Source organism: Micromonospora lutea (assembly GCF_016863535.1).
GTDB classification, from domain to species: domain Bacteria; phylum Actinomycetota; class Actinomycetes; order Mycobacteriales; family Micromonosporaceae; genus Micromonospora; species Micromonospora lutea.
Genome location: NZ_BOPB01000004.1, coordinates 57,672 through 105,205, shown reverse-complemented (window position 1 = coordinate 105,205; position 47,534 = coordinate 57,672). Strand labels below are relative to the sequence as shown.

Genomic DNA, 47,534 nt, shown 5'->3' with positions numbered 1-47,534 from the left:
CGTCACCTACCGGTGACGCCCGCCGCACCGCGTAGCATCCGGCAGGATTGTGCTGACCGGAACCGACGCACCAGGAGAATCCAGATGAACCAGGCAGCGAGCAAGCCCGAGATCGGTCCGATCGAGGGTGCCCCGCCGGCCGACCTCGTGATCGAGGACATCACCGTGGGCGACGGCCCGGAAGCGCAGCCCGGGCAGGTGGCCCGCGTGCACTACGTCGGCGTGTCCCACTCCACCGGCGCCGAGTTCGACGCCTCCTGGAACCGGGGCGAGCCCTTCGACTTCCCGCTCGGCGGCGGACGGGTCATCGCCGGCTGGGACCAGGGCGTGGTGGGCATGCGGGTGGGCGGCCGGCGTCGGCTGACCATCCCGCCGCACCTCGGGTACGGCAGCCAGGGCGCGGGTGGGGTCATCAAACCCAACGAGACCCTGGTCTTCGTGGTCGACCTGCTCGGCGTCCGCTGAGATCGCGCGTCCGGCGCCGGCCCCCGTGCCCGGCGCCGGACGCGTCATCGGCACCCCGTGCCGATGACGCCGGCGGCGGTGCGTTTTCGACCGGTCACACCGCGGCGAGCAGCCGCTCCGGCGTGACGTCGACAACCGGGATGACCTGCCGCAGGCCGGTGGTGCGCAGCACTCGCTCCACCACCGGTGGCGGGTCGACCAGCACCAGGGCGCCGCCCTGCGACCGCACCCAGAGCCGGGCCGCGACCAGCGTGCGCACCCCGGCCGCGGAGAGCAGCCGGACCTCGGAGAGATCCACCCTCAGCTCACCGCGGGTGGGCGCCGCCCAGAGAGCGGCGCGGAACGCCGCAACCGTGGCGATGTCGATCACACCGGCCACGCGAACGCACACTGCCTCGTCGGACACGGTGGTCTCGACGTGGAACCGCTCCTCGTGCTGTCGCATAGGGCGAACCTATCCCCCGCCACCGACACTTCCACCCTGCTCGACGGTGGTTCCGGGTAAGCCCAGGGCATGACCCGCAGGGCGGTCGTGTCCACCCTAGGGACCATCCCGCACCTGGCGTGACGGCCGTCCGGGGACCGAGCCGGGCCGACCCACGTCGGGGTGGCCCGGCGCGTACGCTGGGTCAGCCCCCGCTCGCCGATGGCTGCGGTTCGGGCGACCCTCCGGCGACCGCTCCCGGGTCCGGCGCCTGGGTCGGGGTGGGCCGCAGATTGGCGGGCACCGGCAGCGCGCTGCCCTTGGCGAACTGCTCCCAGCTGACGTTCCACGCCGTCCAGCCGTTGCCCTCGTCCAGGGCGACCTCGGTGCCCTTGACGGTCACCAGGTCCCCGACCTGGGTGATACCCATCAGCCAGTCCGCGTTGGCCGCCGACAGGTTGGTGCATCCGTGCGACACGTTGGTGTATCCCTGATCCCCCTCCGACCAGGGTGCGCCGTGGATGAACTCACCGCCCCAGGTGAGTCGCTGCGCGTCCTCGACGTCGACCACGTACGGATCGGCTGAGCCCCGGGTGTCGAAGGTGGTGAAGTCGTGCTTTTCCATGATCACCATCTTGCCGCTGGACGTCGGCGTGCTCGGTTTGCCGAGACTGACCGGCAGCTTGCGCAACAGCTTGCCGTCCCGGATCACCGACATCTGCTTGCTGGCGTTGTCGATCTCCAACTGGATGTCTCGACCGATCTTCGAGGTGGCCCGCCGGTCGGCGTCACCGACGCTCTCCTTGCCGATCGGCAGGCCCTCCAACGCGGCGCGAACCTTGATCGTCGTACCTGGTCGCCAGAAGTCGGGTGCCCGGTAATAGACCTGACTGCCGTCGGACACCCAGGACCAGGTGCCCGGCTGCGGCGGATCCGTTTTCACGAACAAACGGCGCTGCACATCCGCCCGAGCCTCTTTGGGAATCGGCGGGTCGAAGGCGACGGTTACCGGCATCGCGGTGCCGTACGTCCGATCACCGGCGAAATACAAAGTGCTCGTGATAGCCGGTTTGGATGATTTCGGCTGGGTCGTGAAGGACGTCCTACGGGTTACCGTCTTTCCGGAGTCGCCGGTGGCGGTGACCTCCGCGGTGTACGTCCGCTTCGGCTCCAGAGTCTTGCTGGGCACCCAGCCGGAACCGTCCTCGCGCGGCTCCGCCGGGACGGTCGCGCCCTTGTCGTCGGTGATCCGGACGGCGGTGACCCGCCCGTGCGTGACCTGGGTGCCGATCTCCCCGGTGACCGGCACGTCGCGGGTGCCCTCGGCCGGCGTCACGGCCAGTTCCGGGTGGGCCTGCGCCTCGGCGGGCTGCCCGGGCCTGCGGTCGCCGGTGCACGCGCCCAGCGCCAGCGGTGCCGCTGCGACGCTCACCGCCAACAGCGTCAGTCGCCGCCTCAACATCATGATGCGTCTCCCCCGTTTATCGCCGCTTCCTCGCCACATTCTCCCTAGCTCGGCACCGACGTTTTCGCGGTTTCGGCCAAGAGCGGGGTCATGGCATGGAGAAACCTTTCCCGTAATCGCACCCGGGCGAACGGAAAATGTCAGCGATGACGTTTCGGGCGATCTCGGCCGGGGGTGGGGCTATGTCCGGCGTCGTACCACGGACCACCTTCGCGGCCCACGCGTCCGCACCCGGCCCCGCGCCGGTCGTGGCGTCGATCGGGGTGCGCCTCCACATCCCGGTGGAGGACGGGACGAACCCCCGATCGACGCCGCCGTCAGACCGTGGCGATCAGCAACGCGGGCTGCTCGACACAGTCCGCCACGTGCCGCAGGAACCCGCCGGCCACGCCGCCGTCACAGACCCGGTGGTCGAAGGTGAGGCTCAACTGCGTCACCTTCCGGACCGCCAGCTGACCGTCGACGACCCACGGCTTGTCCACGATGCGGCCGACACCGAGCAACGCGGCCTCCGGGTGATTGATGATCGGGGTCGAGCCGTCGACGCCGAACACCCCGTAGTTGTTCAGCGTGAAGGTTCCCCCGGTGAGCCGGGACGGCGGCAGTTCACCGGCCCGGGCCGCGGCGGTGGTGGTGGCGAGTTCGGTCGCGAGTTCGGTGGTGGTGAGCCGCTCGGCGTCCCGCAGCACCGGCACCACCAGGCCGCGGTCGGTCTGGGCGGCGATGCCCAGGTGCACCCCGGCGGACTGGATGATCCGCTGTCCCTCGGTGTCGACCCGCGCGTTGAGCTGTGGGTACCGGCGCAGCCCGGACAGACAGATCCGCGCGAGCAGGGCCAGAATGCTGACCGGGTGGTCCGGCCGGGCGGCGTTGATCGCGGCCCGGGTCTGGAGCAGGGCGGTGGCGTCGGCGTCGACCCAGATGGTCACCTCGGGGATCTCCCGGCGACTGCGGGAGAGCTTGTCCGCGATGGTCCGGCGGATACCGGTCAACGGGATGACGAGGTCCGACGCGGTCCCGAGCGGGTCGGTCACGGGCGGCTCGGGCAGCACCGTGAGCCGGGCCGCAGGGGTCGGGTCGGTGCTGAGGCCGGCGGCCACCTCCACGTCGGCTCGGCGGATCACGCCGCCCGGGCCGCTGCCGCGCACCGTGTGCAGATCCACCCCGTGCTCGCGGGCCAGCCGCCGCACGATCGGCGAGATGACCAGTGCCGGCACCGGTGCGGCAGGCCCGCCGGCCGGGACCGGCGCGGTGGCTGACGGGTGGGCGCCGGCGACCGGCGTCGACCTCGCGCCCGCCGGGATCGTCGCCGTGCCGTTGGCGGACGCGACGGCCGCGAGTCGGGAACGGCGCCGCCGCCGGGAGCCGCCGTGTCCGGTGCCGTACCCGATCAGGACGTTGCCGGAGCCGGCCCGCTCCTCCTCCCGGTAGACCGCGTGCCCGGCCGGCTCACCGCCGTCGGCCGGCCCGCGGACCGACTCGGCGACGGTGATCAGGGGCTGGCCCACCGGGCGTACCTCGCCCTCGACGCCGTGCAGCGCGACGACCCGACCGGCGTACGGGCAGGGCACGTCCACGACCGCCTTGGCCGTCTCGACCTCGACCACGGTCTGGTCCACGGTGACCGTGTCGCCGACCGCGACCCGCCACTGCACGATCTCCGCCTCGGCGAGACCCTCACCGAGATCCGGCAGGAGGAAAACCTTCTCGGTCATGCCGCACTGTCCTCGGTCAGCCAGCGTCGGTCGGGCTGGTCGTCCCACTGCAACCGGGCCACCGCGTCCAACACCCGGTCGACCGACGGCAGGTGGGTGTGCTCCAGCATCGGCGCCGGGTACGGGATGTCCAGCCCGGCCACCCGCAGCACCGGGGCGTGCAGCGCGTGGAAGCAGCGCTCCTGCACCCGGGCGGCGATCTCCGCGCCCACCCCGGCGAAGCCCTGTGCCTCCTGCACCACCACGCACCGCCCGGTACGCCGCACCGAGGCGGCGATCGTGGCGTCGTCGAAGGGCACGATGGTGCGTACGTCGACCACCTCCAGGTCCCACCCCTCCTCGCGGGCGGCCTCGGCGGCTTCCAACGCGACCGGGACGGCCGGACCGTACGCGATCAGGGTGGCGTCGCGCCCGGACCGGCGTACGACCGCCCGGCCGAACGGCTCGGTCCGGGCCGGCAGCGCGGTCTCGGCGGCGGCGAAGTAGAGCTTCTTCGGCTCCATGAACACCACCGGGTCGGGGTCGTCGATCGCCTCCCGCAGCAGCGAGTACGCGTCGTCGACGGTCGCCGGGGTGACCACCTTCAGGCCCGGGGTGTGCGCGTAGTACGCCTCCGAGGAGTCGCAGTGGTGCTCCACCCCGCCGATGCCGCCGGCATAGGGCACCCGGATCACCATCGGCACGCTCAGCGCGCCCCGGGTGCGGTTGCGCAGCTTCGCCACGTGGGAGGCGATCTGCTCGAACGCCGGGTACGCGAACGCGTCGAACTGCATCTCGACCACCGGCCGCAGCCCGGACATGGCCAGTCCGACGGCGAATCCGACGATCCCGGCCTCTGCCAGGGGTGTGTCGAAGCAGCGCTTGTCGCCGAAGCGGGCCTGCAGTCCGTCGGTGATCCGGAAGACCCCGCCGAGCTGGCCGACGTCCTCGCCGAAGACGAGCACCCGCTCGTCGTCGAGCATCGCGTCGGCGAGCGCGGCGTTGAGCGCCTTCGCCATGGTCATGGTGGCCATCAGGCGTCCCCCTCCGCTGCCGCGGCCAGTTCGGCGCGCACCTGTTCCCGCTGCTCCACCAACTGCGCGGTGGGTTCGGCGTAGACGTGGTCGAAGAGGCTGAGCGGGTCGACCGTGGGTTGGGTGTTCATCCTTTCCCGGAGCTGGGCGGCGTACGTCTCGGCCTGCTCGGCGATCTCGGCGACGGCCGCGTCGTCGAGCACGTCGCGGCCACGCAGGTAGGTTTCCAGCCGCACGAGCGGGTCGCGGTCGCGCCACGCCTCGACCTCCTCGGCGTCGCGGTAGCGGGTCTGGTCGTCGGCGTTGGTGTGCGGCTCCATCCGGTAGGTGTGCGCCTCGACCAGGAACGGTCCCTTTCCGGCACGGGCGTAGGCGACCGCGCGGTTGAGCACGGCGAGGACGGCCATCGGGTCGTTGCCGTCGACCTGCTCGCTGGGGACGCCGTAGCCGACGCCCTTGTGGGCGAGCGACGGCGCGGCGGTCTGCCGGGACAGCGGGACGCTGATGGCGTACCGGTTGTTCTGCACGAAGTAGACGACGGGCGCCTTGAAGACGGCGGCGAAGTTGACTCCCTCGTGGAAGTCGCCCTCGCTGGTGGCACCGTCGCCGATGTAGACCAGGGCCACGGTGTCGCGCCCCTGGTACGACTCCCCGTAGGCCAGGCCCGCGGCGTGCACGCACTGGGTGGCCAGCGGGGTGCACTGCGGCGCGGTGCGCCGCTGCGCCGGGTCGTAGCCACAGTGCCAGTCACCGCGCAGCAGCGTCAGCACCTCGACCGGGTCGATGCCACGGGCGGTCAACGCCATCGACTCGCGGTAGGTCGGGAAGACCCAGTCGTCGTCGCGCAGCGCCAGGACGCCGCCGACCTGACAGGCCTCCTGGCCCCGGGAGGACGGGTAGACGGCCAGCCGGCCCTGCTTGGTCAGCGCGGTCGCCTGCGCGTCGAAGCGCCGGCCGACGACCATCCGCCGGTACATCTCGCGCAGCGTCTCGACGGGCGGTTCGGGGTAGTCCGCGCGGGCCGGCAGCAGGGTGCCGTCCGGGTTGAGCAGCCGGACCGGATCGGTCTGGGGCAGCAGGCCGGCGGCGGGGTCGGGCGCGGCCGGGGTGGCCGGCCGCCGCGTACGCGGGGATGCCCTGCGGGCCGCCTGGGGGGTGGTGGTCACGGCGGAACCTCCTGGACGTGTGGTGGCCCTATGCTCCTGCTGTCGGATGATTGACTCAAGATGCCCGGTGAACGCGGGACAGATGGCACTCAGGGAGGCCGTGATGAGCCAGGAGGCTGCCGAGGAGGCGGACCGGCGGGGCGGAACGGGACGTTCGGCCGTCACCCTCGACGAGGTGGATCGGCGGATCCTCGACGAGCTGACCCGTGATGGTCGGCTCTCCATCCGGACCCTCGCCGAGCGGGTGCACGTCTCACGGACCAACGCCTACGCCCGGGTCGAGCGGCTGCTGCGCGACGGGGTGCTCACCGGTTTCGCCGCGCGGGTCGCCCCGGAGGCGGCCGGCCTGGGCACCTCGGCGTACATCGCGCTGACGATCAGGCAGAACACCTGGCGGGAGGTGTCCGCGGAGCTGGCCCGGGTGCGCTACGTCGAGCATGTGGCGCTGCTCAGCGGCGAGCACGACGTGCTCGCGCTGGTCCGGGCGCCGGACAACGCCACCCTGCGGGACGTGGTGCTGGACCGGGTGCAGCGCATCGCCGGCGTGCTCGCCACCCGCAGCTGGCTGGTCTTCGAGGAGTACGACGGGGTGCGCAGCCCGTGGGCGTGACCGCTCAGCGCTCGGGCGGCGGGTCCAGGCCCTCCCGGTCGGCCAGTTCCAACAGCGGAGCCAGGGAGAAGCGGTGCTCGTCCAGGCCGGCGTGCGGGTCGCCCCGCTCGGCGAACCGGCCCGGCATGGTGGTCACGTCGAAGTCCTCCGGCCGGACGTCGTCCAGCTCCGCCCAGTCCAACGGCGCGGAGACCAACGCGGCCGGCGTCGGCCGGATCGAGTACGCCGAGGTCATGGTGTGGTCCCGGGCCATCTGGTTGTAGTCGACGAAGACCGGCCGGTCCCGCTGTTCCCGCCACCAGGTGGTGGTGACCAGGTCCGGGCGGCGTCGCTGCATCTCCCGGCCGAGGGCCAGCACCGCCCGGCGGCAGTCACCGAAGCTCCACCGGGGCTCGATCGGCACGTAGACGTGCAGGCCCCGCCCGCCGGTGGTCTTCGGGTAACCGACCAGACCGAGTTCGTCGAGGAAGCCGCGGACCTGCTGCGCCACGGGCACCACCTGGTCGAACCCGACCCCCGGCTGCGGGTCCAGGTCGATTCGCAGCTGATCCGGCCGCTCCACGTCCGCTCTGGTCACCGGCCACGGATGGAAGCGCAGCGTGCCGAGGTTGACCGCCCAGATCACCACCGCCAACTCCCCCGGTGCGATCTCGTCGGCGCTGCGTCCGCTGGGGAAGGTGATGTGGGCGGTGCCCACCCAGTCGGGCGCGCCGGCCGGCACCCGCTTCTGGTAGAACGCGTCACCCCGGTTGTCCTGCCGGGTGGCGATGGTCGCGCCCTCGAACACGCCACGCGGCCACCGTTCCAGCATGGTCGGTCGGTCCCGCAGCGCGCGCAGGATGCCGTCGCCGACGGCGAGGAAGTAGCGCACCACGTCCAGCTTGGTCAGCCCCCGCTCGGGGAAGTACGGCTTGTCCAGGCTGGTGACGCGGACCGTCCGCCGCCCCACCTGGATCTCCTCCGCCGCCGTCGCCACATCTGCGAGGGTACGACGACAGGCATCGGCTTGCCGGCTCGATCACCAGGCCGTCGACGGTGTCCCCTCCGGTGCCGGCAGGATCTGCCGCAACCGACCCGGGGGTACCCGACGCGGCTGCCACTCCCTCGGGTAGCCCACCGACACCTCCTCGAACCGCACCCCGTCGTGCCAGCTGGTACGCGGAATGTGCAGGTGGCCGTAGACCACCGCGGCGGCGTCGAAGCGTACGTGCCAGTCAGCGGTGGCGTCGGTGCCGCACCACTGGGCGAAGATCGGATACCGCAGGACGCGTGTCACCTCCCGGACCAGCGGCCAGTGGTTCATCAACACGGTCGGCAGCGCCGGATCGCGCTCGGCGAGCCGGCGGGCGGTCTCGGCCACCCGGGCCGCGCACCACGCCGAACGGCTCTGGTACGGGTCGGGGTGCAGCAGGAACTCGTCGGTGCAGACGATGCCGGTGCGGTACGCCTCGGCCAGCGCCGCCTCGGGGGTGTCGAAACCGTCCGGCCGCCAACTGTGGTCGTAGAGCAGGAACAACGGCGCCACCGTCACCGGGCCGCCACGCCCCTGCCACACCGGGTACGGGTCCTCGGGGGTGACCACGCCGAGGTCACGGCAGAGCTCGACCAGGTGCGCGTAGCGCGCCGCGCCGCGCAACGTCACCGGATCGCCGGGCGGCGTCCACAGCTCGTGGTTGCCCGGCGACCAGACGACCCGGGCGAACCGGTCGGCCAGCAGCCGCAGCGCCCACTCCACCTCGGCGACCGTGTCCCCCACGTCACCGGCGACGAGCAGCCAGTCCTGCGGCGTTCTCGGACGTATCCCCTCGACGATGGTCCGGTTCTCCGGATGCCGCACGTGCAGGTCGCTGATGGCCAGGAGGCTGCCAGCACTGTCCGTTCCCGCCATGTGATCGATCGTAGTGATCGCCCGGACCGCGCCCGACCGGCACTGCGGCCGCCGGGACGGGGTACCCGGTAGGATCCCCTCGGGCCGTGACTGGCGCATTGGAGATGGAGAACCATCGGGGAGCGGTCCCGTCACGAGGACGCATGCCGAGCGCCTGGGCCTTCCGTACGTCACCTGGAGGTCGCATGCCGCGCAACGCCGAATCCACCGCCTTCCGCAGCGCTCTTGAGGTGATCCGTGGTGTCGAGCCACGGGTCGCCGACGCGATCGGGGCGGAGCTGGCCGACCAGCGTGAATCGCTCAAGCTGATCGCCAGCGAGAACTACGCCTCCCCGGCGACGTTGCTGGCCATGGGCAACTGGTTCAGTGACAAGTACGCCGAGGGCACCGTCGGACGGCGGTTCTACGCCGGCTGCCAGAACGTGGACACCGTCGAGGCGCTCGCCGCCGAGCACGCCCGGGAGCTGTTCGGCGCGACGCACGCGTACGTGCAGCCGCACTCGGGCATCGACGCCAACCTGGTGGCGTTCTGGGCGATCCTGGCCGACCGCGTCGAGGCACCGGCGCTGCGGCGAGCCGAGGCGCGCCACGTCAACGACCTGACCGAGGCGGACTGGTTCGCGCTGCGGCGCGAGCTGGGCGACCAGCGGATGCTCGGCATGTCGCTGGACGCCGGCGGGCACCTCACCCACGGTTTCCGGCCGAACATCTCCGGCAAGATGTTCGACCAGCGCAGCTACGGCACCGACCCGGCCACCGGCCTGGTCGACTACGACAGGGTCGCCGAGATCGCGCGTGAGTTCCGCCCGCTGGTGCTGGTCGCCGGCTACTCGGCGTACCCGCGCAAGGTCAATTTCCGGATCATGCGGGAGATCGCCGACTCGGTCGGCGCCACCTTCATGGTGGACATGGCCCACTTCGCGGGCCTGGTCGCCGGCAAGGTCTTCACCGGCGATTTCGACCCGGTGCCGCACGCGCACATCGTCACCACCACCACTCACAAGTCGCTGCGTGGCCCGCGCGGCGGCCTGGTGCTCTGCGGCCCGGAGCTGGCCGACCAGGTCGACCGGGGCTGCCCGATGGTGCTCGGCGGCCCGCTGCCGCACGTGATGGCCGCCAAGGCCGTGGCACTCGCCGAGGCCCGCCGGCCCGACTTCGCCGACTACGCCCGGCAGGTCGTCGACAACGCGCAGGCGCTCGCCGAGGGCCTGCTGCGCCGGGGCGCCAAGCTGGTCACCGGCGGCACCGACAACCACCTGGTGCTGATCGACGTGACCGGCTACGGGCTGACCGGTCGGCAGGCCGAGCAGGCGCTGCTGGACTCGGGCATCGTCACCAACCGCAACGCCGTGCCGCAGGACCCCAACGGCGCCTGGTACACCTCCGGCATCCGGGTGGGCACGCCGGCACTGACCACCCGTGGGCTCGGCACGGCCGAGATGGACACCACCGCCGAGCTGATCCACACCGTGCTCAGCCAGACCAGCGCCGGAGCGAACCCGGACGGCACCGCCTCCAAGGCCAAGTACGTCCTCGACCCGGCCCTCGCGGACAAGATCAGTCGCCAGGCCGGTGACCTGCTCGGCGGCTTCCCGCTCTACCCCGACGTCGAGCTGGGCTGACAACGGGCGCGCCGGGCCGGGATGCCCCGACCCGGCGCGCTCGGTGGTATCCGGCCCGGCTCAGGCGAGCGGGCGTTTGAGGTGGTAGCGGTGCACCTCGGTGCTGCCCTGCACGTTGTTCACGTCCTCGGCGGCGGAGACGAGTTCCCAACCGTCGCGCCCGGCGCGGTTGAGATGGGCGATGGCGGTGTCGCCGTACGCCGTGATGTCCTTGCGGGACCCGTCGGGGCCGTACCAGACGAACGAGACATGAAAATTGCGGCCCTGCCCCTGGTAGCGGCGGACCAACAGAGCGTATTCCCAGGCAACCATGTCGCCCATTATGACCGTCCATCCAGGACGACGGCAGGGCAGCGATCACCTGTTGCAAACGGATGAACGCGATGAGTCGCCATCCGGTGCCGGTCAGCCCACCGGCACCGTGCGCAGGGCGCGGGCCGCCGCCGGATCGGCGCAACCGGCCAGGGCCAACGCGTCCCGCAGTTCGTCGGCGAGCAGGGACAGCGCGGTGCTGGCCGCCGCTTGCCCACCGGCCGCCAGGGCCCAGAGCATCGGCCGACCGACCAGGACACCGTCGGCACCCAGCGCCAACGCGCGCAGCACGTCGACGCCGCTGCGGATCCCGCTGTCCAGCAGCACCTCGCACCGCTCACCGACGGCCGCCACCACCTCGGGCAGCATGGTGGCGCTGGCCGGGGCACCGTCGAGCTGCCGGCCGCCGTGGTTGGACACGACCACCGCCTGCGCACCCGCGTTGACGGCGCGTACGGCGTCGGCCGGGTCGAGGATGCCCTTGACGACCAGCGGCAGGTCACACCGCTCCCGTAGCCACCGCAGATCCGCCCAGCCCAGGGCCGGGGCGAAGGGCGCGTCGTGCGGCGCGGACAGCGGGGTGACGCCCGGCGTACCGCCGTGAGCCAGGTCGTCGCGACCGCCTGGCAGGTTCGGCGGGACCAGTTCCGGTGGCAGTCGGAAGGCGTTGCGCAGGTCCCGGAGCCGGCGACCGAGCACCGGCACGTCCACCGTGACCACCAGTGCCCGGCACCCGGCCGCCCGGACCCGCGTCAGCAGGTCGGCCACCAGCGAGCGGTGGCGCAGCCAGTACAGCTGGAACCAGACCTCGGCACCGGTGGCGGTGACCTGCTCGATCGGTGTGCTGCCGAGGATGCTGGCCAGGTACGGCACGTCGGCGGCGCGGGCCGCGGCGGCCAGCGCCGGCTCGCCGTCGGGATGCACCAGCCGTTGGTACGCCATCGGCGCCACCCCCACCGGCATCGCGTAGTCCCGGCCGAGCAACCGGGTCCGTAGCGTCGGAGTGGTCACTCCGGTCAGCACCCTCGGCAGCACGCCGACCCGGTCCAGGGCGCTGCGGTTCCCACCGAGGGTGACCTCGGCACCACTGCCACCGTCCACGTAGTCCCAGACGTGCGGCGGCAGCACCGTCCGGGCCAGGCCGGCGAAGTCGGCCAGACAGGCCGGGGGTGGACCGGACGTGATCTCCATGCGGTCCACCATCGTCGACCCGAGGCCGTCACGCCAGCGCGGGCGGTCACCGGGCGGCGAGGTCCGGACGGAAGGAGCCGGACCGGACGGGACCCCACCGCGCGCGTCACCTGGCGTACCGTCGGGAGATGGCGAGTTGGGACGACGTACGCCGAATCGCGCTGGGCCTGCCGGAGACCAGCGAGCGGCCCTCCTACAACGGGGTGTCCGCGTGGCGGGTGAAGGACAAGGCGTTCGTCTGGGAACGCCCGCTACGCGGCAACGAGCTCCACGACCTCGGATCGGCCGCACCGGACGGTCCGATCCTCGGGGTCCGGGTGGCCGACCTCGGCGTCAAGGAAGCGTTGCTCGCCGACGACCCGGGCCTCTTTTTCACCACGCCACACTTCGACGGTTACCCGTCGGTGCTGGTCCGGCTGGACCGGATCGATGTTGCCGAGCTGACCGAGCTGATCGTGGAGGCCTGGTACGCCCGCGCCCCGAAACGTCTCGCCGCGACGTACCGCGCCGAGGAGGCGCAACGGTAGCGGTCACCGGGTGCCGCCGAACGACACGGGGCGGGTCGGTTCGGGCGTTGCCTGCGGTGCCCGGGCGGTGGGCCGGATGAGTCGTTCGCCGAGCGCCAGCACCAGAGCCACGACGCTGAGCAGCACGCCGATCAGCACCGTGCTGTGCACGCCATGGCTGGGCAGGGTGATCCCACCGACGAAGGCACCACCGGTGATGCCCACGTTGACGGCGGCGGAGACCGTGGCGGCGGCGAGGTCCGAGCGCCCCGGCGCCACCTGTAGGACGAGGCCACCGAGGGTCGCGGTGAACGCGGCGAAAGCCAGGCCGGCCAGCGCGATCAGGCCGACGGCCGCGGCGGGTTGGTGGCCCAGCGTGTACAGCCCGAACAGGGCCAGCGACTGCAGCGCGACCGTCGTGACCAGGGCGAGCCAGGGGCTGCGATCCACCAGCATGCCGATGGCGAGGATGCCGAGCACGCTGGCGATGCCGCGGACCAGCAGGACGGCGCCGACCGAGGCGGCGGGCATCGCGCTGACCTCGGTCACGAAGAGGGCGATGTAGGTGTAGGCGGCGATCGCGCCGGCGGTCGCCGACACGGCCACGGTCACCAGCAGCCAGAAGCGGCGGGCGTCGGGAGCCGCGCCACGGGCGGCGTGTCCCTGCTCCGGCCGCGTCGCGGGCAGCAGTGCGGCGACCACGACGAACACGACCGCGCCGAGCCCGGCCACCGCCAGGAACGAGGCCCGCCAGCCGGCGCGTTCGCCGAGCCAGATGCCCGCGGGGACGCCGAGGGCCAGGGCGATGTTGCCGCCGGCGAACACGATCGCGACCACCCGCCCGCGTAGACCCGGTCGGAACAGCTCCGCGGCCGCCGGCACCACCACCGCCCAGAACAACGCGTGCGTCGCCGCGGTCACCATCCGGGTCGCCATCAGCAACGCGAAGGTGCTCGCGAACACCGCCATCACGTTGCTGACCACGAAGCCGGCCAGCAGCGCCGACAGCAGCCGTCGGCGAGGAACCCGGCGGACCAGGGCGGTCAACGGGACGGAGGCGACCATCACCACAGCGCCGTACGCGGTGACCAGCATGCCCACGTCCGCGGGTGAGACGACCAGGTCCGTGGCCATCGGCAGCAGCAGCCCGATGGGCAGCGCCTCGGCGGTGGTGTAGAGGAAGGTCCCGCCGGACAGACCGATCAACACCGCTGTCGCCCGTCCGCGTCCCATGCACTCTCCTCTGTTACCGCCTAAACGCATTACGACGGAAACACTAGAGAGCCGTGCATCATCGGTCAACTGGTAAAGTCGGTTTTGATGGAAACATTCGAGGGTGTCAGGAGGCTGCGCCTGGTGGGCGGCAACCTCGCGTTGGACTTCGTGAACACCCGCACCGGACCACCGGTCGGGTCACCCGACGGCGACGTGCTCACCGGCTACCCCGAGCTGGTCGCCTGGGCCGGATACGCGGGCACCCTCACCGAAGCCGAGGTGACCAGGTCGCTCCGCCTGAGCCACGACGACCCGGACGCCGCGCAGGCCGCCTTCGGACGAGCGCTGCGCACCCGCGACCGTCTCGACGAGGTGTTCCGGGCCCTGGCCACCGGCCGGAGCCCGAGTGGCGCGGATCTGGCCCACCTACGCGACGAGGAAGCGGACGCACTCGCCCACGCACTACTCGACCGGGCCGGCAGCTACGTCTGGACCTGGCGGGACGATCACACAGCGGCCCGGCCGCTACGGCCGGTGGTCCACGCGGCAGTCCAACTGCTCACCACCGGCGCGCTGGACCGGATCAAGGGATGCGGCGGCTGCCGCTTCCTGTTCCACGACGAGAGCAAGAACCGCAGCCGCCGCTGGTGCAGCATGGACGACTGCGGGACCGTCGAGAAGGCCCGGCGCTACGTCGCCACGCGACGCACCCGGGCGACCCGGTGAGCAGCGGTCCCGACCGAGGTCGACCTCGGGCCGCGCCGAGAGGCGCGCCCGCCGCGACCGCCCACCGGCCACGGCCAGGTCGGTCACCCGGGACGGCAGGTCGGCGGGAGACCGCCGGTCGGCCCCGCCCGGCGAGAACAGCGGTCCGGTCATGACACTCCCACCCTCCAGCACGGACGTCGCGGCGCTATGCACGAGCCCGCAGGTCGCCCTCCTCGGAGTCTTGCCGGGAACCCTACGGCAGGCCCGATGGACATTGCTTCATGCAAATGGATGCCCGACACGGGCGACTGGCCGGATTGTCGCCAGGCCGACCAGCGAGGATGATCGATTCCGTGTGTCGACCTACAGTGCAGGCGTCGGTACCGAACGTGCGGGTTCCCGGGCGGTGTTCAGGCCGGGACCGGGGTCTGCGCGTGGATGTGGAATCGCAGCGACCGTGCGTCGGTGAAACACTCCCGCATCGGCCGGACCAGCTCGCGGTGCTCCGGGCTGCGCTCCCACGCCTCGAAGTGAGCCAGGCTGGTCCACTCGCTGGTGATGAGCCACTGCTCCGGATCGGTCGACGAACGGCACACCTGGTCGACCAGGTGGCCCGGTACCCCGCCGGCGACCAGGTGTCGGACCGCCTCGTACGCCCGGAGAAAGTCGCCGGTGCGCTCGTCGGGCACCCGGACCAGGAAAACCACCCGTGCGCGGTGCTCGTCAGCTCGCTCCTCGCGCTCCCGTGCCTTCATCACGATTCCTCTCCGGCCGGCGGCGCACCGCGCAGCACCAGCGCACTGTTGAATCCGTCGAAGCCCCGGGCGCAGACCAGGGCGACCCGGGTACGCGGGCGACGCTCGGCCCGCAGGAAGTCCAGTTCACATCCCTCGGCCACCACGTCCGGACCGGCTGAGGCGGGCAGCGTGTCGTGTGCGAAGGCGAGCAGGGCGGTGGCCACATCCAGCGCCGACCCACCCTGATGCGCCCGCCCGGTCAACTCCTTGTGGGTACTGACCGGCGGTGTGCGGGCGGCGAAGACGGCCCGCAACGCGCTGGCCTCGGCCCGGTCGTAGCGGGGCACCCCGAGAGCGTCGGGGACCACCACGTCCACCTCGTCCGGTTCGACGCCGGCCCGACCCAGGGCCAGCCGCATCGCGCGGGCGTACTGGTGGGGGTCGCCCGCGCTGTCCGCAGTGGTGTGTGCCGCGTCGTGGGTCGCACCCCAGCCGGACACCTCGCCGTAGATGCGCGCGCCCCGGGCGACCGCGTGGCCCAGCTCCTCCACCACGAACACCGCGCCGCCCTCGGCGGGCAGGTAACCGCTGGCGGTGGCGTCGAACGGCCGGTAGGCCCGTTCCGGATCGGCCACCTCGCTGAGCAGGCCGGAACGCAGCTGACAGGCCAACGCGTAGGGACTCAGCGGGCACTCGGTCGCTCCGGCGAGCACCACCGGGACGCCTCGCCGCACGGTGCGCACCGCGTGCGCGAGGCTGTCCAGCCCACCGGCCGCCTCGCTCACCACCACCCCGCACGGGCCCTTGGCCTGGTGTCGGATGGAGAGCTGTCCGACGCTGGCCGCGTAGAACCAGGCGATCGACTGGTACGCGCCGACGGTACGCGTCGGTGACGACCAGAGGCGTTGCAGCTCCCGCTGGCCGAACAGGTTGCCGCCGGAGGCGCTGGCCAGTGTCACCGCCCAGGCGTACGGGTCGGTGGCCCGGTCCGGCAGGCCGGCGTCGTCCAGCGCCAGCGCGGTGGCGGCGAAACCGAGGTGCGTCCACCGGTCGGTCTGCACCAGGGCGCGGTTGTCGGCGTACCGGGCCGGGTCGAAGTCCGCCACCTCACCACCGAGCCGGGTCGGATAACCGGAGGCGTCGAAGAGGGTGATCGGCCCGGTACGGCGACGGCCGGCCAGGACCGAACGCCAGTGCTCGTCCGCGCCGACGCCGGTGGGCGCCACCACGCCGATGCCGGTGACCACGGCCCGCCCGCCCGTCATGTGGTCACCGCGCCGGCCGCCGGCACCCGGCGGATGCTCACCGTGTCACGTCCCGGGCCAACCGGCGGAACAGCATGGCCGACTGGAAGCCGCCGAATCCGCTGCCCACCGAGAGCGCCACGTCCACCGGAACCTCCCGGGCCTCGTTGGGCACGTAGTCCAGGTCGCACTCCGGATCCCGGGTGGTCCAGTTGGCGGTCGGCGGCACCACGCCGAACTCGATGGCCAGCGCACACGCGGCCATCTCGATGGCGCCGATGGCGCCGAGCGAGTGCCCGACCATCGACTTGATCGAGCTGATCGGCACCCGGTGGGCCGCCGACCCGAGCGACCGTTTGAAGGCGGCCGTCTCGTGCCGGTCGTTCTGCCGGGTGCCGGAGCCGTGGGCGCTGATGTAGGAGACGTCGTCGGGGGCCAACCGGGCCTGCCGCAACGCGTCGGTGATGGCCAGCCCCATCTCCAGGCCGTCCGGTCGCAGCCCGGTCATGTGGTAGCCGTTGCTGCGGCTGGCGTAACCGGCCACCTCGCAGTAGACGTGCGCCCCCCGCCGCGCGGCGTGTCCGGCCTCCTCCAGCACCAGCACCGCCGCCCCCTCGGCCAGGACGAAGCCGTGCCGGTCGGCGTCGAAGGGACGGGAGGCGTGCGCCGGGTCGTCATTGTCCGGGCTGGTGGCCTTGATGGCGTCGAAGGACGCCACGGTCACCGGGGAGATGGGTGAGTCGGCGGCCCCGGCGAGCACGATGTCCGCCTCACCGTCGACGACGAGTTGGTGGGCGTACCCGATGGCGTCGATGCCGGAGGTGCAGCCCGTGGAAATCACCTGGGCCGGGCCGTGCAGGCCGTGTCGGCAGGCCACGTCGGCGGCCAGGCTGCTGGGCATCAGCGCCGGATAGAGGTACGGGCCGCCGAGGGCCGCGTCGACCAACCAGTGCCGGCCGCTGTCGCTGACCGTCACGTACTCCTGCTCCAGCGCCATGGTGCCGCCGACGGCGGTGCCGAGGACGACACCCGTACGGTCACGTTCGGCGTCGGTGAGTTCCAGCCCGCTGTCGGCGACCGCCTCGGCGGCACAGGCCAGCGCGAACTGCACGTACCGGTCGGCGCGCTGCCGCTGGGCGGGGGTCAGCCCGGCGGCGTCCGGATCGAAGTCGCACTCGGCGGCGATCTGCGACCGGAACGGCGACGGGTCGAAGAAGCTGATCCTTCGCGTCGCCGTACGTCCCTCGGTGATGCTCTTCCAGAACCGGTCCCGGGTCACCCCGCCGGGGGCGACCACCCCGACGCCGGTGACCACGGTACGCCGGGTGGTCATGACCGGTCCCGCTGTTCGACCAGCTCGGTGTCGACGTGGCCGAGTTCCGGGCGCGGGGCCAACGGTCCGAGGTGGAAGACCACCTCGGCGGGGAGGTGGCCGGTGTTGCGCAGCCGGTGCCGGACGTTGCGGGCCACGAACAGCGCCTCACCGGCCGCCAGCGGCACCGGTTCGTCGTCCAGGTCGACGGTGATGGCGCCCCGGGCGACGTAGAGGAACTCCTCGCTGTACGGGTGGTAGTGCTCGGCGATCCGTTCGCCCGGCGCCATGGTGGCCACACCCATGAAACCCGAGGTGCTGCCGACGGTGCGCGGACCGAGCAGGACGCGCAGTTCGCCGCCACGGCGACGGTCGGCGGGCACGTCCCGGGCGGCCACCAGGGCGAGTTCACTCATCGTCTGCTCCTGTCCTGCTCGTACCGGTCGACGCCACGCTCGTCAGCGGCGTGCTCGCCGGGTACCCGGCGAGCCGTTCGACGCGTTCCTTGATCACGGCAAGCTGTACCGCGCTGTTGGTGTTGATCCGTTCGGTCATCCCGGCGTTGTCCACCGGTGCGGTCGGCTTCATGGCGAAGTCCTGCACCCAGGTCATCCGGACGCCGTCCGGTTCCTCGGTGTAGGTCCAACGGATCCGCATGTACTCGAACGGTCCGGTCTCCACCCGCCGGGCCCGCACCTGCCGGCTGGCCGGGTCGGCGGTGCGTTCGCTGACCCAGCTCCACGCGACGCCGTTCTCGTCGGGATGCATGGTGAGCCGGAACCGGATCGTGTCCCCGTCCCGGTCGAGGATCTCGGCCCGCGCGTACTCGGTGAACAGGTCCGGCCAGCCCGCCACGTCGTTCGTCACCGACCAGACCAGCTCCAGCGGCGCGGCGATGACGATGCTGTTCTCGGTGTGGCCGGGCGGATCGGCCCGCCGGGCGACCAGGTCGGCCACGGCGGGGATGCTCAACTGGGTGGCCTGCTCCGGGATGTTCACCTGCCACCGGTCGGCGACCACGGCCGAGAGTTCGAGCAGGGCGAGCGAGTCCATGCCCAGTTCCTCCAGGGAGGCGGCCGGCGCGCGGGCGGCGACGTCCGGGTCGAGCCCGCAGTTGGTGACCAGGATGTCGGTTATCTCCGCGGTCAGCGAAGGGCCGTCGGTGACGGTCATCGTTTCCTCCTCGGGTGTGCGGGTTTCGGTGCGGCGATCAGACGGTCCACCAGCCCGGTGGAGTGCCGCCCCTTGCGGAACTCGGCGTCGTCGAGCACCCGGCGGACGAACGGGATGGTGGTCCGCATCCCGGGCCCGGAGATGTCGAACTCACCGAGGGCGCGGTCCAGTCGGCTCACCGCCAGGTCGCGGTCCGGTGCCCAGACCGCGACCTTCGCCAGTAGCGAGTCGTAGTACGGCCCCACCAGGTAACCGGCGTGGCCGTGGGTGTCGACCCTGGTGAACGGGCCGCCAGGCGGCACGAACCGGTCCAGGCGGCCGGGGGTCGGCGTGAAGCCCCGATTCGGATCCTCCACGTTGACCCGGCACTCGATGGCCACCCCGGTGAACCGGACATCCTCCTGACGCCAGCGCAACGCGGTGCCGGCGGCGATGTGGAACTGCTCGTGCACCAGGTCGATACCGGTGATCATCTCGGTGACCGGGTGTTCCACCTGGATCCGACAGTTGATCTCCAAAAAGTGGAACCGCTCCTCGACGTCGACCAGGAACTCCACCGTCCCGGCACCGGTGAACCCGACGTCGAGTGCGCCGCGCAGGGCGGTGCTGGCGATGGCGTCCAGCGTCGCTGGGGACAACGCCGGCGCGGGCGCCTCCTCGACGAGCTTCTGATGCCGGCGCTGCACCGAGCAGTCCCGGGTGCCCAGGTGCACACCGTTGCCGTGCGCGTCGCAGAGCAGTTGGACCTCGACATGCCGGGAGTCGGTCAGGTAACGCTCGACGTACACCCGGTCGTCACCGAAAGCGGCCTGGGCGGCGGCCCGGGTGCGGGCGTACGCCCGGGGCAGGTCCGCCGGGGCGTGGACCACGGCCATCCCCCGGCCCCCTCCCCCGGCGGCGGCCTTGATGATGACCGGGTAGCCCACCTCGGCGGCGACGGCCGCGGCCTCGGCGGCGGTCGGCACCGGCTGCACGGCACCCGGTGCCAACGGCAGCCCGGCCCGGCTCATCAACGCACGGGCGGAGGACTTGTCGGCCAGCACGGACATCACGTGCGGCGGCGGGCCGACGAAGGTCAGTCCGTTGTCCGCGCAGATCTCCGCGAAATCGGCGTCCTCGGAGAGGAAGCCGTAACCCGGGTGCACCGCCTCGGCACCGACCTTGCGGGCGGCCTCCACCACCGCCGCGGCGTTGAGGTAGCTGCGCCGGCTGGCCGAGGGGCCGATCCGGACGGCCTCATCGGCCAACCGCACCGCAGCGGAGTCGGCGTCCGCGGTGGAGTAGACCACCGCGGTACGGATGCCCAGCTCCCGGCACGCGCGCAGGATGCGCAGCGCGATCTCGCCCCGGTTGGCGATCAGGACCTTGGAGAACATCGGCACCCCCGCCCTCAGACCGGATCCAGAGCGACAAGTGGTTGGTCGTACTCCACCGGTTGTCCGTCGGTCACCAGGACCTCGACGACCCGGCCGGGCCGGTCGGCGACGATCTCGTTCATCAGCTTCATCGCCTCGACGATGCCGATGACCTGCCCGGGGCGGACCAGGTCGCCGACGGCCACGAACGGCGCGGCGCCGGGCTGCGGCGACCGGTAGAAGGTGCCGACCATCGGCGAGCGGACGTTGGTGCGCGTCGCGGGAGCCGCCGCCGGCGGGGCGGACGGACCGGCTGGCGACCGCGGGACGGGGGCGGCGGAACTCGTGGGACCGGACGGTGCGCCCGGGTCCGGACCGACCGGTCGTTCCCACTCGACCTCCAGTTCGGCGTCACCGAGGCGCAGCCGCAGCCGGCGTACCGGGTGGGCAAGGTCGGCGACGAGCTCCCGGGCGTGTCGGCGCAGTTCGGTCAGGGCGACGTCGGCTCCGGTGTGCCGACCGGTCCCCGGACCGGCGAGGTGCCCGATCTGGTCACCGGCCGGGATGGCCGGTTCGGTGCGTGCGAGGTGCGCGTCGGCCCGTCCGGTCCGTGCCTCGTCCGCGTCGGCCAGCGGCGCGGCGGTCGGCAGGGAGACGTTCACCTCCGACGCCGGCTCACCGGCGACGGTGGGAGCGGCGCTCACCGGGCACCCGCCCGGGCACTGGAGCGGGCGGCGCCGAAGCGGCGGAAACGCCGTCGTCGTCGTTGGACGAGGGTCACCGCCGGCACGTCCAGCAGTGGCAGCAGGTTCGCCAGCAACGCCTGCCGGACGGCCCGCGCCGTCGCCTCGGGGTCGTCGGCGGCCGAGCCGTCCGGCTCGGGAACGACCTCGTCGACGACTCCGAGGCGGCACAGATCCGGCGCGGTCAACCGCAGGGCCCGGGCCGCCTGCGGGGCGGCGGTACGGCCGGGCCAGAGGATCGCGGCGCAGCCCTCCGGGCTGATCACCGAGTAGACCGCGTGCTGGAGCATCAAGACCCGGTCGGCCACGGCCAGGGCGAGCGCACCGCCGCTGCCGCCCTCCCCGGTCACCACGGTCACCACCGGCGTGGGCAGCACGCTCAGGGTCAGGATGTTCTCCGCGATGGCCGCCGCCTGACCGTGCTCCTCCGCGTCCACTCCCGGGTCGGCTCCCGGGGTGTCGACCAGGGTCACCACCGGCAGCCCGAGCCGGGCCGCCAGTCGCATCAGCCGCAACGCCTTGCGATGTCCCGCCGGGGTGGCCATGCCGAAGTTGCGGGCCGCAAGTTCGGCGGTGGTGTGTCCCTTCTGGTGGCCGATGACCATCAGGTGCCGGCCGTCGAGCCGCGCCAGCCCTCCGACCACCGCCGGACAATCGCCGCCGAGCCGATCGCCGTGCAGTTCCGTGAAGCCGTCGAAGCTGGTCTCCAGGTAGTCCAGCGTGGTGGGTCGACCGGGGTGCCGGGCCAGACGTACCGTCTCCCAGGCGTCGCGGACCGGTGCCCCGGACTCCTCGACCGGATGGGCCGCCTCGGGTGGTGGGGCGGGTGCGCCGGCCCGGTTCGCGGCCCGGCGGCCGGCGTCCGCCACGGCGAGCAGCGTCGCCAGCCGGGCGCGCAGCGCGTGCCGGGGCACCACCAGGTCGACCTGGCCGTGCCGCAGCAGGAACTCGGCGGTCTGGAAGCCCTCCGGCAGGCTCCGGCCGGTCACCTGGCGGATCACCCGGGGGCCGGCGAAACCCATCCGGGCGCCGCTCTCGGCAAGCACCAGATCGGCGCTGGTGGCGAAGGAGGCGGCCACCCCGCCATAGGTGGGATCGGTCAGCACGCTGACGGTGAGCAGCCCGACCTCGCGCAACGCGGCCATCGCCTGGCTGACGGTCGCCATCTGCATCAACGACAGGGCGCCCTCCTGCATCCGGGCCCCACCGGAGGCGGTGACCAGGACCAGCGGGAGGCGTGCCTCCAGCGCCTGCTCGGCGGTGCGGGTGATCAGCTCGCCGACGGCGCATCCGAGGCTGCCACCGAGGAACCGGAAGTCCATCACCGCGAGCGCACAGCGTGTCCCACCCACCGTGGCGGTGCCGCAGAGCACGGCCTCCGGCAGGCCGGTGTCGGAGCGGGCCGCGGTGAGCCGGTGCGGGTACGGCAGGACATCGACGAAACCGATCGGGTCCACCTCGACCGCGCGGTCCGGCAACGGCCGGAACGACCCGGGGTCGACCAGTTGCCGGACCCGCTCGGGCGCGGCGACTCGGGCGTGCCGGCCGCACTCCGGGCAGACGTCGAGGTTGCGGCGCAGCCGCTTGCGGTAGAGCAGCGCGGCACAACCGCCGCACCGGGACCACAGGGTCTCACCCGACGGCGCGGTGGCGGTCACGGCCGACGCCCGTCGAAGCGATAGAAGCAGCGCGCCATGGCGTCCCGGGGCGAGCGCCATTCCGGCAGGTACGGCGAGATGTGCTGGCTCAGTCGGCTGCTGACCCGGACGAACTCGGGGTGCTCCCGAACGGCCTCCACGGCACCGTCACCGGCCGACTCGGTCTCGATGAGGTGCACGTACAGGTCGTGCAGGCGGTACAGCGAGCGATGCCGCACCCCCACCAGGCGGGGTAGTTCCGTCGTGTCGGACTCGGCGAAGATCTCGGCGACCGCCGACTCGGCGGACGGGACCACCTTCGCGACGATCAGCGTTCGGTCCATGCTGGTCCTCCCCCCCCATTGGGTCGGTGGCGAGGCCACCGGATGTGCCCGGACGGCTGCCGCCACGATGCGGAGCACCGCGTCACCCGGGCGTCACGGACACCCCGGGAAAGAACCCACACTGGTGACGCTGAGTTGACGCAATCTGTGATTTAGCTGAGCGGCACCGGCCACCATGATCAGCGAGATTGGCCAGTTCAGAGGTGGTCTCACAAGAGCCAGCCGGGTTACTTTGCCGACAACATCGTTGACTCAGAGTAACTGCTATTGATAATCTTCACGGCGGTCAGACCCGGCACCGCACCCCGCGTGCGGCGGCCCAGCGAGTCGACAGTGGCGTCACGGCGGCCACACCGGGACCCGGCCAAGACACGCAACCGACGCGTTTCGCAGGGGGTGCCGCCGTGGCCGCTGTTCCGCCCACCCCGACCACGGGCCAGCACCACGACAGCAACATCCGGCTGCATCTGCTCGGTGGGTTCCGCCTGACGCACGGCGACACTCCGGTGGTGGTGCCCCGCGGCCTGCAGCGGATCATCGCGCTGATCGGGCTCCGTCCGGGTGCGACCCGTACCCACCTCGCCGGCCTGCTCTGGCCGGAAGCCACCGAGGAACGGGCGCTGTCCTCACTGCGGACCGCACTGTGGCGGCTACGGCAGGATCCCTACTGCCCGCTGGCCACCGCCGCCGACACCGTCCGCCTCGACCCGCTGGTCCGGGTTGATGTCGATCTGCTCGTCGACACGGCCAGCCGGGTACGGGACGGCCACTCCCCCGGTGACGCCGCGGAGGCGCTCGCCGCCGGTCGACACGACCTGCTGCCCGGCTGGTACGACGACTGGGTGCTGGCCGACCGGGAGCGGCTGCGCCAACTCCGACTGCACATGTTGGAGCAGGTCGCCGGGCAGCACCTGGCCGCCGGGCGGCACGGCGAGGCACTGGAGGCGGCGCTGGAGGCGATGGCCGCAGAGCCGCTGCGCGAGACACCGCACCGGCTGGTCGTACGCATCCACCTCGCCGAAGGCAACGCCTTCGAGGCGGTGCACGCCTTCTACGTCTACCGGGACCTGCTGCTGCGGGAACTACGGCTGGAGCCGTCGCCGGCGATGAGCGCGCTGCTCGCGGAGACCCTCGACCCGATCCGTCGCGCCAGCCGCCCGAGCAGCGGACCCCGTCGGCACCTCGTCACGCGGGCCACCTCTCCAGGCCCGATGACGGTACGTCACCGCACCGATCCCGGACGTTGACGGACAGGTGACTGCGCGGGCGACAGGGTGGGGGCACAGCGGCCCGCGACCCGGTGTCCGTCCGGGCCGAACCCACCGGTGAGAGGGGTCCGATGAGCCGTCTAGTGATCGTCAGCAGAATCATCCCGGGCGCGGAGGGTCGCGTGGCGCAGATCTTCGCCGAGTCCGACGAGACCGAGTTGCCCAGCCTGACCGGGATTCGCCACCGGTCCCTGTACTGCCTGCACGACCTGTGCGTACACCTCATGGAGACCGACGACGTCGGCGCGGACGCCCTTGCCGCGGCCCGCAACCATCCGTTGTTCCAGCAGGTCAACGAACGGCTGTCGGCACACACGTCACCGTACCTGCCCACCTGGCGCTCGCCCCGCGACGCGATCGCCAACTGTTTCTACCGCTGGGACGGCGCGGACGTGCCGGCGCCGCGTGTGGCCGGCTGACCGGGCGAGCACGTGGCACCCCGAGCACCGCACGTCCTGGTCATCGGCGCGGGCACCGGCGGCCTCTGCCTGGCGCACGGGTTACGCCGGGCCGGCATCAGCGTCGACGTCTACGAGCGACACCGGAGCAGGGGCGAGGGACTGCTCGGCTACCGGGTGGGCATCGGCCCCACCGGCAGTCGAGCCCTGCGTGACTGCCTGCCGCCGGAGCTGTTCGAGATCTACCTGGCCACCTGCGCCCGCTCGCCCCGTTACTTCAACGTGCTCAGCGAGAAGATGCGCCACACGGCGTCCTTCCCGCTACGGCCGGACACCCACCCGGTCGACACGGAACGGTCCGTGGCCCGGATGACACTGCGCCAGGTGCTGCTGACCGGCCTGGAGGACGTGGTGCACTTCGACCGCACCTTCACCCGGTACGAGCAGCACGACGACGGCACCGTCACCGCCCACTTCGCCGACGGTGCAACCGCCACCGGTGACCTGCTCGTGGCGGCGGACGGCACACACTCGGCGGTCCGTCGCCAGTATCTGCCGCACGCCGTCATCCGGGACGCCGGCACGATCAACATCGCCACCCGGGTCCCGCTCACCGCACACACCCGGTCCCTGCTGCCCGAGAGCGTGCAGCGGGGCATCTCGCTGATCTTCGGCACCGGCGGGGTGATGGGGGTTCTGCACGTGATGGAGTTCAAGTGGGACCGCGATGGCCGCCTCAAGCCGGAGATCAGCTCGGTGGACGCGAAACTGCTCGCCGACTGGCCGGGCCTGGGCCACGACCCGACCCGGGACAACATCAACCTGGTGGTGTGGAGCACCGCCCGCCAGTTTCCGTCGGACGTGATGCGGCGCCGAGGCGCGGAGTTGATCCAGGTGGCCCTGGACTTGACCGCCAACTGGCATCCTCACCTCCGTGAACTGCTCAGCCTGGCGGACCCGGACAGTGCACTGCCGATCCGGGTGTCCACCTCGGAACCGGTGCCGCCCTGGAAGAGCAGTACGGTCACCCTGCTGGGCGACGCGATCCACACCATGACACCGGGCCGGGGGGTGGGCGCCAACACGGCGTTGCGTGACGCGAACCTGTTGCGGCGGCAACTGATCCTCGCCACCGCGGGTGAGAAGACCCTGGTGCAGGCGGTGGCCGACTACGAGGCGGCGATGGTGCCCTACGGCTTCGCCCGGGTCGCCGACTCGTTGGGGCGCAGTGGCACCAACGGTGACGACCGCATGTACCGGCCGGTGTTCGGGCGGCTCGCGCTCCTCGGTGCCAGAGGATACTTCCGGGTCACCAGCCGGGTACCCCGGTTGCGGCGCAAGTTCGTCGACGACTTCTACACCTACCGAGGTGAGCAGGACTGATCCTCACCGCGGCCCCGGCAGCAGAGATGGTGCCGGGGCCGCCGCGTGTCCACACCCGCGTCGGGTGACCACACGGTCCGTCCCGTACCGGACACCTGCCGTAGCCTCCGCGCGTCCGGTACGGACTGTTACCTGGCCTGCCTGTCGCCCCGGCCGCACGTGTGCGAAGCTGCGGCGAGTTTTTCTCGCGACGATCCGGATGTGAACCTCAGGGAGGATTACCGTGGGCGAGTCCTTCGGGAACTGGCTGATACTGCTCGTGGCGCTGCTGGCAGGGCTGGCGGTGGGCTGGGTACTGCTCCGCGGTCGGCGGACGGACCCGCCCGCGCCGACGGCCGGTACGGCGAGCGACGCGACCACCGAGGCGAGCGGATCGGCCCCGACCGCCACCGGGACCGAGCAGGCAACAGTCACGACCGAGCCTGCCTCCGCCGCCACCGAACCGGCTGCCACCACCGAACCGGTTGCCACCACTGAGCCCGCCGCTGCCACCACCGTGGCCCCGGTGGCCAACGAGCCGGTCGAGGCCACCCGGCCCACCGAACCCCCCGCGGCCGATGTCGAACCGGCGAGGGTCCTCGACGGATCGACGGCGGACGCGACCACGGAACCGCGCCCGGCGGTCGCCACCCCGCCGGTACGCCCGACGCCCACCACCGAATCCGCCGTGACCGATCCCGCCACCAGCGCGCCAGTGGAGCCGAGCGCGGCGGCCGAGCCGGTTGCCACCGAGCCGACTGCGGTGGCCGAGCCGGTTGCCACCGAGCCGACTGCGGTGGCCGAGCCGGTTGCCACCGAGCCGAGCGCAGTGGCCGAGCCCACCACCGTCGACGCCGACGACTTCCGACGGATCCAGGGAGTCGGGCCGAAGATGGCGGCGGCGCTGCACGGCGCGGGCATCCGGACCTACCGGCAGCTGGCCGAACTGGACGAGACCACGCTGCGGGCGACCATCAAGAACGCCGGGCTGCGCGCCACCGCCAGCCTGGTCACCTGGCCCCAGCAGGCGAAGGTGCTGGCCGCACAGGTCGACAACGAGGCCTGACAACCCTCCGGGCCGCCGGTCACGGGACCACCTTCCGCGTCCCCGCGCCGGCGGCCCCGGTGTATGCCATCCGGCCCACGAGATCACCTGGTGCCAGGCCGCAGCAGCAATGCGTCGCTCGCCGCCCTGCTGGTGCTCGCTGGTGTGGCGCGGGCCGACCTTCACCGCAGCCTTGGCCGGCCGCCCGAGGTAGCCACGCCGCCGTAGGCGACGCCGTCCTCCGTTAGCCGTTCGACGCGTCTGGGTACAAGGCCCACACCTTGCAACCCACCCTCGAATCGTGGAGGAAGCCATGCGTGGCACGTCGATATTCGGAGTCCTCGTGGTGATCTGGCTCGTCATCGGTGCCATCGCTGCCGGCCAGCGCGGCTATTACAGCGACGAGGAAGCCAACTGCGCCGAGGTCGGCACGATCCTGGTGACCATCGCCGCCGGGCCGTTGAACTACGTCGGCGCCAACCCGAAGGTCGATTGCGAACTGCCCCAGCCGTCTGAGTGAGCCCGGTGACGCCGAAACAAGGCCCGTGCCGACGACGGACACGGGCCTTGTCATCCCTGGGAGACGGTTACCGATCCGCGTCCCGTACGCGCCCGGGGCACGCCCGGCCCGCCTCCTCCGGTCGGTCGGACCGGGGTGGACGGCAGCCGGACGTGCCCTGTGGCACGGTGTGGCCGTTCAGCGGAAGCAGTGCGCCACCGGCACCTTGCTGCCCGCACAGTTGGTCGGATCGTTCTCGATGACGACACTCTCGTCATCGATCTTGACCTGAGCCCGCTCGGCCTGGATGCCGCCGGCCTTGACAGTGGATCGGTTGCCGATCACGTGGCTGCGGTACAGAGAGGTCGAGCCCGCCGTCACGAACAGCCCCGCTCCCTGCGACCGCTTGCCGACCGCCGCGTTGCCCTCGACGTCGCTGCTCCGGACCAGCAGGTTCGACTTCTCGGAGTAAATGCCACCGCCGTTGCCACGGGTGGTGTTCCCGCTGATCACGCTGTCGTCCAACGGCAGCAAGCCCTGGACCGTGGAGATGCCGCCACCCTTGTGGGTGGCGATGTTGTCACGGACCGTCAACTGCCGCAGCACCAGCACCGCGTCGGAGTTGGCCAGACCACCGCCGACCTCGGCGCTGTTCCGCGCCACCAGCGTGTCGAAGACCTTGGTACGGGCGGAGAAGCTGGCCAGACCACCGCCCTGCCCGGCGTTGTTCTGCACGAAGGTGGAGGAGTAGACGTCACCCGCGGCCCGGAAGTTGGCCAGGCCGCCGCCGTAGCTGACCGCGCTGTTGTGTCGGAACTCGGTGCGATGCATGGTCATGACACCGCCGTTGAGCAGGCCCCCGCCCTTGCCCTGGGTGCCTGCGGCCCGGTTGCCGATCAGTTTGCTGTCGCTGATCTGGAGATTTCCGTCGTTGAAGATGCCACCGCCACCGCCCTCCGCCGACAGCGAGGTGCCGCCGACGACGGTCACCCTCTCGACGACCGCCGTGGCTCCGTGCACGATGTGGATGCTGCCGCCCTCCGCCGCCGAGCGGCCGTTGCGCAGGGTGACGTCCCGCAGGGTCAGCTCACCGCCGTCGCGGACGGTGAAGAAGCGGAAGTCAGGCGTGTTCACCCCGCGGGCGATGGTCGCGCCGGCGCCCTCGATGGTGATCCCGTGGTAGATCACGGGCAGGCCGGCCTGGTCGTCGGCGGGGTTGCGCGGCGGTGCCTCGGCGTCGCCGGGGTTCTCGGCCGTGTCGGCCGCCTCCCGCGCGTCGCGGATACCGCCGTCGTACTCGTCGGCCTGCTGGAACGCGTGGGTCAGGGTGTAGGTGCATTTCTCCGCCAGTCGCAGCGTGGCACCGCCCTCGGCGTTCGCCCGCACCAACGCCGCGATCAGCCGGGCTGAGTCGCAGGGCACCGGCACCACCGTGCCGTCCGGCGCGCGCCCGTGACCGCTTGATCGGTCGGTCGCCTCCCCGGGCCGGTTCGGGGTCACGCCCGGGTCGTGCCGCCACTCGGGCCGCTGCCGGTCCTTCGCCCTGCGCTGCGGTGTCTCGTCGACACCGGGCACATCATGCTGCAACATCGCGGCTTGTCGGCCCGGGTTCGGTGCCGCCGGGTCACGGTCGGCGGCCGAGGCGGTGACGGCGGACAGGCCCGCCACCCCGGCCACCAGGCTGCCCGCCACCAGGCCACCGGCCAGCAGCCACCGGGACCGCCGACCGGGTCGTGCTGACCCGCGGCCCCCTTCGTACGTGGACATCAGCGTTCCTGCCTCTCGTGCATGCGGTACACGGCCGCACCGAATCGGGCGCGGGGTGGCTGACCTCGCCTCAACCACCAGAGGCCACCGTACGGTGACAGTTGGCGCGAACCAGGGCATAAGTGAACGAGTAAGCCATTCGGCTTCACATCTATCCGGAGGTGACGTCGGAGGATCGCGGTCGCCGTCGCTCAGCCGCCGACGTGGACGCCGGGACGCCGGGCCGGGTCGGGTTCGGACTTGCGCAGGATCTCCCGCACCACCGGCGGGGTGTCCCCGCGACCGAGGATGAGATAGCGCAACAGGTGGGCGATGGGGCTCCCCTCCGACCACTCGAAGTGAGCGTGCGGACGTACGCCGGTGGCGTCCCGCAGCGCCAGCAGGATCGCCGCGATGGCGTTGGGCGCCGCCGGGCTGCTGGCGCGCAGCACCCGGTAGCCGCCCACCTCGACACCGCACACCCGCAACACGTGGCGGAACCCCGAAGGATCCAGCACGTCGATCTCCAGGAAGAGCACATCGGTCGCCCCGGGGACCGGATTCAGACCTCGCTGCGCACGCTCCTTGATGGTGTACTCCTTGACCGCCCCGCTGTGCCGCTTGTTGGCGATCACGTGCAGTCGGCCATCGTGGGCCACCGAATCGGCGATGAACCGCCGCGCCGTCTGGTCGAACTCGACCCGCTCCGCCCGCAGTTCGGTGGTCCGGGTCACCCGGGACACCAGCGACACGGCGATGATGCCGAGAATGAACAGACCGGAGATCGCGATCCCGTCCGGTTTCGCGATCACCTGCTCGATCAGCGCGTACGACAGCACCAGGGTGAGCACCGTGAAGCCGACGGCGACACCGCGTTGCCGGCGGCCGGCGGCGGCGATGGCCACCGCGACCGCCGCCGAGACCATCATCGCCAGGATCCCGGTGGCGTACGCCCCCACCTGCGCGTCGACGTCAGCGCGGAACACGACGGTCAGCACGATGCAGACCAGCGTGTAGACGATCACCACCGGGCGCACCGCACGCGCCCACTCCGGCGCCATGCCGTACGAGGGCAGGTAGCGCGGCACGATGTTGATCAGTCCGGCCATCGCCGACGCGCCGGCGAACCACAGGATCAGCACGCTGCTCACGTCGTAGGCGGTGCCGAACACCTCGCCCAGCTGCTCGTGCGCGAGGTACGCCAATGCTCGCCCGTTGGCGGCGCCACCCGGGGCGAACGCCTCGGGTGGGATCAGCACCGCGGTGACGAAGGTGGTCGAGAGCAGGTACACCGACATGATCAACGCAGCGGTGGTGAGCAGCCGCCGGGTGTTACGAATCCGGGCGGCCAGTCGGGCCGGCGCGTCGTGCCCCTCCCCCGCCACCAGCGGCATCATGCTCACCCCGGTCTCGAATCCGGACAAACCCAGCACCAGCAGCGGAAACGCCAGCACCACGGTCAGCGCCATGTCGCCCGGACCACCGCCGGCGGTCAGGGCCGTCGTCCAGACCGCCAGCGGTTGGGGGTCACCGGCCAGTTCGACGAGCGACACCCCGACGATCACCGCGTTCAGTCCGAGGAAGGCGACCACCAGTGGGACGGCCACCGCCACGGCCTCCCGGAAGCCGAGCAGGAACACCGCGCCGAGGACCAGCAGCAGGACGACGGTCACCCCCACCGCGACTCCGGTGCCGCCGAACGACTCCGGCAGATACGGGTTCTGCAGCACGTGCACGGTGGCATCGGCCGAGGAGAGGGTGATCGTGATGATCCACGACGTGGCGACGAAACCGAGCAGCACCAGCACGAACAACTTGCCGCGCCAGAACGGCAGCAGGCGCTCCAGCATCGCCACCGAGCCCTGGCCGTGCGGACTGTCCCGGGCCACCCGGCGGTACATCGGCAACATCCCGAACAGGGTCAGCGCCACGATCAACAAGGTCGCCACCGGCGACAGCGCACCGGCGGCCAGGGCGGCGATACCGGGCAGGTAGGACAGGGTGGAGAAATAGTCGACGCCGGTCAGGCACATCACCCGCCACCAGGCGTGCGACCGGGCCTGTCCCTCGGCGGTCTCCGGTCCGACCGGCTGCACCCGGTGGACGAGCAACCACCGGCGCAGCCGACTCTCTGGCACCACCGGGCCGGTCGGGACGGCCACCCGCTCCGGCACGGTGACCGCCCGTCCGGCCCGTTCGCCCTTGCGGGTGGGATCCCGCGCGGCCCGCAGCGCCGGCTCCGGCGCTCCGGTCGCCGGGCGGCGGCGGTCCCGGCCTCGTCGCGCTCTCGTCCCGTCCCCCATGCCCCCGCCTCATCATTGTCGAAGACCCCAGGTGGTGGATCGTCGGGCCACCGGCGTCCCGACGGTCCGCTCCCGTCAGCCGCCGGCCGGTGCGGCCAGTGCCAGGGCCAGCTCGGCGGGGTCGGCCACGGTGACCGTCATCCCGGGATGGCGCGGCCACCCGCCGGGAAGCAGGGCGGGCACCGGTCGCACGAATCGGACGCAGAGTCCGGCGGCCGTGGTGGTGCCGAAGGTGACGCCGGTGTCGGCGCCGGACAGGTGTGGGCCGATCACCCGCCACCAGCGGTACGGACCACCGGTCTGGGTACCCGCGACGTTCTCCCGCGCGGTACGTAACCGCCATGGCCCGAACCGGACCAGCAGATGTTCGGAGTCGACCCGCACCCAGGCGGTGCCGGGCCGGACGCCGATCAACGTCAGTGGCCGGCGGAACCGCGGCTCGAAGCGGAACTCGAAGACCCGGGCGGTCACCTTCGGGCTCCCCGACCGGCGCGGTCTCCCGGGCGCGCGGGGCGGGGTGGGGTGGCGGGGCGCGGTCGCGGCCGGGCGGCAGGACGGCGCCGGGACACAGCGGTCATGGTCGCGGCGTACCCCGCAGGGGCCGGCCGACACCCCCCGGGCCGGCCGGCCCCTGTTTCCCCCTGTTCCCCCGTGGTCCCCCTGTTCCCCCGTGCTCCCCCGTGCTCCCCCGTGGCCACTGCGGACTGCCGCCCGGTCGGTCGGTGTCCCCGCGCCCCGCTGCATGGCCGAGCGCGGGGACCCCCCGTCCCGGCTACTGCAGGAACGCCCCGAGGGGCGACAGCAGCAACCGACCGAGCGCGGCGGCCGTGTCATCGAGCCGCCGGCGCTCGCGCTCATGCTGGTGCGGGTCGTGCCGGCATCGCCAGATCCGCTGCGCGTTGCGCCAGGCGACATCGCGCGTGTACTGAATCAGTTCGCCCTGGTACCAGTCGTCGATCTCGCCGTTGACCATGTCGATGAGCAGCTGCCACTGCTCCAGGTAGCCCCGGCGCAGGCCGGGGATCTTGTCGGCGAAGATCTTGTTGATCTCCAGGTAGTCACGGTGCTGGTCGCTACCGTTGACCGGCTCGGACTCCAGGTGGTCGAAGGTGGTGACCAACGCGAACGGAAGGTCGAAGTTGATGTGCGCGTTGACGCCGGCCGCCGCCGAGGGCAGCGGTCGGGCGTCCGGCCCACGCATCCGCTCGAACAGGCACGCCCAGGCCCGGGGCGTACCCGGGCTGGCGTCGCTCCACATCCGCAACGCGTCGAAGTAACGGGCCGCGAACTCGACGTCCAGCCGGGACAGGAAGACCGGGTCCACGAACCGGTCGGCGTAGAGACCGTCCAGCACGCTGGTGGTGATCGTGAGGTACAGCTTGTTGAAGTCGGCCAACGGGCAACTGTCCAGCAGCGGAGGCAGCCGGACCAGCATGTCCTGAAGCTTCGTCAGGTGGTCGACGACCGCGGGCACGTCAGTAGGGTGATCTGCCAGCAGGTCCACGATGTCCCGATGCACCGGCCCCCAGGCCGGCTCACCACACGCGCTCATGCCGACACCCCGCTCCGCCGCGTGCCGCCATGACGCGTCGCAGCGCTGAACCTGATGATTCGCTCGCGGCGTTCGCCCATGTCCCCTCCAAGCTGCTCACCGGCGTCGTCGTGCCCGTTGCGACGCCGGCCTCAGCCTGTCAGGAGTCCGCTGAGCGGACATCAGTAGAACGACGTATCCGACCCCTACGCGCGACTACGCAGGAAGATGGCGCTCGCCTGGACCCGCGTACGTACGTGGAGTTTGTCGAAGATGTGCGACACGTGGACGCCGATGGTCCGCTCGCTGATGAACAGCCGCTGGCCGATCTCCTTGTTGGTCAGCCCTTCGGCCACCGCGGCCAGCACCTCACGCTCCCGGGCGGTCAGTGTGGCGAGCTCCTCACCGCCCGACCCGTCCGGCGTGGCCGCCCCGATCGCGCCGCGTTCCTCCAACGCGACCCGGGCCCGCCCGGCGAGCGTACGGATCTCATCGGTGAGCGGCACCGCCCCCAGCGACTGCGCCGTCTGGTACGCCTGGCGCAGCAGCTGACCGGCGGTGGCAACCTTGCGGCGGCTGGCCAGCAACGTCTCGGCCTGACGCAGTCGCGAGTACGCCGCCGGATACGGGTGATTACGGTGGTCCCACTCCGCCGCCGCCCGGGCCCACAGCTCCGGATCCCCGCCGTCGAGCCGGCTCACCTCGGCGGCGCACAACGCCAGATATCCGTCGATCACGGAGCGCACCGGCCGGGCCGCCCGCTCGCTTCTCGTCGCCACCCGGTCGGCGATCTGGCGCAGCCGACGCACGGCGTTGTCGTCGACGGCGACGGTCCGGCTGGCGTGCGCCTCCGCCTCGGCGCGCAGTCCGTGCCAGACCAGTACCGCGAGGATGACCAGGTCGTCGGAGCGGGTCTCGGTCAGACCCCGCTGCACGGCATGCCGGGCCACGTCGTGCCGCCCCTGCCACATGGCCAGCCCGGCCCGCAGGGTGAGCAGTGGAATGACGTGCCGCGCGCCACCACCGGCCAGGATGGTCGCCACCGCGTCCAGGTCCCGGTCGGCCGCCTCGACGTCGCCGTAGCCGACCGACAGCCGGCAGCGGGCCAGCAGCAACTCGACGGCGTCCGCGCCGGAAGGACGGTGCCGCAGCGCCGAGGCGACCACCTTCTCCGCCTCGGCCCACTGTCCTACCCGGAACAGTCCATTGGTGGCGATCGCCAGCAACCGGGTCTCGTAGGAACGACCCAACCCCAGCTCGGCGACCCGCTCGGCACCCCGGCGGGCCACCACCACCCCCTCCTCGAGGATGTTCAGCGGCCCGGTCAGCAACTCGGCCAGGTGCAGATAGGCCAACGCGACGTCCTCGGGGCCACCGGCCCGCTCGGCGGTCGCCAGCGCCCGCCGCAGCACCGCCAGACCCGCGTCCGGATCCTGGCGGTACGCCTCGGAGAAGCCCAGCGCGGCGCTGGCCAGCACCACCTCGGTCGTCGCCCCGTCCACCTGCTCGGCCAGGGCCAGCGCCTCCCGGGCCCGCTCGCCCGCCTCGGCGTACCGGCCGAGTTGCAGCAGCAGCTCCGCCAGCCGGGCGGCGGCGGTGGCCCGCTGCCCGGGCGTGCAGTCGGCGACGGCGAGCGCCTGCTCGTACTCCGCCTCGGCCAGCGCGGAACGACCGGCGGCGGCCAGGTAGCGGGCCCGCCGGATGTGCAGCTCGCAGGCGGGCAGGTCGGTGTCGGCGCCGGCCAGCTCCTCCAGCAGCGCCAACGCGCGGGCGTACTCACCACAGTGGTGGGCCGCTTCGGCCGCACGTCCGAGCAGCATCGCCCGGTCGACACCGGGCAGCCCCTCGGCCGACTGCACCGCCACCGACCAGTGCCGATGCGCCTCGGCGTAGCCGTACAACCGCTCCGCCTCCTCGGCGGCGGCCACCGCCGCCGGCAGCGCCCGCTCCGGCTCACCGGCCAACCGCCAGTGATGGGCCAACCGGGCCTGGTGCAACTCGGCCGGTGCCGAGGTCAACGCCTCGGCGTAGCGGCGGTGCAGCACCGCCCGCTCGGCGGGAAGCAGCTCGTCCTCCAACACCTCGGCGACGAGCCGGTGACGCAGCCGGTAGCCGTCGTCGGAGCCGACCAGCAGTCGATGGGACACCGCTGCCCGGACCGCGTCGAGCAGCTCGTGCTCCGGCAGCCCGACCACCTGGGCGAGCAGCCAGTGCTCGACCGGTTCGACGCCGGCGGCGACCGCGTGCACGGCCCGGTGAGCGGGTCGGGGCAACGCGTCCACCCGGGCCAGGAAGACCTCGCGGAGGGTGTCGGAAAGCCCGTCGCGACCGTCGCGCAGTTCGCGGCAGAGTTCCTCGACCACGAAGGGGTTGCCACCGCTGCGCTGCCACAACTGCTCCGCCGCCTCGGGTGCCGGCGGTCGACGCATCACGGCGGCGGCCAGTTCCTCGGTGCCGGCCCGATCCAGCGGGGCCAGATCGAGCACCCGCACCGACCGCAGCCGGCGCAGCTCGGTGAGCACCCGACGCAACGGATGCGCCCCCTGCAACGACTCCGACCGCACCGCGGCCAACACCGACAGTTGCAGGTCACCGAGGCCGGCGAGCAGATAGAGCAGGAGTTGGCGGGTCGTCCGGTCGACCCACTGCAGGTCGTCCAGCACCAGCACCAGCGGGCGGCCACCGGCGATCACGTTCAACCCGCGGGACACCCGTTCCAGCAACGCACCTGCCCCGTCCGGGCCGGCCCGGTCCTCGGCGAACACGCCGAGCAGCGCGCGGACGGACGCCGCAGCCGGCGGGGCCAGGTCGGCGTCGAGGCGGCGTAACGCCTGTCGCAGCGGGTGCAGCGGTGAGGCGTCGCCAATGTCCAGACAGGAGCCGGTGAGCACCAGGGCACCTGCGTGGCTCAACCGGTCTCCGACCTCGCGCAGCAGCCGGGTCTTGCCCACGCCACTCTCACCGGTCAGGAACACCGCCGCCGTGTGCCCCGGCGTCACGTCGTCGAGCAGCGCCGAGCGTACCGTCGCCACCAGGTCGTCCCGACCCACGAGCGGTGCGGTGTCCACGTCGCTGGCCATGGCTCGCAGCCTAGTCACAGGGTCCGTCCCCGTTCTACAGGTGCCTCGCCTCTGTCCTCCTCATCGCGTCGACATTGCGACCAAAGGTTGCGTCCGGCCGACATACGTCGTTCTGCCGATCCGCCGTCAGACCAGCGGTGACAGGCTCCGGACATCGTCGGCACGCACGGGGGGAGAGGCAGGTCAGATCTCCATGCCCAGTTCTGTTGTCGCTGGTCCGATAGCTGTCGAGCGGGCACGTTGGCCCGTATCGGAGGAGCGGCGGATCGTCACGGTTCTCTTCGTCGACATCGTCGGGTCGACCCGGTTGGTCGACCGACTCGACCCGGAGGACGTCCGCGCCCTGCAACGGTCCTACTTCGGCACCGTCGCCAAGGTGTTGCGACGATGGAACGGCGCGGTGGAGAAGTACGTCGGCGACGCCGTGATGGCCCTCTTCGGCGCACGCCGCGCGGACGGGTGGGACGCGTACCGGGCGGTGCGCGCCGGGTTGGAGATCCAGCGGGCGTTGGACCGCCGTCCGCCGGCGCCAGCACCGCGACTGCGGGTGCGGGTCGGCGTCGCCACCGGTGAAGCGGTGGTCGACCTCGCGGTCAGCCACGACGGCGGGCACGGCGTCGCCAGCGGTGCGGTCATCACCCTGGCCGCCCGTCTCCAGGGGCACGCCCCGCAGGGCGGGGTGGCACTCTGCCCGGCCACGCACCGCGCCGTCGTCGGGCTGATCGCGCAGCGTCCTGTCCCGGCGGTGGCCTTGGCCGGCAAGGCGCTGCCGGTCGACGTGTGGCATGCCACCGGCATCGAGCGGCCCCGACCGCAGCGACACGACGGCCCGCTGCTCGGTCGGCGCCGGGAGCTGGCTGTCGCCCGGGAGCATCTCGCCGACGCGCTACGGGGGCGCGGTGAGCGGCAGGTGCTGCTTCTCGGTCCGTCCGGCAGTGGGCGCAGCCGTCTGCTGCGGGAACTGGTCCGGACCACCCGCACGGTGGACGGGGCCCCGGTGCGTTGGTGCCCGGTGGCCTGTCCGCCCTACCCGGAGGAGCCGCTGGGGCCCGTCGGGGACCTGGTCCGTGGACTGGCCCGAGCCCGCGCCAGCGACGACCCCGAGACGGTACGCCGCCGGCTCGCCGCCGCGTTGACGGGTCTGGTGCAGACCGACCTGCTGGCACCCGCCCTGGACACGGTGGGCGACCTGCTCGGGGTGGCCGCCGACCCGGCCCAGCGGCTCCCGGGACGCCCCGACGTGAGCGAGGCGGAGCCCGGCCCGGAGGCCGGTGTCGTCTCCGGCCCCGCCGGTCGTCGGCTGGACGCGCCACAGCCGTGCGGCAAGGCGACGACCGAAGCCCCGACCCGTGCCGTGACCTACTGGCGCGAGGTGCTGCTGGACCTGGCGCGCCGGCAGCCGGTGGTGGTCGCCGTCGACGATCTCGACCGTGCCGCACCGGCGCTGCGCCGCCACCTGGCCGCCCTCGTCGAACTGGCCGAGGAGCGTGGGCTGCCCCTGGCGCTCGTCGCGACCGGCACGCAGGAACTGGATGCTCCCGGTCCACGGGCGGCCCGGCTACGCCTGTCACCGCTCGACACCATCACCACCGGTCGGCTCCTGCGCCGACTGCTGCGACGGGCCGGTCAACCGATCGGGTTGGCGGCCCGGCTGATCCCGGTGACCGGTGGCAACCCGGGACGGGCGGTCGCCTACGTACGCACGCTCACCGGGGGCGACCCCGGGCAGTTGCCCGTACCGGAGTGTGTCCGGCGGGTCGTCGAGGCGCGGCTGGACCGGCTCGACGGCGGTGCGCGTGCGGTGCTGATGGCCGCCGCGCTCGCGCCGGGCCGTACCGTGGCGGAGTTGGCTGACGTCCTTGACTGGCCGCGGTCGCGGGCGGCGGCGGAGCTGGCCGCCCTGACCGGGAACGGCCTGCTGGTCCCGCTGCCGGTGGGTGGTTACGACGTCGCCGATCCGGTGGTGCGGCAGGTCGCCTGCGCGCGGCTGCCCCGAGCGGTACGCGCCGTCCTCATTCGGCGGGTCGACCGCGTCACCGCGCCGCCGGAGACCTCCCCGGGTCGGCTGGTTCCGGCCCGGCGGGGCTGCGCCGGCGTGTCCCGGTCGAGCGTCGGGTCAACGGTGGTCCAGGAAGGCCAGAACCCGGTCCCAGGCCAGCTCGGCGGCGACCGGGTCGTGGTCGGCGGTGGCCGGGTCGGTGAAGAGGTGTCCCGCCAAGGGATAGCGGTACACCACGAGATCCGCTCCGGCCGCGGTCATCTCCCGCTGCCACTGGTCGACCTCGTCGGGCGGGTCGTAGGCGTCCGGGTCGGCCAGGTGCAGGTTGACCCGCAGGCCGGGACGGACGGCCGCCGGAGATCCGCCGGTGCCGTGCAACAGCAGCAGACCGGCGGTGTCGGGCCGTTCGGCCAGCATCGCGCCAGCCACCCCGGCACCCATCGAGAACCCGGCGAGCACGGTGTCCGGTGGCAGCCCGTCGAGTGCCGCGCGAGCCCGGTCGAGGACGGTCTGCTGGCCGACCCGCTCCAGCAGGGCGAAACCCTCGGCCACCGAGTCGACGGCGGGCACACCGTACAGGTCGGGCGAGTGCACCTGATGGCCGGCGGCGCGCAGCCGATCGGCGGCTTCCAGCACCGCCGGCCGGAGCCCGTACACGGAGTGGAAGAGCACGACGTGTCCCATCGGGACATCCTGCCTGACCACCGTCCCGAGCACAGTTCGGCGCGCACGGGGTCTTTCCCGGGTGACCGGATCGGCGGTGCGCGTCGACGCCGGGGGCAGGGGCCGCCGGCACCGTGGCGGGCGACCCGGTGGTGGCCAGGTGCACCGCCGGCCCGCTGGGTCAGCGTCCCTGGCTGGCTGCTGGCCGGTCCCGCTCCCCCGCTTCCGGCTCGCCGCCGTCGGGGGCGGGCGTCGGGCGTAGCATCCGGCTCTGTCCTCGGAACTCCGCGACCACCTCCCCGTCGGCTCGGCTCACGGTGACGTCGTAGATGCCGCTGCGGCCGTACCTGGTGCGCTCGCTGGCCCGCGCAACCAGCATGTCCCCCTGCCGGGCCGGGCGGACGAAGGTGATGTCGGCTCCGGCGGCGACGGTGGCCGGACCGTGGCTGTTGCAGGCCAGCGCGAACGCGGTGTCGGCCAGCAGGAACACGAACCCGCCGTGCGCGATGCGGTGACCGTTGACCATGCCGTCGGTGATCCGCATCCGAGCCACCGCGCTGCCGGCGGCAGCGCTGACCAACTCGATGCCGAGGTGATTGGAGGCGACATCGGCGTCGAACATCTCGTGCGCGGCGGTGCGCTGGGGGTCCACCTTGCTTCCAGTTCCGTTCCGGCCGGGCGCGCCTCGCCCTCGCCACGGACATCATGGCACCGCCGTTCGGCGAGCGGTCGCGCAGGTCCGCCCCGGGCGCGTACCCGTCCGGAGGCGCGATCGGGTCGGACCGGCTCTCCGGTCCAACCCGATCCGATCATCGCTTCGCCATTCTGTCGTAGTTGCAAAGGAGTGGCAACAAGCCTGGACAGGAGATCCGCTACGTAACTAGCGTGTACCTCATGAGTCCTTACATCAGCAATGCCGCCGCCTGGCAGGAAAGCTGGGACCGCCAGCAGGAGGCGTACCTGCCGGACCGGGAGCACCGGGTCGCCACCATGCTCGACGCGGTCGACGCCGTGCGCGAGGCCACCCCGCCCCGGCTGCTCGACCTGGCCGGCGGCACCGGCACCATCTCACTGCGCGCCCTGCACCGCTTCCCCGACGCCGAGGTCACCCTGGTCGATCTCGACCCGGTGCTGCTCGCCCTCGCCAACGCCTCCCTCGGCGACCGGGCCACCATCGTCTCCGCCGACCTCCATCAGCCGGACTGGGTCACGGCCCTGCCGCACCAACGCTACGACGCTGTGCTCACCGCCACCGCGCTGCACTGGCTGCCCCCGGACCGGCTGGCCACCCTCTACACGGAGATCCACCCCCTGCTCCGGCCCGGCGGACTCTTCGTCAACGCCGACCACATGCCCGACGACGCCCTGCCCGAGTTGACCAAGCGGTTGCTGGCCCGCGCCGAGGAGCACCAGGCGGCCCGGCACGCCGCCGGTGCCGTCCTGTCCTGGTCGCAGTGGTGGCAGCAGGCCGAGCAGGACCCGACACTCGCCCCGCTGGTACGCCAACGGCACGCCATCTACCCGACGGGACACAGCCCGGAGTGGACACCCCCCGTCTCCTGGCACCTCACCGCCCTCAGGGCCGCCGGATTCACCGAGGTCGGCACCCTCTGGCGCGGCGCCACCGACGCCGCCATCGCCGCCCTCCCCTGACCCCAGACCCTCGCGATCATGCAGTTGTGGCTCCTGATTCCTCCGGATACGCCCGGCCTGTCCGGTGCCACAACTGCATGATCGCCGGGAGCGGGGCGGGCGGGCGGGGTTAGGGTGCGGGGGTGGTTGGGTTTGGGCATCTGGCGGGGCGGGTGTGGGTGTGTCCGGGGGAGGCTGATCCGGAGCTGGTGCGGGCTGGGGTCGCGCTGATCGCCGACGAGCGGGGCAGCGTGCTGGTGGACGCGGGGCAGAGCCCGTCGCACGCCCGCGAGATCCAGGCCGCCTTGCTCGCCGCCGGTCTACCAGCACCTCGTTGGCTGGTCTACACCCACCATCACTGGGACCACGTCTGGGGCGCCTGCGCCTGGCCGGACGTGGAGATCGTCGGGCATGCCAGCGGCGCGGACCTGCTGCGCGCCGAGGCGGACCGACCGTGGAGTGTCCGATACCTTCGCGAGGAGGTGCTGCGGAACCGTCGGCTCGGGCCGAGCTTCCGGGCCCGCGCGCTCGCCGTCGACTCCTGGGAGGAACTGCGGATCCTGCCGCCCACCCGCGTCTTCACCGACGAGGTGGAGCTGCCCACCGGCGTGCTGCTACGCCACGTCGGCGGCCGGCACGCCCCGGACTCGACCGTGGTGGTGGTACCCGATTCGGAGGTCATGCTGCTCGGCGACAGCTGGTATCCCCCACCCGCCCACCTGCGCACACCGGCGGACGAACCGGACCTCGCGCTGGTCGGCCGACTGCTGGACGACACGATCGGCTGGTACGTCTCCAGCCATAGCGCACCGATGACGCTCGACGACGCCCGGAGAGCGATCGCCGGCTGAGCGGGCTCCGGGTCGGCTCAGCGGGCCCGGCGCTCCGGATGGGCCCGGTTCCAGGCCCGCATGCGATCCGGGTATCCCACCTTCGTGGCCTCGTACAGCGGGATTGCGTGTTTGCGGGCCAGGGCGCCGGCGGCGCGCGGCGTGCCGGTGCGGCGGCGGATCCACTCGCCGTCGTGGGCGATGGCCATCACCGTGGTGTCGGTGGCCGTCGTCTCCGGCTCCAGGTAGAACTCCACCCCCTGCCGGCTGGTGGCGAAGCGCTCCAGCGCGGCGAGGTCCTCGGGGGTGCCCTCGCGGTCGAGTTTCGTCGGGGTGCCCTGCGCGGCTCGTGACCGCCGGCTGAACCAGCCCATGCCCGGCTCCTCTCCTCGGCGTGACTCCCAGTGCAGCACCGTCACCTGGCAGATCCCTGGTAGCCGGGTGAGAATCTCCCGGCACGGTATGCTGCCGCGATGATCCACTCGGCGGTACGGGAAAACGTCGCCTGGTGTGACCTGGTCTGCGGCACGCACGGCCAGCCCGGCGTACGGGACGCCGATGCCTGGTCGGTACCGCGCCGCTCGCCGCCGTTCCACCCGGATGCGGTGACCCTGCGGCCCGGCCTCGGTGCGGACCTGCTGCGACGGATCGACGCCGCCGGAGTGTGCGCGGCCGGCGCGGGCCGGCACCTCGTCGGCTACGAACAGGATGCCGACCTCGCGCCAGCACGACGTCACGGCTTCCGGAGCATCGGCCCGCTACGCGTCTGGCTCCGCTGAGCCCGCCCGCGCCGGCGCCCCCGTGCCGCCGGCTGCGGGCGGGCGGGCCGCGGGGACCAGCAGCAGGGTCGGCAGCAGGAGCAGCGGTACGACCAGCAGCGCCTTCAGCGTTCCCACGTGGTCACCGAGCAGTCCGAGCAGCGGCGGTCCGGCGAGAAACGCCGTGTAGCCGATCACCGCGACCACGCTGACCCGTACGTGCGCGTGCTCCTCCTCGTCCGCGGCGGCGCTCATCCCCACCGGGAAGCCGAGCGAGGCGCCGATCCCCCACAGCGCGACGCCCACCACCGCGACCGGACCGGAGCCGGCGAGCACCGCCAGGCCGGCGCCGACGACGGCGAGCAGGATGGTCGTGGTCAGCACCGGACCGCGTCCCCAGCGGTCCAGCGCCACTGTGCCGGCGGTGCGGCCCAGCGTCATGCCCACCACGAAGACGCCGAAGACCGCCGCGCCGGCCGCCTCGCTGAAGCCGTACCCGTCGATGAAGGCGACCGCCAGCCAGTCGTTGGCGCTGCCCTCGGCGAATGCCGCCGCCAACACCAGCAGGCCGATGAGCAGGGTGCGCGGCTCCCGCCAGGCGGCCAGCAGCCGGCTGCGACGACCGGCCGGAGTGCCGTCGGCCTCGGGCTCGGCCGGCAGGAAGGCGCGTGCCCCGAGCAGGGTGCCGCCGAGCACCAGCGCCGCCAGCACCGCGAGGTGCACGGCGACCGGGACGCCCAGCCGGGCGGCGCCCGCGCCGAGTCCGGCGCCGGCCACCGAGCCGAGGCTCCAGGCGGCGTGGAAGCGCGGCATCACGGTCCACCCGAGCCGCCGTTCGACCACCGCGCCCTCGATGTTCATCGCTACGTCGCAGCTGCCGGAGCCGTAGCCGAGCGCGAACAGACCCACCGCCACACCGGGTAGCCAGGCGGCGACGCTGGCCGAGATCCCGGCGATGGTCAGCCCGAGCGCGACGAGCAGGGTGGCCAGCGCCACCGCTCGGGCCGCGCCCAGCCGTTGGGTGACCAGGCCGGCGGTGGGCATGGCCACGATCGCGCCGATCGACATGGCGAGCAGGAGCAGACCGAGACGCCCCGGGGTGAGGCCGAGCCCGTCGCGGATCGCCGGTACCCGGGCGAACCAGGTGGCGACGGCCAGGCCGTTGAGCGCGAACACGATCGCCACACCGTTGCGAGCGGCCAGCACGGCCCGGGACGGGCCGGCGTCGGCCGACGGTGTGACAGGGGTGGTGACGGCGGGGTCCACGTACGTTCCGGTCCTCTCCTCGGGCACTACGACGATCACACACCTGGGAGCGTTACCACCACAATCCAGCTCCGGTCCGCGCCACGGGCCGGCGCGCGGGGCATGATGCTGATGGGCGCCCGGGCACCGAGCCGGGCGACAGGAACGGGGAGAAAGATCATGACGACGGCAGCGCGTCGGCCGGCGACCCTGGACGACGTGGCCCGGACCGCCGGGGTGTCCCGCTCGACCGCGTCGCGGGTCATCGCCGGCACCGGCTTCGCGTCACCGACCGCCCGCGAGCGGGTACGCATCGCCGTGGACCTGCTCGGCTACGTGCCGAATCCGGCGGCCCGAGCCCTGGTGCACGGTTCGGGCGTACGGCTGCTGGTGGCGGTGACCGGCACCGGCCCGGATGTCCTCGACGACCCCTACGTCGACCAGGCGGTCGCCGCGGTGGCCCGGGCCTGTGCACCGCACGGTCTGGGCGTCGCGGTGCAGTGGGTGCCGCTGGACGCGCCGGAGCGGTTGGTCCAGTTGACCGACGACCAGGGCGTGGCCGGGCTGGTTCTGCTCAACACGACCACGGCTCTGCTGGACCTGGTGCCGAGGCGGCTGCGCGGCCGGGCCGTGTCGATCGGGATCGGTTCGGCCACCGTGCCGTCGGTGGACATCGACAACGGCGGCGGCACCGCGGCGATCGTGCGTCACCTGTACGCCGCCGGACGTCGACGGATCGCCATGGTGACCGGTCCCCGCTGGCTGGCCTGCGCCGACCGCTCGGTGCGGGCGTACCGGAGGTTGCTGCACGACGCCGGCCTGCCGGCCCGGGAGGTGGTCGGTGACTTCAGCGCGGCCCGGGGGCACGCCGCCGCTCGGGAGGTGCTTCGGCGCTGGCCGGACACCGACGCGATCGTCGGGATCAGCGACGCGACCGCGCTGGGGGTGATCGGCCGACTGCGGGCCGACGGTGTCCGGGTGCCCGAGGACGTCGCGGTGACCGGATTCGACGACATTCCGCTGGCCGCCACGGTGGCGCTGACCACGGCCAGCCACCCGGTACGGCAGATCATCACCGCGGCGGCGACCATGGTGCTGGAACAACGCCAGGCACCGGCGACGACGGTCTTCCCGTCGGCACTGGTGCTGCGCGAGAGCGCCTGAGTCCTCACGACGCCCGCGTCGTCCGTCCGCCCGCGAATTACGGTCAACCTTTCAGAATATCGATTTCGTCGGTTCTGAACCTCGGCCGAATGTGACGGCTTCCCGGTAAGATCGGCGACTTGCATGTGACCGATCGCTGACTGATGGCTCGGACGGCAAGAGCACACACTGAGCGCATGAATTCGGGGCTCTGGCGCATCAGGACACTTCGCGGTGCGGCGTGTCTCGCGCTGGCGGCGACCCTTTCCAGCTGCATGCAACTCAATGCCGGGCTGACCGTCAACGCCGACGACACGGTCAGCGGTCAACTTCTACTCACGGCCGAGCGCAAGTTCCTGACCTTGAACGACAGGCCGGTCGAGGCGGGCTTCGCCGAGCTCCGACAGAACATCCCGGCGCTACCCGCCGGGCCCGAGACCCCATACGAGGACGCCACCCACTTCGGTTCCCAGATCAACTATCGGAACGTGCCGCTGGAACAATTCGACAGCGAAAGTCTGAGCATCGTTCGTACCGGGGATCGGTACGTGTTCACCCTTCCGCTGGACCCGAAGAAGTACGGCGGAAAAGTGGCCGAGCAGGACCCCAAGAATCAAGAACGATTCATGTCGCTGATGTCGTTCGAGATCGCCGTGACCTTCCCCGGTCGAGTCCTCGACGCCAGCACCGGCGGTCAGGTCAACGACCGGTCCGTCACCTGGCGGGTCAACCCCAACGAACCGAAGCCCGCCGAACTGCGCGCCGTCGCCGAGGCGCCGCCCCGGCCCTCCACAGCGGCCAAAGCCGACTCCGGCGGCGGGTTCCCCTGGCTGCTGATCACCGCCGGTGTGGTGGTGCTGCTGCTCGTCGCGGTGCTGGTGACGTTCCTGCTCCGCCGCTCCCGGACCGGCGGCTCACCGCCCGGGAGCGCCACCTCCCCGGCCGGCCGATCCACACCGGTGACGCCGGCCGCCACGAATACCGGTCCGCCGGACGCCGGCTAACCGCCGGCATGCCGCCCGCCCTCCGCAGGCGGCATCTCACCCACCCCACCCCGCAGTACGCAACACCGAAGGGGGATCGGCGATGAACGATCTCTTCACCTGGGCGGCCCTGGGCAGCCTCACCGGAGCCAGCGCCGCGACGCTGCTCACCACCAACGTCATCGGCGGACTCATCGGCCCGAGCGCCGACAAGGCCCGCAAGTGGATCGCGTTGGGCATCGCGCTCGCGCTGTCGTACCTCACCGCGGCCTTCGCCACCGAGGTGGGCGCCGAAAAATGGATCATCGCGTTCTTCAACGGCCTGGTCATCTTCTCCGCCGCGCTGGGCATCAACCAGCTGCCCCCCGGCAACCGGCAGGCGACACCGATCCAGTTGGCACAGGGCAACGAGCCCCGATTCATCCGTTCCTGGGCCTGAGAGGAGCCGGACATGGTCCTCGGATTCCTCAGCGCCGCCGTTCACGTGGGCGCGGGCGCCGTACTCGGTCAGCTCGTCGGCGGTGCCGTGGGACTGCTCATCGGCGCGGGCATCGGCCTGCTCGTCGGCGCGGTCTTCGGCTGGGCCGTCGCCGCGGGCGAGGTCTACGCGGTCGACCCGCGCGGCGTGTTCCTCTTCGTCGTCGATCACACCTGGAGCCTGCCGAACACCGTCGTCGGCGCGATCTACCTGGCCCTGCACCTGGTGTTCGGCCACTCGCTGGACCGGGCCACCTCCCGGCACAGCTGCCGGGTGAACGTGGTCGAGGGGGTCTCCGTCCGCTACGCCACCACGCTCGGCACGGTCTGCGCCGGCTCCGGTCCCGGTATCCAGCGACACGAGGACGTGCACATCTTCCAGGCCCGGCTGCTCGGCCCGCTGTACATCCCGCTGGTCGTGGCCAACTACGTGCTGTTCACCATCGCGCCGGTCTGGCTGCTGTACCACGACCACACGGGGGCACCCATCAACCGTTTCACCCGGTACTTCGAGATCGGCGTCTACCCGCACGTGTGGAACGAAGCCATCGCGTACCGGATCCAGGGGACGCCGCCGCGATGACCGACGACGGTCCAATCTCCACCGCCACCGCCGAGTTGGTGGCGTGGCTGGCCGGGGCGACAGGTGACACCGTCCCGGTCGGCCCGCCCCGGCCCGACGCCGACCCGAACCGGTTGTCCCTGTGGCCGCTGGACATCCGGCCGGCCCGGCAGACCCGGGGCAGCGGCGGCGCCGAACCGTTCCGGCTCACGGTGCGCTACCTGCTGGCGGCCGGCGGCCCGGAGGCCCTGACCGCGCTGGACCGGGTGCTCGTCGCGGCCACCGGCGCGGCCGGGCGAACCCTGGTGCTGGAAGCCGGCGACGCGGCCCTGTGGGCGGCCTTCGGGGCACCGCCCCGGCCGGCGTTGCTCATCGACGTACCGGTTCAGGTCACCCACCCGACGCAGCCGGCCGCACCGGTACTGCGACCACTGCGGCTGCGGCAGCTGGAGATGCTGACCTTCGACGGACGCGTCGTCGGCCCGGCCGAGCAGCCCCTCGCGGCGATGCGGGTAGAGGTCGTCGGTCAGTCGTACGCGACGCGGACCGACCCGGCGGGCCGCTTCCGGATCGTCGGCGTGCCCCACGACCCGGACCATCCGGCACCGGTCCGGCTCCGACTCACCGGCCGGGGGCAGGTGCTCACCGCCGAGGTCGACCCCACCGAACCCGACATCGTCATCGTCTGCGCGCCGCCGATCCACTGATCCGACCAGCACGGGAGGACCGATGCCCACCTACTTCTCGCCCGGCATCTACGTCGAGGAGGTGCCCAGTGGTGCCCGGCCGATCGGACCGGTCGGCACCAGCACGGCGGCCTTCGTCGGCGTCGCGCCCGACCGCAACGCCCACGTCGGCGAGGCCCTCGCGGTGAACAACTGGACCGATTTCCTCCGGCTGTACGCCGACGGTGACCAGGTGGAGAGCACACCGTTGGCCCGGGCCGTCTTCGGTTTTCTCGACAACGGTGGCACCCGCTGCTGGGTGGTCAACGTCGGCGAAGGCGGCGCCATCTCCGGCACCGGCCGCAAGCGTGCCGGGCTGGACCTGCTGGAGGCGGTCGACGAGATCTCCATCCTGGCCGCTCCCGGCTTCCACGACCCGGTCTCGCACGAGGCGCTGCTGACCATGGCCGAGCGCACCCGCACCATGGTCGCCATCTGCG

At 72.2% G+C, this 47,534-nt stretch carries 46 protein-coding genes, 2 pseudogenes and 1 riboswitch (1 of these 49 only partly in view); of the genes and pseudogenes, 20 read left to right on the top strand and 28 right to left on the bottom strand.

Annotated features, from left to right (window positions below):
- The first annotated feature begins 84 nt into the window (after positions 1-84).
- Positions 85-465, top strand: a complete 381-nt coding sequence (locus Vlu01_RS05310; RefSeq protein WP_203994795.1) for an FKBP-type peptidyl-prolyl cis-trans isomerase — start codon at positions 85-87, stop codon at positions 463-465.
- A 94-nt stretch (positions 466-559) separates the two neighbouring features.
- Here Vlu01_RS05310 and Vlu01_RS05305 read toward each other — a convergent pair whose 3' ends face one another.
- The 5 genes from Vlu01_RS05305 to pdhA all read right to left on the bottom strand — a co-directional run bounded on the left by Vlu01_RS05305 (position 560) and on the right by pdhA (position 6,248).
- Positions 560-910 (bottom strand): STAS domain-containing protein, encoded by a 351-nt coding sequence (locus tag Vlu01_RS05305; protein WP_203994793.1) that lies wholly within the window; start codon positions 908-910, stop codon positions 560-562.
- 184 nt (positions 911-1,094) lie between these two features.
- Positions 1,095-2,354: a L,D-transpeptidase gene (locus Vlu01_RS05300; RefSeq protein ID WP_203994791.1), complete on the bottom strand. Its 1,260-nt coding sequence runs from the start codon at positions 2,352-2,354 to the stop codon at positions 1,095-1,097.
- Positions 2,355-2,671: 317 nt separating this feature from the next.
- The gene (locus Vlu01_RS05295; RefSeq protein WP_203994789.1) at positions 2,672-4,069 is read right to left on the bottom strand and encodes a dihydrolipoamide acetyltransferase family protein; all 1,398 of its coding nucleotides are present in this window, start codon (positions 4,067-4,069) and stop codon (positions 2,672-2,674) included.
- On the bottom strand, positions 4,066-5,082 hold the full coding sequence (locus tag Vlu01_RS05290) for an alpha-ketoacid dehydrogenase subunit beta (protein WP_203994787.1): 1,017 nt from the start codon (positions 5,080-5,082) through the stop codon (positions 4,066-4,068). Before Vlu01_RS05290 ends, Vlu01_RS05295 begins: the two co-directional genes overlap by 4 nt.
- The gene (gene pdhA, locus Vlu01_RS05285) at positions 5,082-6,248 is read right to left on the bottom strand and encodes a pyruvate dehydrogenase (acetyl-transferring) E1 component subunit alpha (RefSeq protein ID WP_203994784.1); all 1,167 of its coding nucleotides are present in this window, start codon (positions 6,246-6,248) and stop codon (positions 5,082-5,084) included. Before pdhA ends, Vlu01_RS05290 begins: the two co-directional genes overlap by 1 nt.
- A 103-nt stretch (positions 6,249-6,351) precedes the next feature.
- Between pdhA and Vlu01_RS05280 the strand changes: the two genes are divergently transcribed.
- Positions 6,352-6,858: an Lrp/AsnC family transcriptional regulator gene (locus Vlu01_RS05280; protein WP_203994767.1), complete on the top strand. Its 507-nt coding sequence runs from the start codon at positions 6,352-6,354 to the stop codon at positions 6,856-6,858.
- A gap of 4 nt (positions 6,859-6,862) precedes the next feature.
- Here Vlu01_RS05280 and Vlu01_RS05275 read toward each other — a convergent pair whose 3' ends face one another.
- Both Vlu01_RS05275 and Vlu01_RS05270 read right to left on the bottom strand, forming a co-directional pair.
- A complete protein-coding gene (locus tag Vlu01_RS05275; protein WP_203994755.1) occupies positions 6,863-7,834 on the bottom strand; it encodes a DNA polymerase domain-containing protein in 972 nt (323 codons plus the stop codon).
- 42 nt (positions 7,835-7,876) lie between these two features.
- Positions 7,877-8,746, bottom strand: a complete 870-nt coding sequence (locus tag Vlu01_RS05270; RefSeq protein WP_203994752.1) for a metallophosphoesterase family protein — start codon at positions 8,744-8,746, stop codon at positions 7,877-7,879.
- Positions 8,747-8,822: 76 nt separating this feature from the next.
- A riboswitch (ZMP/ZTP riboswitch) is annotated at positions 8,823-8,913 on the top strand.
- Positions 8,914-8,931: 18 nt separating this feature from the next.
- Between Vlu01_RS05270 and Vlu01_RS05265 the strand changes: the two genes are divergently transcribed.
- Positions 8,932-10,368 (top strand): glycine hydroxymethyltransferase, encoded by a 1,437-nt coding sequence (locus tag Vlu01_RS05265; RefSeq protein WP_203994747.1) that lies wholly within the window; start codon positions 8,932-8,934, stop codon positions 10,366-10,368.
- Between the two features lie 60 nt (positions 10,369-10,428).
- On the opposite strand, the gene Vlu01_RS05260 is transcribed toward Vlu01_RS05265, so the two are convergent.
- Positions 10,429-10,689: a hypothetical protein gene (locus Vlu01_RS05260; protein ID WP_091088513.1), complete on the bottom strand. Its 261-nt coding sequence runs from the start codon at positions 10,687-10,689 to the stop codon at positions 10,429-10,431.
- A gap of 84 nt (positions 10,690-10,773) precedes the next feature.
- Positions 10,774-11,871 carry an alpha-hydroxy acid oxidase gene (locus Vlu01_RS05255; RefSeq protein WP_373307282.1) on the bottom strand — a complete coding sequence of 366 codons (1,098 nt, stop codon included), beginning with the start codon at positions 11,869-11,871 and terminating at the stop codon, positions 10,774-10,776.
- Positions 11,872-11,999: 128 nt separating this feature from the next.
- On the opposite strand from Vlu01_RS05255, the gene Vlu01_RS05250 reads away from it, so the two are divergent.
- Positions 12,000-12,398: an MmcQ/YjbR family DNA-binding protein gene (locus Vlu01_RS05250; RefSeq protein WP_203994743.1), complete on the top strand. Its 399-nt coding sequence runs from the start codon at positions 12,000-12,002 to the stop codon at positions 12,396-12,398.
- 3 nt (positions 12,399-12,401) lie between these two features.
- Here Vlu01_RS05250 and Vlu01_RS05245 read toward each other — a convergent pair whose 3' ends face one another.
- Entirely contained in the window at positions 12,402-13,610 is a 1,209-nt protein-coding gene (locus tag Vlu01_RS05245; protein ID WP_203994741.1) for an MFS transporter, read from the bottom strand.
- A gap of 87 nt (positions 13,611-13,697) precedes the next feature.
- Between Vlu01_RS05245 and Vlu01_RS05240 the strand changes: the two genes are divergently transcribed.
- Positions 13,698-14,318, top strand: coding sequence for a CGNR zinc finger domain-containing protein (locus Vlu01_RS05240; protein WP_203994739.1), 621 nt, complete (start codon positions 13,698-13,700; stop codon positions 14,316-14,318).
- A gap of 392 nt (positions 14,319-14,710) precedes the next feature.
- Here Vlu01_RS05240 and Vlu01_RS05235 read toward each other — a convergent pair whose 3' ends face one another.
- The 9 genes from Vlu01_RS05235 to Vlu01_RS05195 all read right to left on the bottom strand — a co-directional run bounded on the left by Vlu01_RS05235 (position 14,711) and on the right by Vlu01_RS05195 (position 22,845).
- Positions 14,711-15,055, bottom strand: a complete 345-nt coding sequence (locus tag Vlu01_RS05235) for an antibiotic biosynthesis monooxygenase family protein (RefSeq protein WP_203994731.1) — start codon at positions 15,053-15,055, stop codon at positions 14,711-14,713.
- Positions 15,055-16,302 (bottom strand): beta-ketoacyl synthase N-terminal-like domain-containing protein, encoded by a 1,248-nt coding sequence (locus Vlu01_RS05230; protein WP_203994729.1) that lies wholly within the window; start codon positions 16,300-16,302, stop codon positions 15,055-15,057. The genes Vlu01_RS05235 and Vlu01_RS05230 overlap by 1 nt, the downstream gene beginning before the upstream one ends.
- A 37-nt stretch (positions 16,303-16,339) precedes the next feature.
- Positions 16,340-17,614, bottom strand: coding sequence for a beta-ketoacyl-[acyl-carrier-protein] synthase family protein (locus Vlu01_RS05225; RefSeq protein ID WP_203994727.1), 1,275 nt, complete (start codon positions 17,612-17,614; stop codon positions 16,340-16,342).
- On the bottom strand, positions 17,611-18,009 hold the full coding sequence (locus Vlu01_RS05220) for a cupin domain-containing protein (protein ID WP_203994724.1): 399 nt from the start codon (positions 18,007-18,009) through the stop codon (positions 17,611-17,613). The genes Vlu01_RS05225 and Vlu01_RS05220 overlap by 4 nt, the downstream gene beginning before the upstream one ends.
- A complete protein-coding gene (locus Vlu01_RS05215; protein WP_203994721.1) occupies positions 18,002-18,766 on the bottom strand; it encodes an SRPBCC family protein in 765 nt (254 codons plus the stop codon). The genes Vlu01_RS05220 and Vlu01_RS05215 overlap by 8 nt, the downstream gene beginning before the upstream one ends.
- A complete protein-coding gene (locus tag Vlu01_RS05210; protein ID WP_203994719.1) occupies positions 18,763-20,142 on the bottom strand; it encodes an acetyl-CoA carboxylase biotin carboxylase subunit in 1,380 nt (459 codons plus the stop codon). The genes Vlu01_RS05215 and Vlu01_RS05210 overlap by 4 nt, the downstream gene beginning before the upstream one ends.
- Positions 20,143-20,156: 14 nt before the next feature.
- Positions 20,157-20,687, bottom strand: a complete 531-nt coding sequence (gene accB, locus Vlu01_RS05205) for an acetyl-CoA carboxylase biotin carboxyl carrier protein (RefSeq protein ID WP_239095707.1) — start codon at positions 20,685-20,687, stop codon at positions 20,157-20,159.
- 134 nt (positions 20,688-20,821) lie between these two features.
- A complete protein-coding gene (locus Vlu01_RS05200) occupies positions 20,822-22,522 on the bottom strand; it encodes an acetyl-CoA carboxylase carboxyltransferase subunit alpha (RefSeq protein WP_203994717.1) in 1,701 nt (566 codons plus the stop codon).
- Positions 22,519-22,845 (bottom strand): TcmI family type II polyketide cyclase, encoded by a 327-nt coding sequence (locus Vlu01_RS05195; protein ID WP_203994714.1) that lies wholly within the window; start codon positions 22,843-22,845, stop codon positions 22,519-22,521. Before Vlu01_RS05195 ends, Vlu01_RS05200 begins: the two co-directional genes overlap by 4 nt.
- A gap of 404 nt (positions 22,846-23,249) precedes the next feature.
- Here Vlu01_RS05195 and Vlu01_RS05190 point away from each other — a divergent pair, with 404 nt between their 5' ends.
- From Vlu01_RS05190 to Vlu01_RS05170, 5 genes are all read left to right on the top strand, one after another.
- Positions 23,250-24,092: an AfsR/SARP family transcriptional regulator gene (locus tag Vlu01_RS05190; RefSeq protein ID WP_203994711.1), complete on the top strand. Its 843-nt coding sequence runs from the start codon at positions 23,250-23,252 to the stop codon at positions 24,090-24,092.
- A 92-nt stretch (positions 24,093-24,184) separates the two neighbouring features.
- Entirely contained in the window at positions 24,185-24,532 is a 348-nt protein-coding gene (locus Vlu01_RS05185) for a TcmI family type II polyketide cyclase (protein ID WP_203994708.1), read from the top strand.
- A gap of 12 nt (positions 24,533-24,544) precedes the next feature.
- Positions 24,545-25,894, top strand: coding sequence for an FAD-dependent oxidoreductase (locus tag Vlu01_RS05180; protein WP_203994705.1), 1,350 nt, complete (start codon positions 24,545-24,547; stop codon positions 25,892-25,894).
- A 223-nt stretch (positions 25,895-26,117) separates the two neighbouring features.
- On the top strand, positions 26,118-26,939 hold the full coding sequence (locus Vlu01_RS05175; RefSeq protein WP_203994702.1) for a helix-hairpin-helix domain-containing protein: 822 nt from the start codon (positions 26,118-26,120) through the stop codon (positions 26,937-26,939).
- Between the two features lie 280 nt (positions 26,940-27,219).
- Positions 27,220-27,438 (top strand): hypothetical protein, encoded by a 219-nt coding sequence (locus Vlu01_RS05170; protein ID WP_373307281.1) that lies wholly within the window; start codon positions 27,220-27,222, stop codon positions 27,436-27,438.
- A 177-nt stretch (positions 27,439-27,615) separates the two neighbouring features.
- Here Vlu01_RS05170 and Vlu01_RS05165 read toward each other — a convergent pair whose 3' ends face one another.
- The 5 genes from Vlu01_RS05165 to Vlu01_RS05145 all read right to left on the bottom strand — a co-directional run bounded on the left by Vlu01_RS05165 (position 27,616) and on the right by Vlu01_RS05145 (position 36,077).
- Entirely contained in the window at positions 27,616-29,184 is a 1,569-nt protein-coding gene (locus tag Vlu01_RS05165; RefSeq protein WP_373307280.1) for a hypothetical protein, read from the bottom strand.
- Positions 29,185-29,375: 191 nt separating this feature from the next.
- Positions 29,376-31,466 carry an APC family permease gene (locus Vlu01_RS05160; protein WP_203994699.1) on the bottom strand — a complete coding sequence of 697 codons (2,091 nt, stop codon included), beginning with the start codon at positions 31,464-31,466 and terminating at the stop codon, positions 29,376-29,378.
- A gap of 75 nt (positions 31,467-31,541) precedes the next feature.
- Positions 31,542-31,937 (bottom strand): hypothetical protein, encoded by a 396-nt coding sequence (locus tag Vlu01_RS05155; protein WP_203994696.1) that lies wholly within the window; start codon positions 31,935-31,937, stop codon positions 31,542-31,544.
- Between the two features lie 301 nt (positions 31,938-32,238).
- Entirely contained in the window at positions 32,239-33,018 is a 780-nt protein-coding gene (locus Vlu01_RS05150; RefSeq protein WP_203994694.1) for a DUF5995 family protein, read from the bottom strand.
- Positions 33,019-33,203: 185 nt separating this feature from the next.
- Positions 33,204-36,077, bottom strand: a complete 2,874-nt coding sequence (locus Vlu01_RS05145) for a helix-turn-helix transcriptional regulator (RefSeq protein WP_203994691.1) — start codon at positions 36,075-36,077, stop codon at positions 33,204-33,206.
- Here Vlu01_RS05145 and Vlu01_RS05140 point away from each other — a divergent pair.
- Positions 36,076-37,575, top strand: a pseudogene (locus Vlu01_RS05140) (AAA family ATPase); the annotation flags it as partial. The gene Vlu01_RS05145 and the pseudogene Vlu01_RS05140 sit on opposite strands and share 2 nt — an antisense overlap.
- A gap of 618 nt (positions 37,576-38,193) precedes the next feature.
- Here Vlu01_RS05140 and Vlu01_RS05135 read toward each other — a convergent pair.
- Together Vlu01_RS05135 and paaI are read right to left on the bottom strand one after the other, a co-directional pair.
- Positions 38,194-38,760, bottom strand: a complete 567-nt coding sequence (locus Vlu01_RS05135) for a dienelactone hydrolase family protein (RefSeq protein WP_203994809.1) — start codon at positions 38,758-38,760, stop codon at positions 38,194-38,196.
- A gap of 238 nt (positions 38,761-38,998) precedes the next feature.
- Positions 38,999-39,361, bottom strand: a pseudogene (paaI, locus tag Vlu01_RS05130) (hydroxyphenylacetyl-CoA thioesterase PaaI); the annotation flags it as partial.
- 272 nt (positions 39,362-39,633) lie between these two features.
- Between paaI and Vlu01_RS05125 the strand changes: the two are divergent.
- Together Vlu01_RS05125 and Vlu01_RS05120 are read left to right on the top strand one after the other, a co-directional pair.
- A complete protein-coding gene (locus Vlu01_RS05125; protein ID WP_203994688.1) occupies positions 39,634-40,392 on the top strand; it encodes a class I SAM-dependent methyltransferase in 759 nt (252 codons plus the stop codon).
- Between the two features lie 122 nt (positions 40,393-40,514).
- On the top strand, positions 40,515-41,222 hold the full coding sequence (locus tag Vlu01_RS05120) for an MBL fold metallo-hydrolase (RefSeq protein WP_203994685.1): 708 nt from the start codon (positions 40,515-40,517) through the stop codon (positions 41,220-41,222).
- Between the two features lie 17 nt (positions 41,223-41,239).
- Here the strand turns inward: Vlu01_RS05120 and Vlu01_RS05115 are convergent, their stop codons facing one another.
- The gene (locus Vlu01_RS05115; RefSeq protein ID WP_203994805.1) at positions 41,240-41,575 is read right to left on the bottom strand and encodes a hypothetical protein; all 336 of its coding nucleotides are present in this window, start codon (positions 41,573-41,575) and stop codon (positions 41,240-41,242) included.
- Positions 41,576-41,674: 99 nt separating this feature from the next.
- Between Vlu01_RS05115 and Vlu01_RS05110 the strand changes: the two genes are divergently transcribed.
- The gene (locus Vlu01_RS05110; RefSeq protein WP_203994679.1) at positions 41,675-41,980 is read left to right on the top strand and encodes a hypothetical protein; all 306 of its coding nucleotides are present in this window, start codon (positions 41,675-41,677) and stop codon (positions 41,978-41,980) included.
- Here the strand turns inward: Vlu01_RS05110 and Vlu01_RS05105 are convergent.
- Positions 41,960-43,225 (bottom strand): MFS transporter, encoded by a 1,266-nt coding sequence (locus Vlu01_RS05105; protein ID WP_203994804.1) that lies wholly within the window; start codon positions 43,223-43,225, stop codon positions 41,960-41,962. The genes Vlu01_RS05110 and Vlu01_RS05105 overlap by 21 nt on opposite strands.
- A gap of 159 nt (positions 43,226-43,384) precedes the next feature.
- Here Vlu01_RS05105 and Vlu01_RS05100 point away from each other — a divergent pair, with 159 nt between their 5' ends.
- The 6 genes from Vlu01_RS05100 to Vlu01_RS05075 all read left to right on the top strand — a co-directional run.
- Positions 43,385-44,368, top strand: coding sequence for a LacI family DNA-binding transcriptional regulator (locus Vlu01_RS05100; protein ID WP_203994678.1), 984 nt, complete (start codon positions 43,385-43,387; stop codon positions 44,366-44,368).
- Positions 44,369-44,544: 176 nt separating this feature from the next.
- Positions 44,545-45,351, top strand: coding sequence for an LppM family (lipo)protein (locus tag Vlu01_RS05095; RefSeq protein ID WP_203994677.1), 807 nt, complete (start codon positions 44,545-44,547; stop codon positions 45,349-45,351).
- Between the two features lie 82 nt (positions 45,352-45,433).
- Positions 45,434-45,769, top strand: coding sequence for a hypothetical protein (locus Vlu01_RS05090; RefSeq protein ID WP_203994675.1), 336 nt, complete (start codon positions 45,434-45,436; stop codon positions 45,767-45,769).
- A 12-nt stretch (positions 45,770-45,781) separates the two neighbouring features.
- Positions 45,782-46,390: a glycine zipper family protein gene (locus Vlu01_RS05085; protein ID WP_203994672.1), complete on the top strand. Its 609-nt coding sequence runs from the start codon at positions 45,782-45,784 to the stop codon at positions 46,388-46,390.
- Complete coding sequence (locus tag Vlu01_RS05080; protein WP_203994669.1) at positions 46,387-47,076, top strand: carboxypeptidase-like regulatory domain-containing protein; 690 nt, start codon at positions 46,387-46,389, stop codon at positions 47,074-47,076. The genes Vlu01_RS05085 and Vlu01_RS05080 overlap by 4 nt, the downstream gene beginning before the upstream one ends.
- A gap of 22 nt (positions 47,077-47,098) precedes the next feature.
- On the top strand, positions 47,099-47,534 hold the beginning of the coding sequence (locus Vlu01_RS05075; protein WP_203994665.1) for a phage tail sheath family protein. Its footprint extends 803 nt past the window's final position; the window shows 436 of its 1,239 coding nt (coding positions 1-436); its start codon is at positions 47,099-47,101; its stop codon lies off the right edge, out of view.

Bases quoted from the DNA above. Each gene is read 5' to 3' on its own strand.
- Vlu01_RS05310 (WP_203994795.1), top strand. From the start codon at position 85: ATGAACCAGGCAGCGAGCAAGCCCGAGATCGGTCCGATCGAGGGTGCC.
- Vlu01_RS05305 (WP_203994793.1), bottom strand. From the start codon at position 910: ATGCGACAGCACGAGGAGCGGTTCCACGTCGAGACCACCGTGTCCGAC.
- Vlu01_RS05300 (WP_203994791.1), bottom strand. From the start codon at position 2,354: ATGATGTTGAGGCGGCGACTGACGCTGTTGGCGGTGAGCGTCGCAGCG.
- Vlu01_RS05295 (WP_203994789.1), bottom strand. From the start codon at position 4,069: ATGACCGAGAAGGTTTTCCTCCTGCCGGATCTCGGTGAGGGTCTCGCC.
- Vlu01_RS05290 (WP_203994787.1), bottom strand. From the start codon at position 5,082: ATGGCCACCATGACCATGGCGAAGGCGCTCAACGCCGCGCTCGCCGAC.
- Vlu01_RS05280 (WP_203994767.1), top strand. From the start codon at position 6,352: ATGAGCCAGGAGGCTGCCGAGGAGGCGGACCGGCGGGGCGGAACGGGA.
- Vlu01_RS05270 (WP_203994752.1), bottom strand. From the start codon at position 8,746: ATGGCGGGAACGGACAGTGCTGGCAGCCTCCTGGCCATCAGCGACCTG.
- Vlu01_RS05265 (WP_203994747.1), top strand. From the start codon at position 8,932: ATGCCGCGCAACGCCGAATCCACCGCCTTCCGCAGCGCTCTTGAGGTG.
- Vlu01_RS05260 (WP_091088513.1), bottom strand. From the start codon at position 10,689: ATGGGCGACATGGTTGCCTGGGAATACGCTCTGTTGGTCCGCCGCTAC.
- Vlu01_RS05255 (WP_373307282.1), bottom strand. From the start codon at position 11,871: ATGGAGATCACGTCCGGTCCACCCCCGGCCTGTCTGGCCGACTTCGCC.
- Vlu01_RS05250 (WP_203994743.1), top strand. From the start codon at position 12,000: ATGGCGAGTTGGGACGACGTACGCCGAATCGCGCTGGGCCTGCCGGAG.
- Vlu01_RS05245 (WP_203994741.1), bottom strand. From the start codon at position 13,610: ATGGGACGCGGACGGGCGACAGCGGTGTTGATCGGTCTGTCCGGCGGG.
- Vlu01_RS05240 (WP_203994739.1), top strand. From the start codon at position 13,698: ATGGAAACATTCGAGGGTGTCAGGAGGCTGCGCCTGGTGGGCGGCAAC.
- Vlu01_RS05235 (WP_203994731.1), bottom strand. From the start codon at position 15,055: ATGAAGGCACGGGAGCGCGAGGAGCGAGCTGACGAGCACCGCGCACGG.
- Vlu01_RS05230 (WP_203994729.1), bottom strand. From the start codon at position 16,302: ATGACGGGCGGGCGGGCCGTGGTCACCGGCATCGGCGTGGTGGCGCCC.
- Vlu01_RS05225 (WP_203994727.1), bottom strand. From the start codon at position 17,614: ATGACCACCCGGCGTACCGTGGTCACCGGCGTCGGGGTGGTCGCCCCC.
- Vlu01_RS05220 (WP_203994724.1), bottom strand. From the start codon at position 18,009: ATGAGTGAACTCGCCCTGGTGGCCGCCCGGGACGTGCCCGCCGACCGT.
- Vlu01_RS05215 (WP_203994721.1), bottom strand. From the start codon at position 18,766: ATGACCGTCACCGACGGCCCTTCGCTGACCGCGGAGATAACCGACATC.
- Vlu01_RS05210 (WP_203994719.1), bottom strand. From the start codon at position 20,142: ATGTTCTCCAAGGTCCTGATCGCCAACCGGGGCGAGATCGCGCTGCGC.
- Vlu01_RS05195 (WP_203994714.1), bottom strand. From the start codon at position 22,845: ATGGACCGAACGCTGATCGTCGCGAAGGTGGTCCCGTCCGCCGAGTCG.
- Vlu01_RS05185 (WP_203994708.1), top strand. From the start codon at position 24,185: ATGAGCCGTCTAGTGATCGTCAGCAGAATCATCCCGGGCGCGGAGGGT.
- Vlu01_RS05165 (WP_373307280.1), bottom strand. From the start codon at position 29,184: ATGTCCACGTACGAAGGGGGCCGCGGGTCAGCACGACCCGGTCGGCGG.
- Vlu01_RS05160 (WP_203994699.1), bottom strand. From the start codon at position 31,466: ATGGGGGACGGGACGAGAGCGCGACGAGGCCGGGACCGCCGCCGCCCG.
- Vlu01_RS05150 (WP_203994694.1), bottom strand. From the start codon at position 33,018: ATGAGCGCGTGTGGTGAGCCGGCCTGGGGGCCGGTGCATCGGGACATC.
- Vlu01_RS05145 (WP_203994691.1), bottom strand. From the start codon at position 36,077: ATGGCCAGCGACGTGGACACCGCACCGCTCGTGGGTCGGGACGACCTG.
- Vlu01_RS05135 (WP_203994809.1), bottom strand. From the start codon at position 38,760: ATGGGACACGTCGTGCTCTTCCACTCCGTGTACGGGCTCCGGCCGGCG.
- Vlu01_RS05125 (WP_203994688.1), top strand. From the start codon at position 39,634: ATGAGTCCTTACATCAGCAATGCCGCCGCCTGGCAGGAAAGCTGGGAC.
- Vlu01_RS05115 (WP_203994805.1), bottom strand. From the start codon at position 41,575: ATGGGCTGGTTCAGCCGGCGGTCACGAGCCGCGCAGGGCACCCCGACG.
- Vlu01_RS05110 (WP_203994679.1), top strand. From the start codon at position 41,675: ATGATCCACTCGGCGGTACGGGAAAACGTCGCCTGGTGTGACCTGGTC.
- Vlu01_RS05100 (WP_203994678.1), top strand. From the start codon at position 43,385: ATGACGACGGCAGCGCGTCGGCCGGCGACCCTGGACGACGTGGCCCGG.
- Vlu01_RS05095 (WP_203994677.1), top strand. From the start codon at position 44,545: ATGAATTCGGGGCTCTGGCGCATCAGGACACTTCGCGGTGCGGCGTGT.
- Vlu01_RS05090 (WP_203994675.1), top strand. From the start codon at position 45,434: ATGAACGATCTCTTCACCTGGGCGGCCCTGGGCAGCCTCACCGGAGCC.
- Vlu01_RS05085 (WP_203994672.1), top strand. From the start codon at position 45,782: ATGGTCCTCGGATTCCTCAGCGCCGCCGTTCACGTGGGCGCGGGCGCC.
- Vlu01_RS05080 (WP_203994669.1), top strand. From the start codon at position 46,387: ATGACCGACGACGGTCCAATCTCCACCGCCACCGCCGAGTTGGTGGCG.